56 protein-coding genes and 3 pseudogenes (1 of these 59 cut by a window edge) are annotated in these 52618 nt (G+C 54.6%); 36 read left to right on the top strand and 23 right to left on the bottom strand.

What is annotated here, in order from left to right:
* Window positions 1-215 (bottom strand): hypothetical protein (locus tag D5066_RS22960; RefSeq protein WP_123922683.1); only part of this gene is annotated, 215 nt, incomplete at its 3' end.
* Between the two features lie 272 nt (window positions 216-487).
* Here D5066_RS22960 and D5066_RS03140 point away from each other — a divergent pair.
* The 3 genes from D5066_RS03140 to D5066_RS03125 all read left to right on the top strand — a co-directional run bounded on the left by D5066_RS03140 (window position 488) and on the right by D5066_RS03125 (window position 2691).
* Window positions 488-709, top strand: coding sequence for a DUF2188 domain-containing protein (locus D5066_RS03140; RefSeq protein ID WP_111969869.1), 222 nt, complete (start codon window positions 488-490; stop codon window positions 707-709).
* Between the two features lie 372 nt (window positions 710-1081).
* The gene (gene bssR, locus D5066_RS03130; RefSeq protein ID WP_080327774.1) at window positions 1082-1465 is read left to right on the top strand and encodes a biofilm formation regulator BssR; all 384 of its coding nucleotides are present in this window, start codon (window positions 1082-1084) and stop codon (window positions 1463-1465) included.
* Window positions 1466-1572: 107 nt separating this feature from the next.
* Entirely contained in the window at window positions 1573-2691 is a 1119-nt protein-coding gene (locus tag D5066_RS03125; RefSeq protein ID WP_119915021.1) for a PQQ-dependent sugar dehydrogenase, read from the top strand.
* On the opposite strand, the gene D5066_RS03120 is transcribed toward D5066_RS03125, so the two are convergent.
* Window positions 2692-3318, bottom strand: coding sequence for a glutathione S-transferase family protein (locus D5066_RS03120; RefSeq protein ID WP_119915020.1), 627 nt, complete (start codon window positions 3316-3318; stop codon window positions 2692-2694).
* A 240-nt stretch (window positions 3319-3558) separates the two neighbouring features.
* Between D5066_RS03120 and dacC the strand changes: the two genes are divergently transcribed.
* The gene (gene dacC, locus D5066_RS03115; protein ID WP_080328164.1) at window positions 3559-4764 is read left to right on the top strand and encodes a serine-type D-Ala-D-Ala carboxypeptidase; all 1206 of its coding nucleotides are present in this window, start codon (window positions 3559-3561) and stop codon (window positions 4762-4764) included.
* A gap of 62 nt (window positions 4765-4826) precedes the next feature.
* On the opposite strand, the gene deoR is transcribed toward dacC, so the two are convergent.
* The 3 genes from deoR to D5066_RS03100 all read right to left on the bottom strand — a co-directional run bounded on the left by deoR (window position 4827) and on the right by D5066_RS03100 (window position 6996).
* Window positions 4827-5585, bottom strand: a complete 759-nt coding sequence (gene deoR / locus D5066_RS03110; protein ID WP_119915019.1) for a DNA-binding transcriptional repressor DeoR — start codon at window positions 5583-5585, stop codon at window positions 4827-4829.
* Between the two features lie 66 nt (window positions 5586-5651).
* Window positions 5652-6260 carry an undecaprenyl-diphosphate phosphatase gene (ybjG, locus tag D5066_RS03105; protein ID WP_119915018.1) on the bottom strand — a complete coding sequence of 203 codons (609 nt, stop codon included), beginning with the start codon at window positions 6258-6260 and terminating at the stop codon, window positions 5652-5654.
* A 7-nt stretch (window positions 6261-6267) separates the two neighbouring features.
* Window positions 6268-6996: a phosphatase PAP2 family protein gene (locus tag D5066_RS03100; protein ID WP_119915017.1), complete on the bottom strand. Its 729-nt coding sequence runs from the start codon at window positions 6994-6996 to the stop codon at window positions 6268-6270.
* A 168-nt stretch (window positions 6997-7164) separates the two neighbouring features.
* Between D5066_RS03100 and D5066_RS03095 the strand changes: the two genes are divergently transcribed.
* Window positions 7165-8397 carry an MFS transporter gene (locus D5066_RS03095; protein WP_119915016.1) on the top strand — a complete coding sequence of 411 codons (1233 nt, stop codon included), beginning with the start codon at window positions 7165-7167 and terminating at the stop codon, window positions 8395-8397.
* A 52-nt stretch (window positions 8398-8449) separates the two neighbouring features.
* Here the strand turns inward: D5066_RS03095 and D5066_RS03090 are convergent, their stop codons facing one another.
* Together D5066_RS03090 and D5066_RS03085 are read right to left on the bottom strand one after the other, a co-directional pair.
* Window positions 8450-9265: a Cof-type HAD-IIB family hydrolase gene (locus D5066_RS03090; protein ID WP_119915015.1), complete on the bottom strand. Its 816-nt coding sequence runs from the start codon at window positions 9263-9265 to the stop codon at window positions 8450-8452.
* The gene (locus D5066_RS03085) at window positions 9255-10469 is read right to left on the bottom strand and encodes an MFS transporter (protein WP_119915014.1); all 1215 of its coding nucleotides are present in this window, start codon (window positions 10467-10469) and stop codon (window positions 9255-9257) included. Before D5066_RS03085 ends, D5066_RS03090 begins: the two co-directional genes overlap by 11 nt.
* An 81-nt stretch (window positions 10470-10550) precedes the next feature.
* On the opposite strand from D5066_RS03085, the gene D5066_RS03080 reads away from it, so the two are divergent.
* Entirely contained in the window at window positions 10551-11102 is a 552-nt protein-coding gene (locus D5066_RS03080) for a TetR/AcrR family transcriptional regulator (RefSeq protein ID WP_119915013.1), read from the top strand.
* A 21-nt stretch (window positions 11103-11123) separates the two neighbouring features.
* On the opposite strand, the gene arsC is transcribed toward D5066_RS03080, so the two are convergent.
* The 4 genes and pseudogenes from arsC to D5066_RS03060 form a co-directional block, all read right to left on the bottom strand.
* Window positions 11124-11555, bottom strand: a complete 432-nt coding sequence (gene arsC, locus D5066_RS03075; RefSeq protein ID WP_119915012.1) for a glutaredoxin-dependent arsenate reductase — start codon at window positions 11553-11555, stop codon at window positions 11124-11126.
* A gap of 12 nt (window positions 11556-11567) precedes the next feature.
* Window positions 11568-12857: an arsenic transporter gene (locus D5066_RS03070; protein ID WP_119915011.1), complete on the bottom strand. Its 1290-nt coding sequence runs from the start codon at window positions 12855-12857 to the stop codon at window positions 11568-11570.
* A 40-nt stretch (window positions 12858-12897) separates the two neighbouring features.
* Window positions 12898-13218, bottom strand: coding sequence for a metalloregulator ArsR/SmtB family transcription factor (locus D5066_RS03065; RefSeq protein ID WP_119915010.1), 321 nt, complete (start codon window positions 13216-13218; stop codon window positions 12898-12900).
* Between the two features lie 626 nt (window positions 13219-13844).
* Window positions 13845-14647 (bottom strand): annotated as a pseudogene (locus tag D5066_RS03060) (DUF3800 domain-containing protein).
* A gap of 449 nt (window positions 14648-15096) precedes the next feature.
* Here D5066_RS03060 and D5066_RS23015 point away from each other — a divergent pair.
* Together D5066_RS23015 and D5066_RS03055 are read left to right on the top strand one after the other, a co-directional pair.
* The gene (locus tag D5066_RS23015) at window positions 15097-15399 is read left to right on the top strand and encodes an RNA-dependent RNA polymerase family protein (RefSeq protein ID WP_244288118.1); all 303 of its coding nucleotides are present in this window, start codon (window positions 15097-15099) and stop codon (window positions 15397-15399) included.
* Window positions 15380-16867: a retron Ec67 family RNA-directed DNA polymerase/endonuclease gene (locus D5066_RS03055; RefSeq protein ID WP_336431774.1), complete on the top strand. Its 1488-nt coding sequence runs from the start codon at window positions 15380-15382 to the stop codon at window positions 16865-16867. The genes D5066_RS23015 and D5066_RS03055 overlap by 20 nt, the downstream gene beginning before the upstream one ends.
* A 98-nt stretch (window positions 16868-16965) precedes the next feature.
* Here D5066_RS03055 and D5066_RS23010 read toward each other — a convergent pair.
* From D5066_RS23010 to D5066_RS03040, 3 genes and pseudogenes are all read right to left on the bottom strand, one after another.
* A pseudogene (locus tag D5066_RS23010) lies at window positions 16966-17496 on the bottom strand (phage portal protein); the annotation flags it as partial.
* Window positions 17497-17631: 135 nt separating this feature from the next.
* A complete protein-coding gene (locus D5066_RS23005) occupies window positions 17632-18231 on the bottom strand; it encodes a GIY-YIG nuclease family protein (RefSeq protein ID WP_119915008.1) in 600 nt (199 codons plus the stop codon).
* A gap of 329 nt (window positions 18232-18560) precedes the next feature.
* A complete protein-coding gene (locus D5066_RS03040) occupies window positions 18561-20246 on the bottom strand; it encodes an aspartate:alanine antiporter (RefSeq protein WP_014169303.1) in 1686 nt (561 codons plus the stop codon).
* Window positions 20247-20525: 279 nt separating this feature from the next.
* Here D5066_RS03040 and D5066_RS03035 point away from each other — a divergent pair, with 279 nt between their 5' ends.
* Window positions 20526-20894 carry an inner membrane protein YbjM gene (locus D5066_RS03035; protein WP_088204913.1) on the top strand — a complete coding sequence of 123 codons (369 nt, stop codon included), beginning with the start codon at window positions 20526-20528 and terminating at the stop codon, window positions 20892-20894.
* 31 nt (window positions 20895-20925) lie between these two features.
* Here D5066_RS03035 and D5066_RS03030 read toward each other — a convergent pair whose 3' ends face one another.
* Window positions 20926-21195 carry a GrxA family glutaredoxin gene (locus D5066_RS03030; RefSeq protein WP_014883149.1) on the bottom strand — a complete coding sequence of 90 codons (270 nt, stop codon included), beginning with the start codon at window positions 21193-21195 and terminating at the stop codon, window positions 20926-20928.
* Between the two features lie 184 nt (window positions 21196-21379).
* On the opposite strand from D5066_RS03030, the gene nfsA reads away from it, so the two are divergent.
* From nfsA to D5066_RS02970, 11 genes and pseudogenes are all read left to right on the top strand, one after another.
* Entirely contained in the window at window positions 21380-22102 is a 723-nt protein-coding gene (nfsA, locus tag D5066_RS03025; RefSeq protein WP_119915007.1) for a nitroreductase NfsA, read from the top strand.
* 69 nt (window positions 22103-22171) lie between these two features.
* Window positions 22172-23074, top strand: a complete 903-nt coding sequence (gene rimK / locus D5066_RS03020) for a 30S ribosomal protein S6--L-glutamate ligase (protein WP_119915006.1) — start codon at window positions 22172-22174, stop codon at window positions 23072-23074.
* Between the two features lie 63 nt (window positions 23075-23137).
* A complete protein-coding gene (locus D5066_RS03015) occupies window positions 23138-23614 on the top strand; it encodes a YbjN domain-containing protein (protein ID WP_003858385.1) in 477 nt (158 codons plus the stop codon).
* 350 nt (window positions 23615-23964) lie between these two features.
* A complete protein-coding gene (gene potF / locus D5066_RS03005) occupies window positions 23965-25077 on the top strand; it encodes a spermidine/putrescine ABC transporter substrate-binding protein PotF (RefSeq protein ID WP_080327755.1) in 1113 nt (370 codons plus the stop codon).
* Between the two features lie 99 nt (window positions 25078-25176).
* Window positions 25177-26310 (top strand): putrescine ABC transporter ATP-binding subunit PotG, encoded by a 1134-nt coding sequence (potG, locus tag D5066_RS03000; protein ID WP_119915005.1) that lies wholly within the window; start codon window positions 25177-25179, stop codon window positions 26308-26310.
* Between the two features lie 9 nt (window positions 26311-26319).
* Complete coding sequence (gene potH / locus D5066_RS02995) at window positions 26320-27273, top strand: putrescine ABC transporter permease PotH (RefSeq protein WP_080327753.1); 954 nt, start codon at window positions 26320-26322, stop codon at window positions 27271-27273.
* On the top strand, window positions 27270-28115 hold the full coding sequence (potI, locus tag D5066_RS02990) for a putrescine ABC transporter permease PotI (protein WP_119915004.1): 846 nt from the start codon (window positions 27270-27272) through the stop codon (window positions 28113-28115). Before potH ends, potI begins: the two co-directional genes overlap by 4 nt.
* A 65-nt stretch (window positions 28116-28180) precedes the next feature.
* Window positions 28181-28654, top strand: a complete 474-nt coding sequence (locus tag D5066_RS02985; protein ID WP_080327752.1) for a YbjO family protein — start codon at window positions 28181-28183, stop codon at window positions 28652-28654.
* A gap of 40 nt (window positions 28655-28694) precedes the next feature.
* Window positions 28695-29822, top strand: coding sequence for a 23S rRNA (uracil(747)-C(5))-methyltransferase RlmC (gene rlmC / locus D5066_RS02980; RefSeq protein WP_119915003.1), 1128 nt, complete (start codon window positions 28695-28697; stop codon window positions 29820-29822).
* A 72-nt stretch (window positions 29823-29894) separates the two neighbouring features.
* Window positions 29895-30601 (top strand): annotated as a pseudogene (locus tag D5066_RS02975) (response regulator transcription factor).
* Window positions 30588-32054: a sensor histidine kinase gene (locus D5066_RS02970; RefSeq protein ID WP_119915002.1), complete on the top strand. Its 1467-nt coding sequence runs from the start codon at window positions 30588-30590 to the stop codon at window positions 32052-32054. The pseudogene D5066_RS02975 and the gene D5066_RS02970 overlap by 14 nt, the downstream one beginning before the upstream one ends.
* A 78-nt stretch (window positions 32055-32132) precedes the next feature.
* Here the strand turns inward: D5066_RS02970 and artJ are convergent, their stop codons facing one another.
* The 6 genes from artJ to D5066_RS02940 all read right to left on the bottom strand — a co-directional run bounded on the left by artJ (window position 32133) and on the right by D5066_RS02940 (window position 36635).
* Complete coding sequence (gene artJ / locus D5066_RS02965; RefSeq protein ID WP_033145047.1) at window positions 32133-32864, bottom strand: arginine ABC transporter substrate-binding protein ArtJ; 732 nt, start codon at window positions 32862-32864, stop codon at window positions 32133-32135.
* Window positions 32865-33019: 155 nt separating this feature from the next.
* Window positions 33020-33688, bottom strand: a complete 669-nt coding sequence (gene artM, locus D5066_RS02960) for an arginine ABC transporter permease ArtM (RefSeq protein ID WP_119915001.1) — start codon at window positions 33686-33688, stop codon at window positions 33020-33022.
* On the bottom strand, window positions 33688-34404 hold the full coding sequence (gene artQ / locus D5066_RS02955) for an arginine ABC transporter permease ArtQ (RefSeq protein ID WP_080327747.1): 717 nt from the start codon (window positions 34402-34404) through the stop codon (window positions 33688-33690). Before artQ ends, artM begins: the two co-directional genes overlap by 1 nt.
* A gap of 6 nt (window positions 34405-34410) precedes the next feature.
* Complete coding sequence (artI, locus tag D5066_RS02950; RefSeq protein ID WP_008500032.1) at window positions 34411-35142, bottom strand: arginine ABC transporter substrate-binding protein ArtI; 732 nt, start codon at window positions 35140-35142, stop codon at window positions 34411-34413.
* Window positions 35143-35161: 19 nt separating this feature from the next.
* Window positions 35162-35890 (bottom strand): arginine ABC transporter ATP-binding protein ArtP, encoded by a 729-nt coding sequence (gene artP, locus D5066_RS02945; protein ID WP_008500030.1) that lies wholly within the window; start codon window positions 35888-35890, stop codon window positions 35162-35164.
* A gap of 226 nt (window positions 35891-36116) precedes the next feature.
* The gene (locus tag D5066_RS02940; protein ID WP_119915000.1) at window positions 36117-36635 is read right to left on the bottom strand and encodes a lipoprotein; all 519 of its coding nucleotides are present in this window, start codon (window positions 36633-36635) and stop codon (window positions 36117-36119) included.
* Between the two features lie 97 nt (window positions 36636-36732).
* Between D5066_RS02940 and D5066_RS02935 the strand changes: the two genes are divergently transcribed.
* The 3 genes from D5066_RS02935 to D5066_RS02925 all read left to right on the top strand — a co-directional run bounded on the left by D5066_RS02935 (window position 36733) and on the right by D5066_RS02925 (window position 38772).
* Window positions 36733-37056, top strand: coding sequence for a heavy metal-binding domain-containing protein (locus D5066_RS02935; RefSeq protein ID WP_006174327.1), 324 nt, complete (start codon window positions 36733-36735; stop codon window positions 37054-37056).
* Complete coding sequence (locus tag D5066_RS02930; RefSeq protein WP_119914999.1) at window positions 37053-37883, top strand: N-acetylmuramoyl-L-alanine amidase; 831 nt, start codon at window positions 37053-37055, stop codon at window positions 37881-37883. Before D5066_RS02935 ends, D5066_RS02930 begins: the two co-directional genes overlap by 4 nt.
* A 265-nt stretch (window positions 37884-38148) precedes the next feature.
* A complete protein-coding gene (locus D5066_RS02925; RefSeq protein WP_080327744.1) occupies window positions 38149-38772 on the top strand; it encodes a helix-turn-helix domain-containing protein in 624 nt (207 codons plus the stop codon).
* Here D5066_RS02925 and D5066_RS02920 read toward each other — a convergent pair whose 3' ends face one another.
* Together D5066_RS02920 and D5066_RS02915 are read right to left on the bottom strand one after the other, a co-directional pair.
* Window positions 38773-39399: a type II secretion system protein GspB, cryptic system variant gene (locus D5066_RS02920; protein WP_119914998.1), complete on the bottom strand. Its 627-nt coding sequence runs from the start codon at window positions 39397-39399 to the stop codon at window positions 38773-38775.
* Window positions 39399-40964, bottom strand: coding sequence for an ExeA family protein (locus tag D5066_RS02915; RefSeq protein WP_119914997.1), 1566 nt, complete (start codon window positions 40962-40964; stop codon window positions 39399-39401). The genes D5066_RS02920 and D5066_RS02915 overlap by 1 nt, the downstream gene beginning before the upstream one ends.
* Window positions 40965-41264: 300 nt before the next feature.
* On the opposite strand from D5066_RS02915, the gene gspC reads away from it, so the two are divergent.
* The 13 genes from gspC to D5066_RS02850 all read left to right on the top strand — a co-directional run.
* Window positions 41265-41996: a type II secretion system protein GspC gene (gspC, locus tag D5066_RS02910; RefSeq protein WP_119914996.1), complete on the top strand. Its 732-nt coding sequence runs from the start codon at window positions 41265-41267 to the stop codon at window positions 41994-41996.
* A gap of 13 nt (window positions 41997-42009) precedes the next feature.
* Window positions 42010-43932, top strand: a complete 1923-nt coding sequence (gene gspD, locus D5066_RS02905; RefSeq protein ID WP_080327740.1) for a type II secretion system secretin GspD — start codon at window positions 42010-42012, stop codon at window positions 43930-43932.
* A gap of 15 nt (window positions 43933-43947) precedes the next feature.
* Window positions 43948-45426 (top strand): type II secretion system ATPase GspE, encoded by a 1479-nt coding sequence (gspE, locus tag D5066_RS02900; protein ID WP_119914995.1) that lies wholly within the window; start codon window positions 43948-43950, stop codon window positions 45424-45426.
* Window positions 45426-46634 (top strand): type II secretion system inner membrane protein GspF, encoded by a 1209-nt coding sequence (gene gspF / locus D5066_RS02895; RefSeq protein WP_119914994.1) that lies wholly within the window; start codon window positions 45426-45428, stop codon window positions 46632-46634. Before gspE ends, gspF begins: the two co-directional genes overlap by 1 nt.
* Before the next feature lie 3 nt (window positions 46635-46637).
* Window positions 46638-47087, top strand: a complete 450-nt coding sequence (gene gspG / locus D5066_RS02890) for a type II secretion system major pseudopilin GspG (protein ID WP_119914993.1) — start codon at window positions 46638-46640, stop codon at window positions 47085-47087.
* Window positions 47087-47572 carry a type II secretion system minor pseudopilin GspH gene (gene gspH, locus D5066_RS02885; protein ID WP_080327738.1) on the top strand — a complete coding sequence of 162 codons (486 nt, stop codon included), beginning with the start codon at window positions 47087-47089 and terminating at the stop codon, window positions 47570-47572. The genes gspG and gspH overlap by 1 nt, the downstream gene beginning before the upstream one ends.
* Window positions 47565-47945 (top strand): type II secretion system minor pseudopilin GspI, encoded by a 381-nt coding sequence (gene gspI / locus D5066_RS02880; RefSeq protein WP_119914992.1) that lies wholly within the window; start codon window positions 47565-47567, stop codon window positions 47943-47945. Before gspH ends, gspI begins: the two co-directional genes overlap by 8 nt.
* Window positions 47942-48577 carry a type II secretion system minor pseudopilin GspJ gene (gene gspJ / locus D5066_RS02875; RefSeq protein ID WP_119914991.1) on the top strand — a complete coding sequence of 212 codons (636 nt, stop codon included), beginning with the start codon at window positions 47942-47944 and terminating at the stop codon, window positions 48575-48577. Before gspI ends, gspJ begins: the two co-directional genes overlap by 4 nt.
* Window positions 48574-49584, top strand: a complete 1011-nt coding sequence (gspK, locus tag D5066_RS02870; RefSeq protein ID WP_119914990.1) for a type II secretion system minor pseudopilin GspK — start codon at window positions 48574-48576, stop codon at window positions 49582-49584. Before gspJ ends, gspK begins: the two co-directional genes overlap by 4 nt.
* Before the next feature lie 15 nt (window positions 49585-49599).
* Window positions 49600-50733, top strand: coding sequence for a type II secretion system protein GspL (gene gspL, locus D5066_RS02865; protein ID WP_119914989.1), 1134 nt, complete (start codon window positions 49600-49602; stop codon window positions 50731-50733).
* Complete coding sequence (locus tag D5066_RS02860) at window positions 50730-51215, top strand: type II secretion system protein M (RefSeq protein ID WP_119914988.1); 486 nt, start codon at window positions 50730-50732, stop codon at window positions 51213-51215. Before gspL ends, D5066_RS02860 begins: the two co-directional genes overlap by 4 nt.
* Window positions 51212-52009 (top strand): prepilin peptidase, encoded by a 798-nt coding sequence (locus tag D5066_RS02855; RefSeq protein WP_119914987.1) that lies wholly within the window; start codon window positions 51212-51214, stop codon window positions 52007-52009. The genes D5066_RS02860 and D5066_RS02855 overlap by 4 nt, the downstream gene beginning before the upstream one ends.
* A 254-nt stretch (window positions 52010-52263) precedes the next feature.
* Window positions 52264-52618, top strand: partial view of a glycosyl hydrolase family 18 protein gene (locus D5066_RS02850; RefSeq protein ID WP_119914986.1) — the 5' end (the start) only. 2360 nt of this gene lie beyond the right edge of the window; only the first 355 of its 2715 coding nucleotides appear in the window; the start codon lies at window positions 52264-52266; its stop codon lies beyond the right edge, outside the window.

Genomic DNA, 52618 nt, shown 5'->3' with positions numbered 1-52618 from the left:
TACCAATCCCAAGAAGTTGTTGTCTTAAGGGGCCTATGTCTAGTGTGCTCTGTACGTGTCGCCGTAATAACTACTTTCCCTGTTTCCTTTGAAACAATGTCATAAACATCAATTTCAGTTTCACCCATTGATCCTTTAGTTCTACTGCTTTTATGAACGTAGTTGTACTGATCTTTCGGGTAGTCTCGCTCGAATTGTTCTTCAGTCATAGCCATTCACCTAATCCCCGTACACAAACTGTACAAGAGTATTTTATGGCTAGATTTACAAAAAAGTAACTTGGATTGCACATAAAAATGATGACTTAAGTCTATTAAGATAAACAGCTGACTCAAGATGATGGTTAAAGGGTTGATGCGAATGAGATGTGTGAGGTAATTACGATTGAGTATTAAAAATGTGACAGTGAACAAGTGATACTCAATATATTGTATCTATAATTATGAATTGCACCATATGGTGTGTTTTTTCACAGCAGGTAACTTGTATGGGTAAGAACCAACATGTTGTACCCCACAATGGGGCTTGGGCTGTTAGAGGGGCAGGAAATGGAAAAGTTACATCAACCCATAGCACGCAGCAGGAGGCGATAGATGCTGGTCGTGCTATTGCCCGAAATCAAGGCAGTGAACTTGTGATTCATCGTCCCAATGGTCAAATTCGTGATAGTGATTCACACGGTAAAGATCCATTCCCTCCAAAGGGATGATGCTCAAGGGTAACAAAAAGAGGTCAATGGCCTCTTTTCCATATATTTCAGTTAGTAAAGCAAGGCGTGTGTTTAGAGGGCATAATTTATTTTTTGATTGTTTGGGCAGCCCAGGGAGACGAAGCCGATTTTCGGCTGGTGCGTAACATTGCTCATAGGTTAAAAATTCATCAATTATGGAGTTATCAGGGCGGGATTTTACAGCGTATCGCGGGGGATTTATACACTCTTTGTAAGGCGGATGCGCCAGGCAGAGGTTGTAACATTGTAAATAATGTTAATCAGTTAAGAATAATTGATCTCAGGCATTAAACTGTACAAAAAATGACCTTATCCTGAATGTGCAACATGGCTGACAGAGGAGGAAATAGCATGACCGTTGACAGACTGAAACGCGATCTGCTTAACAAGCTGATCAATGCCCGAATCGACCTGGCCGCCTATCTGCAGCTCAGGAAGGCAAAAGGCTATATGTCAGTCAGCGAAAGCGAACATCTGCGTGATAATCTGTTTGAACTGTGTAATTTCATGCGTGAAAAAGCACCGACCCTGAAGGCGGAATGCGGCGAAAGTGAGCTAATGGCGCTGCGTCGCTCCGCTGAGGTGCTCTCCATTGCAGGGGTATGTCTGATGAACGGACGCCACGACTGCCCGACGTTTATCGCTGTGAACGCGGAGAAGCTTGAAAACTGCCTGACAACGCTCTCTCTTTGCATCATGTGTCTGAACAAGCACGAGACGCTTGAACAGCACTGAGCCCGGGGGGAGGCAACTCCCCCTTCTGATTAAGCTTTTGTAAAAGTGCTAACGCGGCCGGAGCTTGTGGCTAATCTATATGCCATATGCCGATAAAGGAGCGCGTTATGCCTCGATCCTCGCTGATTTTTCTGCCTGCTTTGTTCATTCCGTTTTCACTTCTTGCTGCGCCCGAGGCGGTGAAGGTCGAGGTGCTGCAAAACCGACTCGATCACCCCTGGTCGATGGCGTTTCTGCCGGACAATAAAGGGTTGCTGGTGACGCTGAGAGGCGGCCAGCTCAAACGCTGGCAGGCCGGGAAAGGGCTTTCCGATCCGATTGTCGGCGTGCCGAAGGTGTGGGCGAATGGACAGGGAGGACTGCTGGATGTAGTGCTGGCCCCGGATTTTGAAAAGTCGCGCCGCGTCTGGCTGAGCTACGCCGAAGCGGGGAATGACGGCAAAGCCGGAACGGCGGTGGGCTATGGCCGCCTGAGCGACGATCTTTCCGGCATTGAGGGATTCCAGGTGGTGTTCCGCCAGATGCCGAAACTCTCCACCGGGAATCATTTCGGCGGACGTATGGTCTTTGACGGCAAAGGCGCTCTTTTTATTGCTCTCGGCGAGAACAACCAGCGCCCGACGGCGCAGGATCTGGATAAGTTGCAGGGTAAAGTGGTGCGCCTCACCGAAGACGGCAAAGTGCCGCCGGACAACCCGTTTGTGAACACCTCTGGCGCGCGGCCTGAAATCTGGTCTTATGGCATTCGCAACCCGCAGGGGATGGCGATGAACCCGTGGAGCGACACGCTGTGGCTGAACGAGCACGGCCCGCGCGGCGGGGATGAGATCAACATCCCGGAGAAGGGCAAAAATTACGGCTGGCCGCTGGCGACGCACGGCATCAACTACAGTGGGCTGAAAATTCCGGAAGCCAAAGGCGAACACGTTGAGGGAACCGAGAAGCCGCTGTTTGTCTGGAAAGTGTCACCCGCGGTCAGCGGCATGGCGTTTTACAACAGCGACGTGTTCCCGCAGTGGAAAAACAAGCTGTTTATTGGGGCGCTGAAGGAAAAGGACGTGATCGTACTGAGCGTGGACGGCAATAAGGTGACGGAAGACGGGCGAATCCTGGGCGACCGGAATCAACGTATTCGCGATGTGCGGGTGGGGCCGGATGGCTATCTGTATGTCCTGACCGACGAAACGGACGGGCAACTGTTAAAAGTCAGCCCGTCCGGTGCGTAATCAGGTGACCGGGATCATCACCACGTTACGGTACGCCGGGCGCTCGCTAAGCTGATTAAGCCAGCGGTCAAGGTTGGTGCGCGGCGTCCATTTCAGGCCGAGGTTGGTCAGGTTCCAGACAAACGGCGCCACGGCAATGTCGCCCACGCCGAATGCATCGCCGGAGAACCATTTATGCTTCGCCAGCTCATCGTCCATCATCGCAAACAGGTTTTCGCAGGCATCCTGAGCGGCATGAATGGCGGGGTAGTCGCGCTCGGCTTCAGGGGTTCTGACGAGCCCCATCAGGATCACGCGGTGGGTGGGTGACAGCGTCTGGTTCGCCCAGTCCATCCATTTCTCACCCTGCGCGCGCTGCGCCGGGTTTTCTACCCACAGGCGGCCAAGACCGTACTGAGCGGCGAGGTAACGCACAATGGTGTTGGACTCCCAAAGCGTCGCGTCGGTTTCATCATCGCGCAGCAGCGGCACCAGGCCGTTCGGGTTCATCGCCAGATAGTCGGCCTCTTTGTTCACGCCAAACGACATGCCAGCCATGATTTGGTTGAACGGTAAATCCAGTTCCTCCAGCGTCCAGAGCACTTTCTTAACGTTGGTCGAATTATTCCTGCCCCACAGCGTAATCATATTTACTCCTGATGAGTGTGAATCCGGTTCAGCTTTTTGCCATGGTGAGATAAACCTAACAATTACGCAACAGAAGACAAAAAAATCGCCTGAATCAAAGCGTAAATGAATGTTATTGCATAAACTTTAATAACTTTACCCTCGTTGGGTTTCTTTAACCGTTTTAGTGCGCTATTACTCATCGCTTCTTGCGACACGGTGATGTGACGTAATTTTTGAATGGACACTCGGGTGGCATTTATGACGCGAAAAATGACTTCTCTGCGCAGCCTGGCGGCAGGCTCTGCGCTCCTTCTCCTGTTTGCACCAGCACTCCACGCAGCGGAACAGGCTGCGCCCGAAGCGCCCCCGGTGGATGCGCGCGCCTGGATCCTGATGGACTACTCCAGCGGTAAAGTGCTGGCGGAAGGCAATGCGGATGAGAAACTCGATCCGGCCAGCCTGACCAAAATCATGACCAGCTATGTGGTCGGCCAGGCGTTGAAAGCGGGCAAGATTAAGCTGGACGACATGGTCACCATCGGAAAGGATGCCTGGGCGACCGGCAACCCGGCGCTGCGCGGGTCTTCCGTGATGTTCCTGAAGCCAGGGGATCAGGTCTCCGTTTCCGATCTGAATAAAGGGGTAATCATTCAGTCGGGAAATGATGCGTGTATCGCGCTGGCCGACTACGTTGCCGGCAGTCAGGATTCTTTCATTGGTTTGATGAATGGCTATGCGCAGAAGCTTGGCTTAACCAACACCACCTTCAAAACGGTCCACGGCCTGGATGCGCCGGGACAGTTCAGCACCGCGCGCGATATGGCGCTGCTGGGGAAAGCGCTGATCCACGACGTGCCGGATGAATACGCCATCCATAAAGAGAAAGAGTTTACCTTCAACAAAATTCGCCAGCCGAACCGCAACCGCCTGCTGTGGAGCAGCAACGTCAACGTGGACGGGATGAAGACCGGCACCACGGCGGGCGCGGGCTACAACCTGGTGGCCTCCGCAACGCAGGGCGACATGCGCCTGATCTCGGTGGTGCTGGGCACCAAAACCGACCGCATCCGCTTTAACGAGTCAGAAAAACTGCTGACCTGGGGCTTCCGCTTCTATGAAACCGTGACGCCGATTAAACCGGACGCCACGTTCGTCAGCCAGCGCGTCTGGTTTGGAGACAAGAGCGAGGTGAATCTGGGCGCGGGTGAAGCAGGCTCGGTGACCATTCCGCGCGGTCAGCTGAAAAACCTGAAGGCCAGCTATACCCTGACCGACCCGCAGCTCACCGCGCCGCTGAAAAAAGGCCAGGTGGTCGGGACGATTGATTTCCAGCTAAACGGCAAGTCGATTGAACAGCGTCCGCTGATTGTGATGGAAGCGGTGGAAGAGGGCGGCTTCTTCAGCCGGATGTGGGATTTCGTGTTGATGAAATTCCATAGCTGGTTTGGCAGCTGGTTTAGTTAAACCGGTTTTCTCCCTCTCCCTGTGGGAGAGGGCCGGGGTGAGGGCGTCAGGCCGCACCCCTCTTAATACATCAACTTCACCTGCTGCGCCTTTGCATGGGCCACAATCTCGTCGTCCGGGCGGCAATCGCTGACGATAGCGTCAAACTGCGCCAGCTCGCCCATTCTTGCCGAACGCACCTTACCAAACTTGCTGTGATCGACCACCAGCACATGATACTGCGCGGCGTTTAACGCCCAGTGCTTGACCGGCAGCTCCTCCAGGTTAAAGCAGGTTGCGCCCTGGCGCACGTTCACGCCTGCGGCAGAATAAAACGCGATGTCCGGGCAGAGATTGCTGAGCGTGTCCTGCAGGTTAAGCGGCTTAAAGATGGCGTTGCTGGCGTGAAACTCGCCGCCGCAGAGGATCACCCGGCACTCGGGTTTCTCCTGAAGCGCCAGAAAGGTGTTCAGGGAGTAGCACACGGCGGTAAAGGGGATGCTGCTGTCGATGGCTTCGATAATCCACGGCGTGGTAGTGCCGCAGTCAAAAAACAGCGTCTGGTGTGGCTGTACCAGCGATGCCGCAAGACGTGCGGCTTTGCGCTTCTCTTCCACCAGTCGCGTTTTCTGGTCGCTGATCAGATAATGGCTGGCGCTGCGCGGCTCAAGGACGATGTACCCGCCCAACAGCACCACGGGAGCGCTGTCGCTGTTTAGATCCCGACGAATGGTCATCTCTGAGACGCCGAGGAGGTTGGCGGCTTCCTTAAGATGCAGCTTATCGCTGCGCTTCAGCGCCTGTAGCAGCTGAGCAATGCGGTCATCGCGACGTGTTTCCATAGTTCCTCGGGATAAAAAAGTGAGCCCCCGCAGGGCGGGGGCTCAGTGTAACCTGTCCGGTTGGGGTTAGTCACGTATCCAGCCTTTGCGGATCGGGATGGCAAAAATGGCGCGATACAGCGAAGAGAGCCCCCGGTAGAGCGCCTCACCGAAGAGATTCCACAGGATAGCCGCGCTCACGCAGCCAATCAGCCCTACCAGGAAACCGCCGACCATATCCAGCGGCCAGTGGACGCCAAGATAGACGCGCGACCAGGCGATCGCCGCCGCGACCACCATCAGCACCGCACCCGACCACAGGCGATGCCAGAACAGGAAAGCCAGCGCAAAGGTGAAGATAACCGTACCGTGATCGCTCGGGAAGGAGTCATCCGGCGCGTGGTGCAGGAAGGTATAGCCAACGTGATCGACAAAAGGACGATCGTGCGGGAACGCGTGGCCGAGAATATAGCTGACCAGCACGCTTACCCCAAGCGCCATCGCGACTTTGATCACCAGCTGGCGCTGTGCCTTAACCTGGCTGCGCGGCCCCCACAGCCAGAGAATGGCGGCCAGCGCAGGCACGATGCTGATAAGGTCTTTCGCCAGAAAGGTGGCAAAATCAATCATCCACTCTGGCGAGGCCGGGGTGGCGTTGATCAGATAAAACAGCTGATAATTCAGATTCTCTAGCATAGCGTAATCACTCTTTTGCAAACCGGGTGGAAACCAGCCCGTAGACCGCCACCTGGGAAAACCAGACCCACCACCCGGCCCACAGGTTGTGAGAGAAAAAATGTGCCCCGCGCATCACCTGGCCGAAGCCCATCGCCAGACCCAGAAGCGCGCCAAGGACCACAAAGCTCCAGGCGAGACGCGGACGCTCGCGCCAGAAGGCAAAAAACAGCCCCATCACCATAAAACCGCTGGAGGAATGACCACCAGGGAAACAGCGCCCCGGGCCGCTGTCTGCCGGAACGGCACTGAACAGGGGGTAAGACACGGCCTTACCGCCATATTCCACCAGATCCCACGGGCAGCTGTGGTGGCTGATGCTTTTCAGCACGCCAACTACCAGCGCGCCAAGCCCCATCAGCAGCGCGGCGGTGACCAGCCTTGCGTTACGTTTATAAGCGCCGTAAAGCAGCGCCACGGCAGCCATGGCAATGGCAATGTACTTCGCCAGACGATGGTTCAGCAGATCCAGCAGGTGGTCTTTCTGCAGCGGGAAAGTCTGTGTCGCCGCGTCATACCAAAACCCGGTGATCCATCTGTCGAGCGCTTCATCGCGCGATAGCCACGTAAACACCACGGCAAGTGCTATCAGCACTAAAAGCTGATAACCATAAAAGCGGGGCGGTAAGCGGTAAAGTTGTTTTGTCTTATTTGTCTGTAAGTTAGACAATTCTGAACGGCTGAAAGTGAGTGCCATAATTAGGGGTCATTGACGAGTAATCGCGCTATCATAAATCTGTCAACTTAAGGAAACCTTAAACGAAGATGATATGTGCTTTATTTCTGTTTCTCCTCGATAAATCACTATCTCGGGCTGCGGCATTTCATTAAACTCGTCGCGATTTTGTCATTATAAAGAGATTGCATGTTAAACCGTCCTTCTTCTGGTTCACGTCTGGGTCGTCAGGCGTTGCTTTTCCCTCTGTGTCTGGTGCTCTACGAATTCTCTACCTATATCGGCAACGATATGATCCAGCCCGGTATGCTGGCCGTTGTGGAGCAGTACAACGCGGGAATTGAGTGGGTACCAACCTCCATGACCGCCTATCTGGCCGGCGGCATGTTTTTGCAGTGGCTGTTAGGCCCGCTGTCGGATCGTATTGGCCGCCGTCCGGTGATGCTGACGGGCGTGGTGTGGTTTATCGTCACCTGCCTCGCCACGCTGCTGGCGCAAAACATTGAACAATTTACTCTGCTGCGCTTCCTGCAGGGAGTGAGCCTGTGCTTTATCGGCGCCGTGGGGTATGCCGCTATTCAGGAGTCGTTTGAAGAGGCGGTGTGTATCAAAATTACCGCGCTGATGGCGAACGTGGCGCTGATTGCCCCCTTGCTCGGGCCGCTGGTGGGGGCCGCGTGGGTGCATGTTGCGCCGTGGGAAGGGATGTTTGTGCTCTTCGCCGTTTTCGCCGCCATCGCGTTCTTTGGTTTGCACCGCGCGATGCCGGAAACCGCTACCCGCATAGGCGAGAAACTTTCGCTCAAAGAGCTGGGCCGGGATTACAAAGCAGTGCTGAAAAATGGCCGCTTTGTGGCGGGCGCGCTGGCGACAGGATTCGTTAGCCTGCCGCTGCTGGCGTGGATCGCGCAGTCACCGGTTATTATCATCAGCGGTGAAAAGCTCAGCAGCTACGAATATGGCCTGCTGCAGGTGCCGATTTTCGGGGCGTTGATTATCGGTAACCTGGTGCTGGCCCGTCTGACGTCGCGCCGTACCGTACGTTCCCTGATTATCATGGGCGGCTGGCCAATTGCGGCAGGGCTGATTCTGGCCGCGGTGGCGACCGTTGCGTCATCTCACGCCTACCTGTGGATGACGGCGGGGCTCAGCATTTATGCCTTCGGGATTGGCGTGGCGAACGCCGGGCTGGTGCGCCTGACGCTGTTTGCCAGCGAGATGAGTAAAGGTACGGTGTCCGCGGCGATGGGTATGCTGCAGATGCTGATTTTTACCGTCGGTATTGAAGTGAGCAAGCACGCTTACGCGATGGGCGGCAACGGGCTTTTCAGCCTGTTTAACCTCGCCAACGGCGTGCTGTGGGTTGGCTTGATGGTGGTGTTCCTGAAAGACAAACGCGTCGGCAACGCCCTGCAACCATAATCTTTTTTCCCTCTCCCCTTTGGGGAGAGGGTTAGGGTGAGGTCACCAGACGTTAGCAATTAAACGGCGCTTCTCCCTCCAACACCTTCTCAATCACGTTTAAAACGCCTTCCTCGTTATTGTTCGGCGCTTCAAAACGCGCCACCGCTTTAATATGCGGCCTGGCATTCGCCATCGCAAAGCTGAACCCGGACTGGCGCAGCATCTCCACGTCGTTGCCGCTGTCGCCAAAGGCCACCACTTCGCTGTCCTCGATGCCCCAGCGCTTTTGCAGGATCCGCAGGCCGTTAGCCTTATGCACCCCGGGGATAATCAGGTCAATGCTGCCGTGACCGGTGGTGACGGGCACCATGATGTCACTCAGCTTTTCATGCAGCAGCGCCTGAATGCGCGGAATTTCGTCATCGGAAACGTTGAGCCCGAACTTGAAGAAAATGTCGTTCAGGTTGTCGAAATCCTGCACCCTTTCGAGGCGATGATAATATTTTGACGCGATATCGATGAACAAATCGTCATAGGCTTTTAACGTGTAGGCGCTGCCTTTCCCGCAGGCAATAATCTCTATACCGGGCACGTCGTTTAATACCGTCGCGACGGTATCAAAATGTTCTTTTGTCAGCTCGCCGTTGAACACATCTTCCCCGGCATCGACCACCCAACCGCCGTTTTCGGCGACGAACGCAATTTCATGCGCAATCTCCGGGAAAAAGGAGATCAGCTGGTAATACTGGTTGCCGCTGGCAACCACGAAGCGAATGCCTTGCGCCTTCATGCGCGCATACTGCGCCAGAAAGCGCGGGCGGTTATAGGTCTTGGCATCACTCAGGAATGTGCCATCCATGTCGACGGCGATCAGTTTAACGCTCATATCCCTTCTCCATTGACGTTTGTTCCGTTTCCGGCTTTGCCACCGCGCGCGCCACCAGCGCCGCGATAATCACTAACCCTAACACCACCAGCATGGCGCTGCGCAGCCCGTAGTGCTCACCCAGGAAACCGAGCAGCGGCGGCCCGACCAGGAAGGCGAGATAGCCTGTGGTTGCCACCACGCTGACGCGGGTCGGGGCATCCGGGCCGGTGTCGCTGGCGGCCGAAATAGTCAGCGGGAAGCCGAGCGAGGCACCCAGTCCCCAGAGGATCACCGAGACTCCGGCAATCCAGGCCACGTCCACAAAGATGATCATCGCAATGCCCAGGCCGCCGAGCAGGGCGCTGGCGCGCACCACCGCCACGCGGCTGTAGCGGTCGATAAACCAGCCACCGGTGAAGCGCCCAACGGTCATCCCCAGCGTAAACCCGGCGTAAATCAGCGAGCCGGAGGTCGGGCTAAAGCCGTGGCCGTCCACCATCAGCAGCGGCAGCCAGTCGTTGGCAGAACCCTCCGCGAACGCCATCGCCAGCACCACCACGCCAATCAGCATCAGCTGGAAATCGCGGTAGAAGCGCACCCCTTTTTCGCCTGAATGGTGTTCATCAGAGGCGTTCTTGCCAGTGCCGTTCGGGATCGCCCGGATGCAGGTCAAAATCGGAATGATGCATACCAGCGCCGCCAGCAGGATATGCAGATTTGCGCTCATGCCAAAGGCCGTCAGCGCCATCCCCACGCCCGCACCGGCCAGCGTGCCGAGGCTGTAAAAGCCGTGCATCATCGGCAGCACGGTTTTGTTCATCTCGCGCTCTACCGCCGCTCCTTCAACGTTGATAGCAACTTCAGCCGAGCCGAAGCTGCCGCCAAATACCGTCAGCCCCAGGGCAAACAGAACCGGCGAGGCAAACCACAGCGCCACGCTCAGCACCATCATCCCGAAGACCGCGCAGCACATGGTGGTGCGGATCACCGCCCGCGTGCCAAAGCGTTTCACCAGCCACGCGGAGCAGAGAATACCGCTCATGGAGCCTATCGACAGGCCGAACAGCACGATGCCCATCTCCGCGGTAGAGACGGACAAAATATCGCGAATGGCGGGCGTACGCGTGGCCCAGGAGGCCATCAGCAGACCGGGAATAAAGAAGAACATAAACAGCGCCCACATGCGGAGCTGCAGGGCTTTACGGGGAGAGGTCAGCGTCATCGGGGTAGCACCAGAAGTACAACAGTAGCGACAACACTAGCAAGTTTGTGTACATTTGTACATAAACCACGTGAGGAATTTATGAGCAGACCACCGAACGATCCGCATCGCCGGGAGAAGATCCTGCAGGCAACGCTGGATACCATTGCTGAGCACGGGATTCACGCCGTTACGCACCGTAAAATCGCTACCTGCGCGGGCGTGCCGCTGGGGTCGATGACCTACTATTTCGACGGCATGGAGCCGCTGCTGGAGGAGGCCTTCACGTGGTTTACCCGGCAGATGTCGCAGCAGTACCGGGATTTCTTCGCGGGCGTCACCGGGCCGGAAATGGCATGTGAATCCATCACTACCCTGATCCACAGCTCGCAGGTGACCACGCCGCGCAACATGGCGCTGATGTATCAGCTCTACGCATTTATGCACCGCAGCGCGGCGCTTAAAACGGTAATGCAGGACTGGATGAAAATGAGCCAGACCACGCTGGAACAGTGGTTCGACCCGGTCACCACCCGCGCGCTGGATGCCTTCATCGAAGGGATGACGCTGCACTATGTGACCGACCGGGCGCCGTTAACCCGCGAAGAGATTCGGGCGATGGTGGGGAGAATTGCGGGCGAGGGAAACCTTTAGGCATCACTCGCCCTGCCTGTTTTACCTGCGTTCTATTTTTTTCCCGCTGGCGTCCACGACGGCTTCGCCATCCTCTTTGGTAAACGCTCCTTTCTGCGCGTCCGGAAGGATGTCGAGGACGACTTCAGACGGGCGGCACAGGCGGGTGCCCAGCGGCGTTACCACAATCGGACGGTTGATCAGGATCGGGTATTGCAGCATGAAGTCGATAAGCTGGTCGTCGGTGAAATTATCTTCAGCAAGGCCGAGCTGTTCATACGGCTCTACGTTTTTGCGCAGCAGATCCCGCACCGAAATGCCCATACCGGCAATCAGGGTGGTCAGCTTATCGCGCGACGGCGGGGTTTCCAGATAGAGGATAATCTCCGGCTCCGTGCCGCTGTTGCGGATCATCTCCAGCGTATTGCGCGAGGTGCCGCAGGCGGGGTTGTGATAAATGGTGATGTGGCTCATATCAGTGGCTCATTAAAGTGTGAAGGAAAGACGTAGCGCCAGCGCGGCGAGCGTCACAAACAGGACCGGCAGCGTCATGATGATGCCCGTCCGGAAATAGTAGCCCCAGGTAATCGTCATGTTTTTCTGCGCCAGTACATGGAGCCAGAGCAGGGTGGCGAGGCTGCCGATAGGCGTGATTTTCGGCCCCAGATCGCAGCCAATCACGTTGGCGTAAATCATCGCGTCCTTGATCAATCCTGTTGCCGTGCTGCCCTCAATGGAGAGCGCGCCAATCAGCACCGTGGGCATATTGTTCATTATGGATGACAGGAACGCGGTGATGAACCCGGTTCCCAGCGTGGTGGCCCACAGTCCATGTTCGGCCAGGCTATTCAGCACGCCTGTGAGAGAGTCCGTCAGCCCGGCATTACGCAGGCCATACACCACCAGATACATCCCAAGCGAGAAGATAACAATTTGCCACGGTGCGCCGCGCAGCACTTTTCCGGTGTTTATTGCATGTCCCCGCTTTGCGACAGCGAATAAAATCAACGCGCCGACGGTGGCGATGGCGCTGACCGGAATGCCGAGAGGTTCAAGCACAAAGAAGCCGACGAGCAGAAGCAGCAGCACAACCCAGCCCGTTCTGAACGTTGGGAGATCGTGAATGACCCGCGCGGGCTCATGAAGTTTCGCCTGGTCATATTCCGGAGGAATTTCCTTGCGGAAGAAGAGGTGCAGCATCACCAGCGTTGCGGCAATCGCGGCGATATCAACGGGGATCATCACCGAGGCGTATTCGCTGAACCCCAGCTTAAAGAAGTCTGCCGACACAATGTTGACCAGGTTCGACACAATCAGCGGCAGGCTGGCGGTATCGGCGATAAAACCTGCCGCCATCACAAACGCCAGCGTGGCCTGCTTGCTGAACCCCAGCGCCAGCAGCATGGCGATGACGATTGGCGTCAGGATCAGCGCCGCACCGTCATTGGCAAACAGCGCCGCCACTGCCGCACCCAGCAGCACGATATAAGTAAACAGCAATCGCCCCTGACCATTTCCCCAGCGGGCAACGTGCAGCGCCGCCCACTCGAAAAAGCCGGACTCATCCAGCAGCAGGCTGATGATGATGACGGCGATAAACGTTGCCGTGGCGTTCCAGACGATATTCCACACCACAGGTATATCGTTAATGTGAATCACGCCGCTGGCCAGCGCCAGCACGGCACCAATGGTGGCGCTCCAGCCGATACTGAGCCCCCTGGGCTGCCAGATGACCAGTACCAGCGTAAACAGAAAAATAGCCCCTGCCAGAAACATCGCTTACTCCGTTATATCTGTTTTTGTGAATGTGTTTCGATCAGCACGAGCCTGAAAGTCGGTTTTTAAGCTTCATGCGCGTTTCTTCCCGCAGGCAGTTCCAGCTGGTGTCGATAATGGTTGCCGCCCACGCAGGCATGTTGGGAGAGAGACGGTAATGGACCCATTTGCCCTCGCGACGATCGATAACCAGCCCGGACTCGCGCAGCAGCGCCATATGGCGGGAGACTTTAGGCTGCGACTCGGAGATCGCGGAGCAGAGATCGCAGACGCACAGTTCGCCTGCTTCGCGAAGCAGCATGACGATGGCGAGCCGCGTTTCGTCGGAGAGGGTTTTGAAGAGCTGGAGGGGGTGGAGCATGGGTGTTCCTGCAGGTGTGATTTTTATATGTGTTTAAGCATATATGTTTTGTTTGCTGCAGAGAAGCAGAAGTAGATCCGATGCTGCGAGATGGCAGTCTGCAGTTGGGTTGCGCATCTTTTACATGAATCAACGTCTGTAGGAGTATAACTAATGGCATCAATTATACTAAAGCAGCATGGGTTTGAACTCCATTATTAATCAATGTGTTAGGTGAGTGAAACTTTTTTAGCGTTAAAAGCATATTTTTGCTGTAGGTATAACTGTGATGTTGAGAGGAAATGTGAACGATATATTCATGATGTCACTTGCCCAGCGGACGAACAGAACTTTTACATGCAGATTGTCGCTAGCAGTGTTGAGGGCAAGGACATTGCGATTACGCTGTAAGACAGCAAGGAAGTACACATTAGTGATTCCTCACTTGAGAGCGATAATTAGTGTAATAGGCCTTACAACATGATTGTTATGCATTTTGTTGAGTTTGAAACTTTAAAACGCTACTATCATTGAACTGAATTTATGGTTTTGGGGAATTAGAGGCGGCCCCCCGAAAGTTGATACCGCCTAGTTGGTAACTTCGTCGAACGACTGGGACTCCAACCGTGCCGGCTGTGAGGTCGGCTCTATTTTTTAGACTTGGGCAATTCATACTTCAAATTCACATCTCGCGTAAGGATATCCCTTGGTCCTTTCGAACTGTCGAAAAAAGCCAAATATTAAATTTGCGCTCTTTTGGCCAAGTGTCATACATAAGCGAATCCCATCCCAGATAAGACGCAACTTTGTTTGCAACTGCTAACTTTGCTTCCGAAGTTGCTTTGCCTTGATAGGCGCACATCACTGCGCCTAGAAGAAAATCTGCAATTTGAATATGCTCAGAATATTTTGAATCCTTAGTGACGACGCTCTTGATAATGTCTTTGCGGCCAAACCTTTTTGCTAACGTGTGGTTAGTGATGACTTCAAACGCCTCATCAGCTTTTTTATACCGAGATGGAAGTGGGTCCACTTCCACACGGAACTCGCATTCCCTTTCTGGATGAGCCTTGATGACGTTGCCTATTTTAGTTTCAATCAGCTTGCCAAAATGCTTACGCATAGCCAGATCGTAGTCGCCGCCATGGAAGGATTTTTCTACTTTTGATTTTTCAACAATGATGCAGTGGAACGCCAGCCATTGGTGCTTGAAGAATGTTTCAAGGAGGTCATGATAAAAAGCAGCATTTCGCTTTGAGTGAGCTTTTTGCCACTTTATTTCATCGCTACAGTTATGCTTTTCCCTAAGCTCACGAATGATGCGCACGAAGTCCCCACGTCTTTGATACTTCATCCACAAGCTGCCAAATCCATAAAATCGCTGACCATCGATGCCTGACTCATCGCAGGCGACATGCCATATCAACTTTCCAGGATCATTTGCGTCCATGTTTTTCCTTCACGAGTAAAATGTCAGCTTAGGAATATGATTTAACCACATGAGAAAGTGGTTGATAAGGGTCAGTTTTAAATTGTAGTGAGGTGGCAGTTCAACTCAAACTTGAGTAACTTTGGTTTCGCGGAAAGCATGGCGGACTTTGCAGCCATCATGCACCTGCATGAAAACCATTATATAAAGCGGGCTGGCGTGGCGGGGATACGAGCGAGCGCTAGGGTATTAAATTATTGATATTTATGCTGGAAATTATCAAGTCTAGATGATAGTTTATTGATCGCGCATGTAGGCAGATTTGTTGGTTGTGAATCACAACCAGTGATCTAAATGGCAGGAGGTATCGCCTCCCTGAAATCCTTGTTTCGACGCCATAAGGCCACGATGCTGTGCGAAGGAGTGCCTACATGCGCTATCTTTAATTTTTTCTCTTGGATGAAGAAGAAATGACAAGAACATCAAAACTCGATACTTTGAGATCTGCAGAATCTCGTGAAGACCTTGCAAAATTGTTAGGTGTTAAGGTAGTGTTTTTAACTAATGTTCTTTTTCGAATTGGAACTGAAAATCAGTATACACCTTTTACCGTTCCCAAAAAAGGAAATGGTGTACGACTAATCTCCGCTCCAACAGAACGTTTAAAAGATCTCCAGAGAAGGATTTCTAATTTATTATCTGATTGTCGTAACGAGTTGTTTATTTCTAAAAAAATCATAAATAATTATTCATTTGGATTTGAAAAAAAATAAATCAATAATATTAAATGCATATAGACATAGAAATAAAAGAATAATACTTAATATAGATCTTAGTAATTTCTTCGGAAGCTTTAATTTTGGCAGGGTTCGAGGATATTTTATGTCTAATAAGGATTTTTTATTAAATCCCATTGTTGCAACAACAATCGCAAAAGCTGCGTGTTATAGAGGAGTTTTACCTCAAGGTAGTCCATGTTCTCCAGTCATATCTAATCTAATTTGTAGCATTATGGATATGCGCTTAGCTAAGCTAGCTAAACAATATGGGTGTTCTTATAGTAGATATGCTGATGATATAACTTTTTCAACAAATAAACCTAGTTTTCCAACAGAGTTAGCCCTCTTACAACCAGAAGGGGTTATATTAGGTAAGTATTTAGTAAATGAAATTAAAAGAGCTGGTTTTGAAATCAACGATGCTAAGACAAGACTTGCTTACAAACCTTCTCGTTTGGAGGTTACAGGGCTTACTGTAAATAAAATAGTAAATGTAGAACGCCGTTATTCAGATAAGACTAGGGCTTTAGCCCATACCCTATACACTACTGGGGAATATAAATTACCAGATGAAAATGGGGATGAAGTAGCAGGAAGCTTAGATAAGCTGGAAGGAATGTTTGGTTTTATCGACCAGTTAGACAAGTTTAATAATATACAGAAGAAGAAAAGTAAGCAGCCAGAAAAGTACGCACTTGCACCGGCTACCTTGCATAGCTTTAAATCAAAACTTAATGCTCGGGAAAAAGCTTACGGAAAATTTATTTATTATAAATTTTTTCATGGGAATACATGCCCAACGATTGTGACAGAGGGGAAAACTGATAGGATATATTTAAAGGCTGCATTGCGTGCTTTGTCAAATAACTACCCAGAGTTATATAGAGAACGAAAAGATAAGAAAGGAAAGGAGATTGATCTAAATATTTTAAAAATAACCGATAAATTAAATTATTTCCTCAATATTTCAGGTGGTACTGCGGATTTAAAAAAATTTGTTGAACGTTATAGAGAACATTACTCATCATATTATGGTAGTATTGCTAAGCAACCAGTAATAATGGTTCTTGATAATGATACCGGTCCGAACGAACTTCTCAACTTTCTTAAAAATAAAGTTAAACAATGCCCGGATGATGTGGGGGCTATTAGACGTATGAGGTATTTGCATATTTTTCATAATTTATATTTGGTTCTAACGCCGCTGACTGAAGGTGGTAATGAGACCTCAATGGAAGATTTTTTCCCTACTGAAGTGCTCTCAATTGAGTTAGATGGGAAAATATTCAATAAAAACAATGATGGTGATTCGAAAACTGAATATGGGAAACATGTTTTTTCCGTGAAAATAGTTAAGGATAAGAAAAGGGTAATAGACTTTAATAGATTTTCATACATATTTGATATAGTAAGGGAGATAAAAATCGATTACCAGAAAATTTTAATTAAAAATAAACCCTAACAATATTAACAGTTAGGTATACATAAATTAAAAGTCATATAAGGTGAATTTTATTATATTCTAAGGAGCTAATTATTCACCGCCTGTAGCCGCTTTTACAATGCCATTGGCTCGTTTCGAACAAAAGCAAGGCTGACTTTTTCCTCATAGCCAAACCTACCAACATTGTTGGGCATGATCTCCATCATCTTCCGCCTAATGCGGTGCGCTGCCGTCATGTCGTCCCGGCTCACATTCTTGATGCTAAGGAATTCATTTTTTGTCGCAGCTTCTGAAAACGGAGTGATCCGTACGCCGTCCTTTGGCGCTTTTCATTGCTTGATGGATATTGTTCAAGCCCGCTTGGTTCTTTACAATGCTGGATCCAGCATCGCTGCCGTTGATGTAATGCTTGCGACGGAGCAGCGTGGCGGGCAAGTTAAGCAGGACGGAGGGAATGGCGGACAGTATTCCGTTAGGCCGTAAATCTCATGGTTCAGAGCCGGCTCCATCAGGTGAAAGATGCTGCCTTTGGTAAACTCGTAGGGCTGCGTGGTTATACCGTACTGCATAAATCAACAGGAATCTAAATTGATCCCGTGGTAGGTGTTTTTCGCCAGTGATGGCTCAAGCGAGAGGACATCGCCTACTGCAGGCATGCTTTCGTAGCGCATGAGACTTTTGTTCGGTCAGTATGCTGTTCGCAAAAAATCAGCGAAGCACCGCCTCATCTCAAAGGTATGCAAGATCAATTTGCTTACTGACTCTGAGCGGACGGCGCGAGTTTACTGCGTCGCTAATCGTCTTTTCAAACCCCGTTCATCTGCAATATCCATCAATCGCGCTTCAGCTGCCGCCTGAGTGCGCATTCCTGAAAGCGCGGGTTTAAAACTGTGAGCATTTCCCTGAATGTTCAGAGGAAGGGGAATGGATGCGATCAATTTGACTTCAACTTCCCACGGTGCTTCAACAGGAAACCAGTGAACCTTGGCATTTTGTTCCATCCAAATGTCAAGCCACTGCTCGCCAGGGTGAGTAAATGTCATTCTGGATCCTGAACCCACGCGCCGCAGGGGAAAGCCACTTAAACCACTCAATAACACACCCAGCGTGCGCCTGAGTGTTGATCCAGCCGCATTGCCGCTGTAATGCGTTTTGATTCGTTTCCTTAAGTTCGAACGGCTGTTAGGTTTCCCTCTCTGGTCGGGCGAAATACCAACGTATAGCAGCGTGTAGCCGTCTGAGGTGATGCAGCCCTCTGTCGGCACACCTGGAGGGATCTCCTTAAACCACCAGAAGTAGACGCCATTTACTGGCGGAACTGGCGATGGTTTGCTCATTACTTCTGTTCTGCTATAGGTTTTCTCGGGATAAAAATCGAACATGCGGCTTTCCTTGCTGACGTTTTTTCTGATTTTATTCTTTTGCTGTCAGGGAGCGATAGTTTTCTGAAGTCTGGAAGGAGAAAGTAATGGGATAGGTTTTTTCCGGAGCTGACGCCCAACATCAGAAGCGTGGCTGTAAGCGATTGATTCTGAGAGTGAGGGAATTTCAGGCAACAAAAAACCCATCAACCTTGAACCAAAACGGCGGGGTTGATGGGCTCCACAAATTGGGGACATCAAAGAAAAGCAGTGGCACTAGTTATGACTGCCCCCTGCTAAAAAAGTTCTGCGCGTTACAAAAATTTTTTCATTACGCGCAAACTTAGGAGTTATCCGAGTCCCGGCCAGATGATGATGATCAGCGTACCCGCCAGCGTCAGCAGTACGTTCGCGATAGCGTAGGTGCCTGCATACCCCAGCGCCGGGATGTTGCTGCGCGCGGTATCGCTGATAATTTCCATTGCCGGGGCACAGGTACGCGCCCCCATCATCGCCCCGAAGAGCAGGGCGCGGTTCATGCGCAGCACGTAGGCGCCGAACAGGAAGCAGATAACGACCGGCACCAGGCTGACGATAAGTCCGGAAACCAACATTTGCCAGCCGACGGCGCCGAGGCTGTGACCAATGCCGCTTCCCGCGCTTAAGCCCACGCCCGCCATAAAGACCATCAGACCGAACTCTTTCACCATGTTCAGCGCGCCCTGCGGAATGTAGCCGAAGGTCGGATGGTTGGCACGCAGGAAGCCCAACATGATCCCGGCGAACAGCAGCCCGGCGGCGTTACCGATGCCGAAGCTGAAGTTGCTGAACTGGAAGGTGATCATCCCGATCATCAGGCCAACAATGAAGAAGGCGCAGAAGGCCAGCAGGTCGGTGACCTGGCTGTGAATGGAGATAAAGCCGATGCGATCGGCAACGGTTTTCACGCGTCGCGCGTCGCCGCTGACCTGCAGAACGTCGCCTTTGTTGAGCACGACGTTGTCGTCGATAGGCATTTCAATCTGGCTGCGGATCACGCGGTTGAGGAAGCAGCCGTGGTCGGTCAGCTTCAGCTGCGCCAGACGGCGGCCCACGGCGTTATGGTTTTTCACCACAATCTCTTCGGTGACGATGCGCATGTCGAGCAGGTCGCGGTCGAACACCTCTTTGCCGTTACGGAAGCTCGGGTCGAGACGGGCGTGCGCGTCCGGGTAACCCACCAGCGCGATGTCGTCGCCCATCTGCAACACCGCGTCGCCGTCCGGGTTCGCCAGAATGCCGTTGCGGCGGATGCGTTCGATGTAGCAACCCGTCTGGCGGTAAATCCCGAGCTCGCGAAGATTTTTGCCGTCTGCCCATGCCACCAGCTCTGGCCCGACACGATACGCGCGGATCACCGGGAGATAGACTTTACGTTTGGAATCGGTATCCAGGCCGCGCTCGCGGGCGATTTGCTGGGCGCTGGTCTGCAGATCCTGGTGCTGCAGTTTTGGCAGGTAGCGCGCACCAACGATAAGGCTCACCAGACCAATCAGGTAGGTCAGGGCATAACCCAGGCTCAGGTGGTCGAGGGCGGTAGAGAGCTGTGCGCCCGCCATGCCGGAATGGCGCAGGGTATCACCGGCGCCCACGAGCACGGGGGTGGAGGTCATGGAGCCTGCCAGCATACCGGCCGTTAACCCGATATCCCAGCCAAACAGTTTGCCCAGCCCTAACGCGATCAGCAGCGCGCTGCCGACCATCACCAGCGCCAGCATCAGATAATTTTTGCCGTCGCGGAAGAAAATTGAAAAAAAGTTAGGTCCCGCTTCTACGCCAACGCAAAAAATAAACAGCATAAAACCTAAGTTCAGCGCGTCCGTGTTAATGCTGAAATGCTGCTGGCCTAATAATAAGGAGACGACTAAAACGCCAATGGAATTACCGAGTTGAACCGAACCCAGGCGCAATTTACCCAGGCAAAGACCCAGCGCCAGTACCACAAATAATAACAGGATGTAATTCCCATTTAACAAGTCTGCGACGTTTATATTCACGGAGGCTAACTTCTTGTTTACCAGTAAGTTGTTGAATGAAAGGACTTTTTGGGCTACTGTTTTCTGGGTCAGGGAATGGCGTTAACGCTCCCTGTTTCCTGCTTTATTCCCTAAAACATTAGCTGGCGTGTAGTTTAATCGCATTAGCTACTGACAGCTACTGATTATCGCATCACCCTGTGCGTACTTTGGCATGGATTGCCGCACTGCTTTATCTGACTGGGCGTCTACCCGACGAATGTGTATTTGATAGAGATAAGTCAGGAGGATAGTTTGAATATGAAACGAAACTGGGCGGGGGTGATCAGCTGTTTTTTGCTGTTCACGGTAGTTTGTATGTCGCTCGCATTTAATGTGAAGGGCGCGTTCAGGGCGTCCGGGCACCCGGAACTGGGGTTGCTCTTCTTCACGCTGCCGGGGGCTGCCGCCAGTTTTCTCTCCCGTAAAGGGGAGGTGGTGAAACCGCTGCTTGGCGCCATGCTCGCAGCGCCGCTGTGTCTGCTGATGATGCGCCTGATGTATATTTCAACGCGGAGTTTCTGGCAGGAGCTGGCGTGGTTGCTGAGCGGCGTATTCTGGTGCGCGCTTGGCGCGCTGTGCTACCTGTTTGTGCGCAGCCTGGTTCAGCACCGACGGCACCGCAAATAAAAACGCCCTCACGGTGAGGGCGTCTTTTTCATTACTGCTCGGCAAACAGGCCCAGATGTTCTTTGGCGTAGGCCTCAAAGTCTGTGCAACCGCCGATGTGTTTCTGATCGAGGAAGATCTGCGGCACGGTTTCAACCGGCTTACCGACGGTTTTTTCCAGATCGGCTTTGGTGATGCCTTCCGCGTGGATGTCTACATAGCGGAAGTTGAAGTCATCGCGCTCTGCGGTCAGTTTCTCAGCCAGCTCTTTCGCGCGCACACAGTAAGGGCACCCTGGACGACCAAAAATTACTGCAAACATTTCTCTCTCCTCAAAAAACAAGCCTGACGGCGAATGACACGTATAGTGCCCCATAACCCGCCGTCATTAAAGAAGGTTTCGCCTGTCGTTATAATATCTATGAGCTATGTTTCGCCAATTACACCGCGCATATCATTGCCTATACTGGCTGCCATACGTATTAAGCAAGACAAAGAGAGACAAGATGACGCCAACCATAGACCTGCTCCAGTCCCACCGCTCCATTCGCCACTTTACCGATGAGCCGATTACCGAGGCGCAGCGTAATGCGATTATCGACAGCGCAAGAGCCACCTCCAGCTCCAGCTTTTTGCAGTGCAGCTCGATTATCCGCATCACCGACCCTGCCATGCGCGAGCAGCTGGTCACGCTGACCGGCGGGCAGAAGCATGTGGCCCAGGCGGCAGAGTTCTGGGTGTTTTGCGCCGATTTTAACCGCCACCTGCAGATCTGCCCGGAAGCCGAGCTGGGGCTGGCGGAACAGTTGCTGCTGGGCGTGGTGGATACCGCGCTGATGGCGCAAAACGCCTTTACGGCGGCGGAGTCGCTGGGGTTAGGCGGTGTCTATATCGGCGGACTGCGTAACAACATTCAAAGCGTGACCGATCTGCTGAAGCTGCCAAAACACGTGCTGCCGCTGTTTGGCCTGTGCCTCGGCTGGCCGGCGGATAACCCGGATCTGAAGCCGCGTATTCCTGCCGCGATGCTGGTGCATGAAAACCACTACCAGCCGGTCGACCAGGACGTTCTGAATCACTACGACGAAGAGCTGGCGAACTACTACCTGACGCGCGACAGCAACAACCGTCGCGACACCTGGACGGACCATATTCGCCGCACCATCATCAAAGAAAACCGCCCGTTCATTCTTGATTATCTGCACAAACAGGGCTGGGCAACGCGATAGTCCATTCCTCCTGCGCCTGCCTGCGTATATGATATGCAGGCTTTTTCCATGTATTCAGAGAGGTGCAGGGTGAAAATTGCCATATTGTCCCGGGACGGAACGCTCTATTCATGTAAGCGCCTGCGAGAAGCAGCGGCGAAACGCGGGCATCAGGTTGAGATCCTCGACCCGATGTCCTGCTATATGAACATCGACCCCGCTGCGTCGTCGATTCACTACAAAGGCCGCAAGCTGCCGCATTTTGATGCGGTGATCCCGCGCATCGGCTCCCAGATAACCTATTACGGCACCGCCGCGCTGCGCCAGTTCGAGATGCTGGGCAGCTACCCGCTCAACGAATCCGTTGCCATTTCCCGCGCCCGCGACAAGCTGCGCTCGCTTCAACTGCTCGCCCGCCAGGGGATTGATCTACCCGTCACGGGTATTGCCCATTCGCCGGACGACACCAGCGATCTTATCGATATGGTGGGCGGCGCGCCGCTGGTGATCAAACTGGTGGAAGGCACGCAGGGCATAGGCGTGGTGCTGGCAGAAACGCGTCAGGCGGCGGAGAGCGTGATTGACGCCTTTCGCGGCCTGAATGCGCACATACTGGTGCAGGAATATATTGAAGAGGCGAAAGGGCGCGACATTCGCTGCTTCGTGGTGGGTAACGAGGTCGTGGCGGCCATTGAGCGCCAGGCGAAAGAGGGCGACTTCCGCTCTAACCTTCACCGGGGCGGTGTTGCCAGAATTGCCGATATCAGCGAACGCGAACGGGAAATTGCCGTGAAAGCGGCGCAAACCCTGGGGCTGGACGTGGCGGGCGTAGACCTTCTGCGTGCGACGCGCGGGCCGCTGGTGATGGAGGTGAACGCCTCCCCGGGGCTGGAAGGCGTGGAAAAAACCACTGGGGTCGATATTGCAGGTAAAATGATCGCATGGATTGAGCGTCATGCCACGCCGGGCTACTGTCTTAAAACGGGTGGTTAAATGGATTACCGGGCGCTTTTTGAGTACCCTATGCGAAGTTTTTACTAAAGAGGCTGCACCGCGATGGATTTACAGGTCGTTCCTACACTGGATACGTTACGTCAATGGCTTGATGATGCCGGGATCACGTTCTTCGAATGCGATTCCTGCCAGGCGCTGCATCTGCCTCACATGCAGAATTTCGACGGCATTTTCGATGCCAAAATCGATCTGATTAACGACGTGATCCTTTTCTCCGCGCTGGCCGAAGTGAAGCCTTCTGCGCTGCTGGCGCTGGCCTCCGACCTGTCGGCGATCAACGCCAGTTCTTTGACGGTGAAAGCATTTCTCGATATACAGGACGATAATCTGCCAAAACTGGTCGTTTGCCAGTCTTTATTCTCCGGGGCAGGGCTCTCGTTCAAGCAGTTCGCCTGGTTTATGCGCTTGAGTGAAGAGCAAATTTCCATGGTGATGATGGAAGCCAATGCACATCATCTGCTGTACAGCGCGGAAGACGATGCAGAGAATAATGATGCATCTCCCAATTTTCTTCACTAAGCCTGTCTGACTTTTGCGCAGTCGCTGCCAGAGCGGCTGCAGAAGGCCATTTTTTCTGCTGCTTTTAACCTTTCTTTAAAGAATTTTTCACCTCCCTCAGGGCCATTTCGGGTTATCACGTAGACTTAACCTGCATAAAAAATTGATAAAAGGCGTTTTTTCGTCTGGGCTATAGCCGGAGACACGGGCTACAGTTATTCTTGCGATGCTTAAAAAAGCGAGCGGATCCTGCCGGGTAAAGAGGTTTCTTTTTATTTTGAGCAGAGCGACAAACTATGCATGATTTTTGCATATATCCAGATTGCACAGTTTAGTTCGTTTGTTAACGAGCTTTCAGAAGGAATAACACTATGATCGCCTTGAATAAAAAATGGTTATCGGGTCTGGTTGCGGGTGCTCTGATGGCCGTCTCTGCCGGCACGCTCGCTGCGGAACAAAAAACGCTGCACGTTTACAACTGGTCTGACTATATTGCGCCGGACACGGTCGCTAATTTTGAAAAAGAGACCGGCATTAAAGTGGTCTACGACGTCTTCGATTCCAACGAAGTGCTGGAAGGAAAGCTGATGGCGGGCAGCACCGGTTTTGACCTGGTCGTACCTTCCGCAAGCTTCCTGGAACGTCAGCTGACGGCGGGCGTCTTCCAGCCGCTGGACAAGAGCAAGTTATCGAACTGGAAAAACCTCGACCCGGAAGTGCTGAAGCTGGTGGCGAAGCACGACCCGGACAACAAATACGCGATGCCTTACCTGTGGGCGACCACCGGTATCGGCTACAACGTGGATAAAGTCAAAGCTGCTCTGGGCCCGGACGTTAAGCTGGACAGCTGGGACGTGGTGCTGAAGCCGGAAAACCTTGCGAAGCTGAAAAGTTGCGGCGTCTCCTTCCTCGATGCGCCGGAAGAGATTTTCGCCACCGTGCTGAACTACCTGGGCAAAGACCCGAACAGCAATAAAGCCGATGACTACACCGGCCCGGCAACCGATCTGCTGCTGAAGCTGCGTCCAAACATTCGCTACTTCCACTCGTCTCAGTACATCAACGACCTGGCGAACGGCGACATCTGCGTCGCGATCGGCTGGGCAGGGGACGTGTGGCAGGCGGCTAACCGCGCGAAAGAGGCGAAAAACGGCGTGAATGTCTCTTACTTCATTCCGAAAGAGGGCGCGCTGGCCTTCTTCGACGTCTTCGCGATGCCGGCTGATGCGAAGAACAAAGACGAAGCCTACCAGTTCCTCAACTACCTGATGCGTCCTGACGTGATCGCCCATATCAGCGACCACGTTTACTACGCCAACGGTAACAAGGCCTCCGTGCCGCTGGTAAGCGAAGAAATCCGTAACAATCCGGCGATCTACCCACCGGCGGACGTGTTCGCCAAGCTCTTCACCCTGAAGGTACAGGATCCAAAAATTGACCGCGTGCGTACCCGCGCGTGGACTAAGGTGAAAAGCGGTAAATAACCCTTTGTCGTAGGCCGGGCAAGCGTTAGCGCCCCCGGCAACAGGCGCACCGTTCTGGTGCGCCTGCACCATGATTTGATCTCTACCGGAGAACACCCCGTGAATGACGCGATCCCCCGCCCGCAGGCGAAAGTCCGTAAAGCGCTGACCCCGCTGCTTGAAATTCGTAACCTCACCAAATCTTTCGACGGCCAGCATGCCGTGGACGACGTCAGCCTGACGATTTACAAAGGCGAAATTTTTGCGCTCCTCGGGGCATCGGGCTGCGGCAAATCGACTCTGCTGCGTATGCTGGCCGGTTTTGAACAACCTACCGCCGGGCAGATTATGCTCGATGGGGTCGATCTCTCCAGCGTGCCGCCGTATCAGCGCCCGATTAATATGATGTTCCAGTCCTACGCGCTGTTCCCGCACATGACGGTGGAGCAGAACATTGCCTTTGGCCTGAAGCAGGACAAACTGCCGAAAGCCGAAATCACCGCGCGCGTGGCCGAAATGCTGAGCCTGGTGCACATGCAGGAGTTCGCGAAGCGTAAGCCGCACCAGCTTTCCGGCGGCCAGCGTCAGCGCGTGGCGTTGGCCCGAAGCCTGGCGAAACGCCCGAAACTGCTGCTGCTCGACGAGCCGATGGGTGCCCTGGACAAAAAGCTGCGCGACCGTATGCAGCTCGAAGTGGTCGATATCCTCGAGCGCGTGGGGGTGACCTGCGTGATGGTTACCCACGACCAGGAAGAGGCGATGACCATGGCCGGACGCATTGCGATTATGAATCGCGGGAAGTTCGTGCAGATTGGCGAGCCGGAAGAGATTTACGAGCACCCGACCACCCGCTACAGCGCAGAGTTCATTGGCTCGGTTAACGTCTTTGAAGGGCTGCTGAAAAATCGTCAGGAGGATGGACTGGTCATCGAATCACCGGGGCTGCAGCATCCGCTGAAGGTCGATCCGGATAACTCGGTGGTGGATAACGTGCCGGTCTACGTGGCGCTGCGTCCGGAGAAGATCATGCTCTGTGACGATCCGCCTGCCGATGGCTACAACTTTGCCGTCGGGGAAGTGGTGCATATTGCCTATCTGGGCGATCTCTCCATCTACCACGTGCGGCTGAAAAGCGGGCAGATGCTCAGCGCCCAGCTGCAGAACGAACATCGCTACCGCAAGGGGCAGCCGACCTGGGGCGACGAAGTGCGCCTGTGCTGGGATGCGGACAGCTGCGTCGTGCTGACGGTATAAGGAGCGATCATGAGCACACTTGAACCTCCAGCCCGCGTCAAAAAACCGGGCGGCTTTGCCCACTGGCTGACGCGCCTTAAGATGAACCACGGCCGCAAGGTGGTGATCGCCATGCCGTACGTGTGGCTGATCCTGCTGTTCCTGCTGCCGTTCCTGATCGTCTTTAAGATCAGCCTGGCGGAGATGGCGCGGGCGATCCCACCGTATACCGATCTGTGGGAGTGGGCCGACGGGCAGCTGACGCTGACCTTGAATCTGGGTAACTTCCTGCAGCTCACTGACGATCCGCTCTATTTCGAAGCTTACCTGCAGTCGCTGCAGGTGGCGGCAATCTCAACGCTCTGCTGTCTGGCGATGGGCTACCCGCTGGCGTGGGCGGTGGCGCACAGCAAACCGTCGACGCGCAACATCCTGCTGCTGCTGGTGATCCTGCCGTCGTGGACCTCGTTCCTGATCCGCGTTTACGCCTGGATGGGGATCCTGAAAAACAACGGCGTGCTGAATAACTTTCTGATGTGGCTCGGGGTTATCGATCAGCCGCTGACGATCCTGCACACCAACCTCGCGGTCTATATCGGCATTGTTTACGCCTATCTGCCGTTTATGGTGCTGCCGATCTACACGGCCCTGACGCGGATTGATTACTCGCTGGTGGAAGCCTCGCTCGATCTCGGCGCACGTCCGCTGAAAACCTTCTTTAGCGTCATTGTCCCGCTGACCAAAGGCGGCATTATCGCCGGGTCAATGCTGGTCTTCATCCCGGCGGTCGGGGAGTTTGTGATCCCGGAACTGCTCGGCGGCCCGGACAGCATCATGATTGGCCGCGTGCTGTGGCAGGAGTTCTTCAATAACCGCGACTGGCCGGTAGCCTCGGCGGTGGCGATTATCATGCTCCTGCTGCTGATCGTGCCGATCATGTGGTTCCACAAGCATCAGCAGAAACAGATGGGAGATCGCGGATGAACAACTTACCGGTAGTGCGCTCCCCGTGGCGAATTGCGATCCTGATGATCGGCTTTACCTTCCTGTATGCGCCGATGCTGATGCTGGTGATCTACTCCTTCAACAGCTCTAAGCTGGTGACGGTCTGGGCGGGCTGGTCGACGCGCTGGTACAGCGAGCTGTTCCACGACGATGCGATGATGAGCGCGGTGGGGCTGAGCCTGACCATAGCCGCGCTGGCGGCCACGATGGCCTGCGTTCTGGGCACCATCGCCGCGCTGGTGATGGTGCGCTTCGGGCGTTTTCGCGGCTCGAACGGGTTCGCCTTTATGATCACCGCCCCGCTGGTCATGCCGGACGTGATCACCGGTCTCGCGCTGCTGCTGCTGTTCGTGGCCCTGGCGCACGCCATCGGCTGGCCAGCGGATCGCGGCATGCTCACCATCTGGCTGGCGCACGTCACCTTCTGTACGGCCTACGTGGCGGTGGTGATCTCCTCGCGCCTGCGCGAGCTGGATCGCTCCATTGAGGAGGCGGCGATGGATCTTGGCGCGACGCCGCTAAAGGTCTTTTTCATCATCACCTTGCCGATGATTATGCCTGCGGTGATCTCCGGCTGGCTGCTGGCGTTTACGCTGTCGCTGGACGATCTGGTTATCGCCAGCTTTGTCTCCGGGCCGGGGGCGACGACGCTGCCAATGCTGGTCTTCTCCAGCGTGCGCATGGGGGTGAACCCGGAGATCAACGCCCTGGCCTCTATCATCCTCGGTGTGGTCGGAATTGTCGGATTTATCGCCTGGTATTTGATGGCGCGCGCGGAAAAACAGCGCGTGCGCGATATCCAGCGTGCAAGACGCGGCTGAAGGATTTAAAATTTCCGGTGATGTGCCGCGCGTGACGCGGCACTGTTTTTCAGGGAAGTAAAACATTGGGATTATTAAAAAAATCACGTCTTACGCACGCTCGTCCTAACGTCCCTGCGCTGGTGCAGGTGGCGGCGCTCGCCATTATTATGATCCGCTGTCTGGACGTGCTGATGATTCTGAACACCCTTGGCGCGCGCGGCATCGGTGAATTCATCCACCGCAGCGTGCAGACGTGGAGCCTCACGCTGGTCTTTTTAAGCAGCCTTGTGCTGGTGTTTATCGAGATCTACTGCGCGTTTTCGCTGGTCAAAGGGCGCAACTGGGCGCGCTGGGTCTATCTACTCACGCAGGTGACCGCCGCCAGCTATCTGTGGGCCGCCTCGCTGGGCTATGGCTATCCGGAACTGTTCAGCATTCCCGGCGAGTCGCGACGTGAGATTTTCCATGCGCTGGTCATGCAAAAACTGCCGGATATGCTGGTGCTCTGCCTGCTATATATTCCGGTTTCCAGCCGGAGATTCTTCCGCCTGCAATAATGTGTATAATCGCAGCCCTCGTTTTCCTTAAGGTTTTCATATGCAGTGCGCACTCTATGACGCCGGACGCTGCCGCTCCTGTCAGTGGATTGAACAGCCGGTCTCTCAACAACTCACCGCCAAAATGGCCGACCTGCAACAGCTGCTGGCAGCGCACGCGGTGGGCGAGTGGTGCGTACCCGTCAGCGGCCCTGAGCAGGGCTTTCGCAACAAAGCCAAAATGGTGGTCAGCGGCAGCGTTGAAAAACCGCTGCTGGGGATGCTGCACCGCGACGGCACGCCGGAAGATTTAACCGACTGCCCGCTCTATCCCGCCTCGTTTGAGCCCGTCTTTGCCGCACTGAAACCGTTTATTGCGCGTGCAGGGTTAACGCCTTACAACGTCGCCCGCAGGCGCGGCGAGCTGAAGTACCTTCTGCTGACGGAAAGCCAGAAAGACGGCGGCATGATGCTGCGCTTCGTGCTGCGCTCAGAAGCCAAGCTGGAGCAGCTGCGCGCGGCGCTGCCGTGGCTACAGGAACAGCTTCCGCAGCTTAAGGTCATTACCGCAAATATTCAGCCGGTGCATATGGCGATCATGGAAGGGGAGAAAGAAATTTTCTTCACCGACCAGCACGCGCTGGCCGAGAATTTCAACGGCGTGCCGCTGTGGATCCGCCCGCAAAGCTTCTTCCAGACTAACCCGGCCGTGGCAAGCAGCCTGTACGCCACCGCCCGCGACTGGGTGAGCGCGTTAAACATCGCTCACATGTGGGATCTGTTCTGCGGCGTGGGCGGTTTTGGCCTGCACTGCGCCACGCCGGAGATGCAGCTCACTGGCATTGAGATCTCCGCCGAAGCGATTGCCTGCGCAAAGCAGTCCGCCGCCGAGCTGGGTCTGACGAACCTGCGCTTCCAGGCGCTGGACTCCACACAGTTTGCGACCGGCCAGGGCAACGTGCCGGAGCTGGTGCTGGTTAACCCGCCGCGCCGCGGAATTGGCAAATCCCTGTGCGACTACCTGAGCCAGATGGCGCCCGATTTCATTGTCTACTCCAGCTGCAACGCGCAGACCATGGCGAAAGATATCGCCAGCCTGCCGGGCTACCGCATTGAACGCGTGCAGCTTTGCGATATGTTCCCGCATACCGCGCATTATGAAGTGTTGACGCTGCTCGTGAAATCTTAAACAAAATGTGAACTCTGCCGGCCCACAAAATCAGGTAAGCTTACGTCATAAGACATGATTGAAGGCTTACCCATGAAGCAGATCCTGCTGGTGGAAGACGACCACGATATCGCGGCGCTTCTGCGACTCAATTTAGAAGACGAAGGCTACGCCATCACCCACGAGCCCGACGGGGGCAACGCCCTGCAGCGCCTTGAAAAACAGCCGTGGGATGCGGTGATCCTCGACCTGATGCTGCCCAACGTTGACGGCCTGGAGATTTGCCGCCGCATTCGTCAGATGACCCGCTACCTGCCGGTGATCATCATCAGCGCCCGCAGCAGCGAAACCGACCGCATCACCGGGCTGGAAACTGGCGCCGATGATTATCTGGCAAAGCCGTTTTCGGTACAGGAACTGATTGCCCGCATCAAAGCGCTGTTCCGCCGCCAGCAGGCGATGGGGCAGGCGCAGGTTGACGGGCAAATTCAGGCCCACGGCCTGACGATCGATCCCCTGGGCGTAGCGTATTGCTCCACGGTCAGGTGGTGGATCTCACCCCGCGCGAATTCGAGCTGCTGTACTTTTTTGCCCGCCACCCAGGCGAGGTGTTTTCCCGTCTGGCGCTGCTGGAGCAGGTGTGGGGCTATCAGCACGAAGGCTACGAGCACACCGTCAACACCCATATCAACCGCCTGCGCATCAAAATTGAAAAAGATGCCGCCGAGCCGGAGATTATTCGCACCGTCTGGGGCAAAGGCTATAAATTTGCGGAGCCAAACCAAGATGCGCCGCTTTAGCCTGAGCCAGCGGCTGACGCTGTTATTCATTCTGCTTCTGATGCTCTGCGCCACCGTGGCCTGCGCGGTGCAGCTTTACAGCAGCACGCAGTACGGCAATGCGATGGTGCAGCGGCTCTCCGGTGGGCTGGCGCAGCAGATCGCCCAGCGTGAGCCGATTCTGGATGCGCAGGGCAGGGTCGACAGAACCTCACTCAAGCCGCTGTTTGACCGACTGATGACCTTTAATCCGAGCGTTGAGCTATACGTTATCTCTCCTGACGGCGATATCCTGGCGGACGCCGCGCCGGCGGGCCATATTCAGCGGCAAAAAATCGACCTTGTTCCGGTACAGAACTTCCTTAGCGGCGCGGCGATGCCGGTCTTCGGCGACGATCCGCGCAGCCAGAATAAAAAAGTCTTTAGCGCCACCCCGCTGCGTCAGGATGGTGAGCTAAAGGGGTATCTGTACATTATTTTGCAGGGCGAGGAGTCGAACGCGCTGGCGGAAATGGCCTGGCACAAGGCGCTGTGGAGTACCGTCCTGTGGTCACTGCTGTGGGTGGCGCTGTTTGGGCTGCTGGCGGGATTACTGGTCTGGTACTGGGTAACGCGTCCGGTTAAACGCCTGACGGAAGAGGTCACCGGGCTTGAGCAGGACAGCATCAGCGCCATCAAACAGCTGGCGGCGCAGCCGCTGGAGAGCACGGGGAATGACGAAGTGGCCGTGCTGCGTAACACCTTTATCGAGCTGGCGCGCAAAATCACCTCCCAGTGGGATCAGCTTTCCGACAGCGATCGCCAGCGCCGGGAGTTTATCGCCAATATTTCGCACGATCTGCGCACGCCGCTGACGTCGCTGCTGGGATATCTGGAGATGCTGTCGCTGAAATCCGCCACGCTCACGCCCGAGGAACACCAGCAGTACCTTGCCATTGCGCTGCGTCAGGGCCAAAAGATGCGCCACCTGGCGCAGCAGCTGTTCGAACTCGCACGCCTTGAACACGGCGGCATTAAACCGCAGCGCGAGCGTTTTGCCATGGGTGAGCTGGTGTCCGACGTTGCGCAAAAATTTGAGCTGGCGGCCCGCACGCGCGAGTTAAATCTGCATATTGATGTACCGGGTCCGCTGCCGCTGGTCTATGCCGACGTGTCGATGATTGAGCGGGTGGTGACCAATCTGCTGGATAACGCCATCCGTCATACGCCCGTTGGCGGTGAGATCCGTCTTGCCGTATGGCAGGAAGCACAGCAACTCCAGGTGGAAGTGGCAGACACCGGAACGGGCGTGGATGCCTCGCTGCGCGACGATCTGTTCCAGCGGCCTTCGGCGCTGAATACCCAGGCATCGCGTGAGAATCGGGGTGGATTAGGGCTGTTGATCGTTAATCGCATGCTGGAGCTGCACGGGGGCGGGATCAGGCTAATGGAGTCGGCGAGCGGGGCGCGGTTCAGGTTCTTTGTGCCGCTTTGAGAAATTGCCGGGTGGCGGCTTCGCCTTACCCGGCCTACAGACTACCCCCCCGTAGGCCAGGTCACCCGGCAAAAAAGGTTACTGCGGGAACCACTGGTCGCTGATTTTCTGATACGTGCCGTCCGCTTTAATCGCCTTCAGCGCGCCGTTCAGTTTTTCCAGCAGGGCTTTGTTATCCGGACGTACCGCGATGCCGAGGCCTGTACCAAAGTACTGCGGATCGGTGACTTTCTCGGTCGCCGTACCCAACTGCGGGTTGGTTTTCAGCCATTCGTTGACCACGGCGGTGTCGCCGAATACGCCGTCGATACGGCCATTTTTCAGGTCGATAATCGCGTTCTGGTAGCTGTCATAGGCCACGGTTTTTACTTCAGGATGCTTGTCCTGCAGGTATTTCTGGTGGGTGGTGCCGTTTTCCATCCCGATGCGTTTGCCTTTCAGCTGATCGAAAGAGGTATAAGCGCCTTTCTTCGCAATCACCACCGCCGAGTTGGCGTAGTACGGGTCGGTGAACGCCACCTGCTTGCTGCGCTCCGGCGTGATGTCCATTCCGGAGATCACCGCGTCGTATTTTTTAAATTTCAGCGACGGGATCAGGCTGTCGAACGCGTGGTTGGTAAAGGTGCAGTCGGCCTGCATCTGCTTGCACAGCGCTTTCGCCAGGTCGATGTCGAAACCGACGATCTGGTTGCTGGCATCCAGCGATTCAAACGGCGGATAGGTGGCGGAAACGCCAAAATTAATTTTATCAGCTGCGGATGCGCCAGCGGCGAAGGTTGCGAGTAGTGCGGCCAGAACTAACTTTTTCATTGTAATACTCCCGTCTGTAGGTCTTATGAAAGTACAATGCCATTTAATGAATTTATATTCAATATAAATGATTAAATATTTATTCTGGAATAAAAAAAAGCGGATAACCCATCAGGTTACCCGCTTTATCAATACCGTTTTATGCATTTACGTGATTAATTTCTGCGCTCAAACGCTAACGCTCTGCGCTCGATCAGGCGCATCATCAGCGTCAACAGACCGTTCACCACCAGGTAAACCACGCCCGCCGCGCCGAACACCATCACGTCATAGGTGCGTCCGTACAGCAGCTGTCCGTGGCCCATCACTTCCATCAGGGTGATGGTGTAGGCCAGAGAGGTACTCTTGAACACCAGCACCACTTCGTTGGAATAAGAGGAGAGCGCGCGCTTAAAGGCGTACGGCAGCAGGATCGCCAGCGTGTCTTTCTTGCTCATGCCCAGCGCCCCGCAGGACTGCCATTGCCCTTCCGGGATGGCACGGATCGCACCAAAGAACAGCTGGGTGGTATAGGCCGCACTGTTCAGCGAAAGGGCAATCAGGGCGCACAGCCATGGCTCAGAGAGCAGATGCCAGATAACCGGATACTCCTGCAGCGACGGGAACTGGCCCGGACCGTAGTAGATCAGGAAGATCTGCACCAGCAGCGGCGTACCGGTAAACAGGGTGATGTAGCCGCGCACGGTCCACACCAGCACCGGCGTTTTCAGCGTCAGGATGATGGTGAAGATCAGCGCCAGAATCAGCGCCACAATGATGGACGCCACGGTCAGCGTCAGGCTGGTGTGCAGCCCTTTCATCAACTCCGGGAAATATTCAAGCATCAGCCTGGTCTCCGTTCAAAGCGCGTCGCACGCAGGTCAATACGCTTGAGGATGTACTGACTGAGCAACGTGATCACCAGGTAGATAGCCGCCGCCACGATGTACCAGGTAAACGGCTCCTGAGTACGGGTGGCGATGCTTTTGGTTTGCAGCATTAAATCGTTCACGCTGATCAGGCTCACCAGCGCGGTATCTTTCAGCAATACCAGCCACTGGTTGCCCAGCCCCGGCAGGGCGTGGCGCCACATCTGCGGCATCACCAGACGGAAGAAGATGGCTGCTTTCGACATGCCCAGCGCCTGGCCGGATTCCCACTGCCCCTGCGGTACCGCTTTCAGCGCACCGCGCAGGGTTTGCGACGCGTACGCGGAGTAGAGCAGGGAGAGGGCAATTACGCCGCACAGGAACGGGCTGACGTCGAAGTTCTCAATCTGCATCTGCACCGGGATTTGCGCAAAGCCGAGATTAATCGTGAAGCCGTCCGACAGCGTGAGCAGCAGCTGTGAGGAGCCGAAATAGATGAACAGGACCACCAGAATTTCCGGTAGCCCACGCAGCACGGTGACCAGCGCGGAGCCTGCCCAGGCGACGGGGAACCATTTCGCTGATTCCCACACCGCGAAGAACATCGCCAGCACAAGGCCGATTATCAGTGCGCAAACGGCAAGGCCGACGGTCATCCCGGCGGCGCTTGCTAAAGGTAAAAATTCATTCATCAGGAATTACTTCTGGAACCATTTTTTGTAGATGGTTTCGTAGGTGCCGTCTTTCTTCACTTTTTCCAGCGCAGCGTTGAATTTCTGCTGCAGCTCAGTGTTGCCCTGACGAACGGCAATCCCCAGACCGGTACCGAAGTAATCCTTATCGGTCACTTTGTCGCCCACTGGCGCCAGCTTATCGTTGGCTTTCAGCCACTCGGTCACGACAGCGGTATCACCAAACACGCCGTCGATACGGCCATTCTGCAGATCCAGCTTCGCGTTCTGGTAGCTGTCGTACGGAACGGTGGTGATTTCCGGATGCTTATCCATGATGAATTTCTGGTGCGTGGTACCGTTCTGCACGCCGACTTTCTTGCCTTTCAGCTGATCGACAGAGGTGAATTTCCCTTTCTGACCAATAAACAGGGCGGAGTTGTCGTAGTAAGGGGTGGTAAACAGCACCTGCTTTTCGCGCTCAGGCGTGATGTCCATACCGGCCATCACCGCGTCAATACGGCGGAACTTCAGGCTTGGGATCAGGCTGTCGAACGCCTGGTTGCTGAAGGTACAGGTTGCATCGATCTCTTTACACAGGGCGTTTGCCAGGTCTACGTCGAAGCCAACAATTTTGTTATTCGCATCAATGGACTCAAACGGAGGGTAAGAGGCTTCCGTGGCGAAACGAATGGTCTGGGCTGCGGTAGCGGAAAGGGTAACGCCAGCAAGCAGCACGGCAAGTAATACTTTTTTCATTATATTTCCCCTGACACAATCAATGAGATAAATAGTTTTTGAAGGCATCGGTTTGCGGGTTCGCGAAGCAGCTCGCATCACCTTGCTCAACGATATACCCGTTTTCCATGTAGACCACACGGCTGGCGGTTTTACGCGCCACTTCCACTTCGTGGGTAACAATGACCTGCGTGATATTGGTTTCCGCCAGCTCGCGAATGATGCTCACGATCTGGGCGGTGATTTCCGGGTCCAGCGCTGCGGTCGGTTCATCAAACAGCAGTACCGCGGGCTCCATCATCAGCGCGCGGGCGATCGCCACGCGCTGCTGCTGACCGCCAGAGAGGTGCAGCGGGTAGCGGTCGCTGTAGGGCTTAAGACGCAGACGCTCCAGCAGCTTTTCGGCACGCGCGATGGCCTGATCTTTGCTTAATCCCAGCACGCGGCACGGGGCTTCAATCAGGTTTTGCAGGACGGTCAGATGCGGCCAGAGATTGTATTGCTGGAAGACCATGCCGACGTTTTGACGCAGTTCACGAATCGCTTTATCGGACGGCGTTTTCGCGAAATCAAAATGGTTACCGGCGATAGCCAGCGTACCTGAACGGGGCATTTCAAGCAGATTAAGGACGCGCAGAAGGGAGCTTTTGCCTGCACCGCTTGGGCCAAGCAAAACCAGCGTTTCGCCTTCCGGGCAGTTCAGCGTGATGTCAAACAGCGCCTGGTGTGCGCCGTAGAAGCAGTTAATGCCGTTTAGTTTAATACTCATCGGGGCAGTCTTTACTCATCCAGGCAATCTATAGCAATTGAGGCCGCAGATAGTACCGTTGACAGAATAGTTATGCAATATTTCTGCGTTAAAAGTTAAATATAACCCGCATTTCCTCTTAAACATAGCACAAAATAGCGAACGGCAAGGTCGGCGAGTATAAATGTCGGCATTCCGCATGAAATGCCGCACATTTTTCGGGGGTAACGCTTTTGCAATGGATGGTTTAGCGGTTCTCAACCGACTGGCGCAACGTGCCTGCCGGGGCATGAACGCTGCCGCCAATATAGCGCACGTCATCTATGGCCCAGCACTGGCCTTCTCGGATCATCAGCACTTCATCCTGCCAGGTCTGAGTGCCCTGGGTCAGCTTCACGCGCAGCGGAATGTTTCGCGCATCGGTGTTCGGGATGGTTGATGCACTGGCTACCTCAGCGCTGTCCGGCAGCGTGGCGCGGCTGGAGAACGGATCGGATTTCAGCAGGGCGTTATGCTGTGGATCCCGGGTGGCATCGTTGAGCAGTTTTGCCAGATTATCGCTCAGGTATGGGCGCAGGGCGGTCAGATCGTTTCCGCGATGCTGAATACGGTAATCATAAAATTGTTGCGCCACGGCGTCCGGGCCGCCCTCGATACAAGGGCCGCTGCGGGTACCGATATCCTTAAAGGCTGGCGTGACCGTGGTAGTACAGGCGCTGAGCACCAGCGCGCAGGGCACTAAAAGCGTTAAAGCAGAGTAGCGCATGTTGATTTCCTTATTTATTAACTATCCTTTCAATCATAGCGTAACGAACCGATAATGCTGTTGCTAACGCATTGAACGCTAAAGAAGGAGAGAAAGTATGCAGTTTTCAACAACGCCAACCCTGGAAGGGCAACCTATTACCGAGTACTGCGGCGTGGTCACCGGCGAAGCGATTCTGGGCGCGAATATTTTCCGGGATTTCTTTGCCGGCATTCGTGACATCGTCGGTGGACGTTCCGGCGCGTACGAAAAAGAGCTGCGTAAAGCGCGCGAAATTGCGTTTAAAGAGCTGGGCGAGCAGGCTAAAGCGCTGGGCGCGGATGCGGTGGTGGGCATTGATATCGACTACGAAACGGTCGGAAAAGATGCCAGCATGCTGATGGTGAGCGTAAGCGGCACGGCGGTGAAAACCCGTCGATGAAGCGTTCGCTTTCAACGCTCCTGCTGGCGATGTTGCTGGCAGGATGCGCCCAGGAAAAAGGCATTGTGGATAAAGGCACCTACGAGCTGGATACCCGTCATCAGGCGCAGGCGGCCTACCCGCGTATCAAGGTGCTGGTGATCCACTACACTGCCGATGACTTCGACACGTCGCTTGCGACCTTAACCGACAAAAACGTCAGTTCGCATTATCTGATCCCCGCGAAGCCCCCGTTGCCGGACGGTAAGCCGCGCATCTGGCAGCTGGTGCCGGAGAGCGAGCTGGCCTGGCATGCGGGCATCAGCTTCTGGCGCGGCACTAACCGTATAAATGATACGTCTGTCGGCATTGAACTGGAAAATCGTGGCTGGCAGAAAACGGCCGGGGTGAAACATTTTACGCCGTTTGAGCCTGCGCAGATTGCAGCGCTGGTGCCGCTCGCGAAAGACATTATTGCCCGCTATCACATCAGGCCTGAAAACGTGGTGGCCCATTCGGACATTGCGCCTCAGCGCAAAGACGATCCTGGCCCGCTGTTCCCGTGGCGACAGCTGGCGCAGCAGGGGATAGGGGCATGGCCCGACCCCGCGCGCGTGGCTTTCTATATAAACGGACGGCCGCGCTTTCAGCTGGTAGATACCGCCGCGTTACTCGATTTACTCGCGCGCTACGGCTATGAGGTGCCGGTCAACAGCACTCCGGCGCAGCAGAAACGTATCATTATGGCATTCCAGATGCACTTCAGGCCTGAGCTGTGGAACGGCATCGCTGATGTTGAAACGATGGCTATTGCCGAAGCGCTCTTAGAGAAATACGGGCAGGGGTAATCCTTCGGAATACCCCCGAATAGGTAGTTTTTCCCTTAATTTCTTCAGATTAATCTTAAGTACAAACTCAATTCATTTTTAGTTAATTGACTTAAAATTATCCGCATTTAAGATAGACACATAGCTTGCTAAGTAATGCAGCAGATGAATATATCGCTTTTATTTTTCTCCTTGAGAACATCTTCAGGAAAATATTCTGAGGTTAAGGCTTTTTTTTGCCTTATTTCTGTAAATTAAAATTTCACATCTTAAATCGGGTATAACAATGTTAAGCATCTACGCAAAAAAATTACGTCCGCAACATGAAATGGAAGCCATTATTTCTGCAACCTCAGGTTTTGAAGAGAAAACCTTAAAGAAGTGGCAAAAAATATCGACGTCTGACTCACAGTATATTCATATTATCGTCAGCGGCGAAGTGGAATTCCGACGCGAATCCGACGAGCTGTGCATGTTCACGGTAACGGGCCAGTGCATTTTTGGCCTCTCTTCAATGTACTACAACGCAACCCATATGTACGGCCTCGTTCGCGCCAACACCGTGGTGCGCTCGATCAAAAAAGAGGTCTTCGCGCAGCTGATGACCGACAACAATTTATGGCCTGAACTGACGAAAGTTCTCTCCTGGTACATCTGCATGCTGAGCAAACGCGACGATGTGCTGGTTGCCCGCAGTGCTTATTCGGTGGTACGTGAGTTTTTATATGAAATTAACGATCTGATTGTCCATCATCAGCGCGATATCAATATTTATGATTATATTCAGGAATACACCAACCTGGCTCGCAGCACCATAATTAAAATCCTCTCCGACCTGAAAAAAGGTCAATATATTGTTGTGGAAAAGGGTCGACTCCTTAACCTGACAACCTTGCCTGAAAAATATTAACTATTCCAGCCGGTCTCCTTTCTCACTTAAAGGCGACCGGGGATCCGCTTTATGCAACATATCCTTCTGCGAATTATCCTGCGTCTCGTCAACCGGCGGCGCGGGAATTTTGCCTTGCGAATAATCCTGTTGCTGTTCTTTTAATGCCTGCTTAAATAACTCGGTTAGTGAGGCATCGTCACTCCCTCCGCTGGCAGGGACCGCATCGTGCGCTTCGGTTCCGGGTAACGTATCCCGCGATGTATCGTGCGGCACGCCGCCGTCAGGCGCCTGCTGCCAGTCAGCATCATCGCTGTTGATCGGCAGATCCTGCATGGCCGGAACATCAGCGTGCACCGGCGCGGGTTTAGGATGTGGATGCGGGAACGGCTTACTCACATACACATAATGCATATCTGAAAGCTGCGTTTCGGGTTTCGCGACGCTGGCTTTAACCGGTTCCGGCGCCGGATGGCGCAGGTTCCAGTAAACGTGTGCGTACAGTCCCGCCATCACCATGGCGCACAGACCCAACGTCCATAAAAAAGTATGACTGAAGAATTTTCTCAGGCTGGGCAGGCGGTACGAAAACCAGACCGCCTCTCCGCTGGTATAGCTGCGCTGAGCCGCAAGACAGATAGTCGACATTAGGAATGCTTCTCCTGCGTTTTAGCGTCTGGTGTGTCATGAGTGGCCTGAAGCAGTACGCTCGGCGTGGTATGCGTTTCACGCATCAGCTGCATCAGCGTATCTTCCCCAGGAATACCATCCACGTGCAGATGCATTTTTTGCTGGAACTCACGGGTGCGTTTCATCATCTCCGCCGTCCAGGTTTGTGAATGTGTTTCAGGCTGGGCAAGAGCCACGCTCAGCTGCTGATCCAGCCAGCCCATGTCCTTCGCATCGCTGGCGGCGTTGACGGCATCTTTGCCTTCCGGCGTCAGGCGATGGAGTTGGGTATAGTTCCCTGTCGCATGTTGGTTAAACCAGCTGCGGCTCACCTGCCAGGTGCGGTTATTCATCAGCAGGTCGATAGAGGTATCTCCGACACGGGCGACCACGGCGTAGTTAAGATGGTCACCGGTTTTGAGTTCACTCACCCACGGATAACCTTCCTTCGCGAGCGCATCCGGCGTGGCGCTACCCTGTTTACACATCAGATTCACCTTCGCGGCGTTCTGACACAGGGCATCGTCCGCCGAGGCGTCATATCCCCACATCAGGTAAAGCTGGTGCATCGCATCCGGCTGATTGACCATTTCGTTGTCGATAACCGGCACCACGGGTGCCGCAACTTTCGGTGCCTGCTGTTTCCAGCTGATGGGGACCGGCAGTTGAATCGGAAGTTTTGCGTTAATCGAAGAGGTCAAATACCAGCCGCAGGCGGCGAAAAGTACAGAGGCGAACAGTCCCACGGTTGCCAGGCGCTTACCGTGTTTTTTCGCAGGCAGGATCTCTCCCGCCGCCAGGCGTAAATGACGCGGGCTGACCTGCGCTGAACGTTCGGTCCAGGCAGCCAGCATCGACAGATGCGCCAGCTCATTCAGCTTGCAGATATTTCCTTTGGTCAGCGCGTGCATCTTGCGCACGCGCGCCGGGGTTAGCGGCGAATTCTCGCACCCGTGTTCTTCACACTGCGCCTGCACATAGCTGAGGAATTCCCGGCAGGTCAGGGGGCGTAACGTGTGGCGGGTATGTGCATATTCACGCAGTTGAGATTGCTGCATCAGAACGGCGTCCTGATCCGTCGTGCCCATCAGCACCACGGCCAGACGAAACTCCAGCTCCTGGGCGCGCGCAAGCAACATGCCCAGCACCTCATGGCAGCTCTCTTTCATGGCTTCGGTATGGGTAATGACCAGCACTTTTGTTCTGGTTTTCCCGCTCTGCCACTGCTGCAGCACGGCATCCACCGCCTGAACCCGGTTCTTGTTCTCTTTCGTTCCCGGGCTGAGCTTGTACAGCAGGCTACTGGCACTCAGTTTTGGAAACGCATTGATGGCAAGAACGCCAGGGATCGCCGATTTCAGCGCATGGCTGAACTGGCCTGACAGCCGGGCATCGTCGCAAAAGAGACCGCTCACGCCCGCCTGTTGGCTTTTCTCTTTCAGCAGGTTGAACACGTCCTGATGATAAGGCACCAGAAAATCACCGGATAAACGGGTGATTTCCCTGAACGGCGGGTTTTTAAATTTAAAATGGCTCTGATACATAACGACTTACCGTCTCTGATTAGGAATAGCAACAGGACGAGAAAGTAAAGCAACGCTATAGGGTGGTCAATTTGCGCACAGGGTAAAAATATCCTGCTGATATCGCCTAACATCTGGATTTTATACGGTCAATATTTTTCTGTATGAAAGTTAGCGGCAAAGTCAGTGGTCGTATTTACAGCAGCTCATTACTATTTTCTCACATATTGGCGCAGCACGACGCTGCTTATTTTCGCTTTGCTAAAGGCCAGATGAAAAATGAGGTTCTCATTTCTGTCACGGTGGATAACCCCTTGCATTATGTTTGCGCTGTTAATTTTTTGCGGCCAGCAAGGGTATCTGACGTTTAAAGATTATAAAAAAGTTACGAATAAGTTGGCTAAATCTGATGAACAGCCGCTGAAAAGTCGTCGTGAAGAAAAGATATTCACCCTTTTCACGGCTGCGGCACGTCAGGACAGCTTACCGGCTGCGGCGAAAGCCCCGCTGGCCGCGGAGATCGAAGGTATCGTGCGCAGCGATGACGCCTGGCTATCCTTCGCGGTGATCAAAACGCCGGGGGGGCAGAAAAGCTATCGTGAAGGCGAGCCGCTGACCGGCTTTAACGATGCCTTTATTCAGGAAATTAACAAAGACAATGTGGTGGTTAATTACGAAGGTGCTACGCAGGTACTGGCATTAAATAAGCCTGACTATTTTAAGGGCGGCGTTGATAGCGGCCCGGTAACCAAATCGACGAAAGATGCAGGCGCGGAAAGCGTGCATCTGGATGATTATCTGGTGTTAAAACCGTTAATCGAAAAAGGCCAGCTGGAAGGCTACAACATCAATCCAAGGAATGCCTCCGCGTTTTATAGCCATTCCGGGCTACAAAAAGGCGACGTGGCAGTAGAAGTCAACTCTGTCGATATGACCGACGAAGTAAAGGCAAAAAGTATTATTGCCAACTGGTCGAAAATGAAAGAAGCGGAGGTCGTCGTCCGACGTCACGCTCACCTTGAAAATATTCGGGTTAATGTTCTAAACAATTAACAAGTGTACAGACATGAAGAAATTTCCTTGGGCGTGCGTGGCGCTGACCGCATTGTCGTTATATTCCAGTTCGCTGCTTGCAGCCAACTTTAGCGCGAGCTTTAAAAATACCGATATCCGCGAGTTTATCGATACGGTAGGCCGCAATCTCAACAAAACCATTCTGGTCGATCCGTCCGTCCAGGGAACCGTCTCGGTCAGAACGTACAACGTGCTGACGGAAGATGAGTATTACCAGTTCTTCCTGAGCGTGCTGGATCTGTACGGTCTGTCGGTCATCCCGATGGACAACGGTATGGTGAAAGTGGTGCGCTCAAGCGTAGCCCGCACCGCGGGTGCGCCGCTGGCCGACAGCAAAAACCCAGGCAAAGGCGATGAGATCATCACCCGCGTCGTGCGCATGGAAAATGTGCCGGTGCGCGAACTGGCTCCGCTGCTGCGCCAGCTTAACGATGCCACCGGTATCGGTAACGTGGTGCATTTCGAGCCGTCCAACGTGCTGCTGTTAACCGGCAAAGCGTCGGTGGTAAACCGCCTGGTGGATCTGGTTCAGCGCGTTGATAACAACGGCATCCAGCGCCGCGAGATCGTTCCGCTGCGCTTTGCCTCTGCCAAAGAGCTTTCCGACATGCTGAACAACCTCAGCAACGAGGAGCAGAAAGGGCAGAACGCGCCGCAGCTGGCCACCAAAGTGGTGGCCGATGACGAAACCAACAGCCTGGTGATCAGCGGCCCGGAAGATGCGCGCGCGCGTACCCGTTCCCTTATTCATCAGCTGGATCGCGAGCAGAATAACGAGGGGAATACCCGCGTCTTCTATCTCAAATATGCCAGCGCCACCAAAGTGGTTCCGGTCCTCACCGGGATTGGCGAGCAGCTGAAAGACAAGCCGGGCACCGCAAAAGCGAAAACTGCGAGTGCCTCGAAGGATCTGAATATTACCGCCGACGAATCAACTAACTCACTGGTAATCACCGCGCAGCCTAACGTGATGAACTCCCTTGAGAAGGTGATCGACAAGCTGGATATTCGTCGTCCGCAGGTGCTGGTGGAAGCGATCATTGCGGAAGTGCAGGACGGCAACGGCCTGGATCTCGGCGTGCAGTGGACCAGCAAGCACGGCGGCGTGCAGTTTGGCTCAACCGGCCTGCCGATAAGCCAGATCAAAAACGGCACCATGAAAGGGGCGAGCTTCACCGGCCTGGCGACCGGCTTCTTTAACGGCGATTTTGGCGCCCTGATGACCGCCCTCTCTACCGACGGTAAAAACGACATTCTCTCCACGCCAAGCGTGGTCACGCTGGATAACAAAGAAGCGTCGTTTAACGTGGGTCAGGACGTGCCGGTGCTTTCCGGTTCGCAGACCACCAGCGGCGACAACGTCTTTAACTCCGTTGAGCGCAAGACCGTGGGTACCAAGCTGAAAATTGTGCCGCAAATCAACGACGGCGACATGATCCACCTGAAAATTGAGCAGGAAGTCTCCAGCGTCGACAACAGCGCGACGGAAGATGCCAGCCTCGGCCCAACCTTCAACACCCGCACCATCAATAACGAAGTGATGGTGCACAGCGGCCAGACGGTGGTGCTTGGCGGTCTGATGGAGAACGTGACCAAGCAGTCGGTTTCCAAAGTGCCGCTGCTGGGTGATATCCCGCTGGTGGGACAGCTGTTCCGCTACACCTCGCAGGATACGTCGAAACGCAACCTGATGGTGTTTATCCATACCACCGTCCTGCGCGACGACGACAATTACAGCGCGGCGTCGAAAGAGAAATATGACCAGATCCGCGCCCGCCAGCAGCAGCGCGTGGAGGAGAAAAAGCTCGGCATTATTGAACCCGCGGATAACGCCATTCTGCCCGCGTTTCCCGTCGATGCCGCCGCACCGGTGAAAACCAGCGCCAGCGCATCGCGTAATCCGTTCAAACACTAAGGCGGAGGGGATAACGTGGACGAACTGAGTAAAACGCTGTGCAGCAGCAGCTACGCAAAAGATAACGGCGTTCTGTTCTACAACAATGACGTCTATATCCGTGATGACACCCCGGCGTTTGCACTGCTGGAAGTGCGCCGGGTGCTGGGACGCGCGTTCGTCCCGGTCACCCTGACGCCGGAAGCCTTTGACGAGATGCTGGCTAAAATCTGGCAGCAGAGCAGCGGCGTGTCGCAGCAGCTGGTGGATGATATGGATGCGGACATCGACCTGATGGCGTTAACCGAGGAGATCCCGGATAACGAAGATCTGCTCGATAACGACGAAAACTCGCCGGTGATCCGCCTGATCAACGCCATTCTCGGTGAGGCGGTGAAGGACGGCGCGTCGGATATTCATATCGAAACCTTCGAGCGCACGCTGAGCATTCGCTTCCGCGTCGACGGCGTGCTGCGCCCGGTGCTGCAGCCGGCGCGTAAGCTCGCGCCGCTGCTGGTGTCACGTATTAAGGTTATGTCGAAGCTGGACATCGCCGAGAAACGACTGCCGCAGGATGGCCGTATCTCCCTGCGCATTGGCCGCAAGGCGATCGACGTCCGCGTCTCGACCATTCCGTCCCAGTACGGCGAGCGCGTGGTGATGCGTCTGCTCGACAAAAGTAACCTGAAGCCCGACATCAACAAGCTCGGGCTGATCGATGAAGAGCTGGAGAAGTTAAAAGGGCTGATCGACCGCCCGCATGGCATTATCCTGGTCACCGGGCCGACAGGTTCCGGTAAAAGTACCACCCTGTACGCCATTCTTTCGGCGCTGAACGGCCACGAGCGCAACATTCTGACCGTTGAAGACCCGATTGAATACGAGCTGGAAGGGGTGGGACAGACGCAGGTTAACCCGCGCGTGGACATGACCTTTGCCCGCGGGCTGCGCGCCATTCTGCGTCAGGACCCGGACGTGGTGATGATCGGGGAAATTCGTGACGGCGAAACCGCACAAATTGCGGTACAGGCGTCGCTTACCGGTCACCTGGTCATGTCTACGCTGCACACCAACAGTGCCGCAGGGGCGATAACCCGTCTGCGGGACATGGGGCTGGAGTCTTTTTTAATCGGTTCATCGTTACTCGGTGTCATTGCCCAGCGTCTGGTGCGTCGGCTGTGTACGCACTGCCGGACCACCAGTCCGCTGGACGCCAATGAAAAAGCGCTGTTCAGCTTTATGGACGCGCCGCCAAAAGCGATTTACCGCGCGGTGGGGTGTGAGCACTGCCGCCAGAGCGGCTATCAGGGCCGTGCCGGTATTCATGAATTCCTGGTGGTGGACAGCACCATGCGCCGCGCCATTCATGAAGATAAAGACGAAATATCCATCGAAACGCAGCTCTTTAAGCAGGCCTACAGCCTGCGTGAAAACGGGTTGCTGAAGGTGATTAGCGGCGTGACCTCGCTGGAAGAGGTGATGCGCGTGACCGCCGAACGTGGGGGAGATGCGTAATGGCCTTCTACGCGTGGACGGCGACGGATGTCGCAGGCAAAACCCAGCGCGGCACGCTGCAGGCCGAGGGGCAAAAGCAGGTTCGCCAGATGTTGCGCGAACAAAAGCTGATGCTCGTCAGCATCACCGAAACCCGCGAGGCGGCGGCATCCGGGAAAGCCAAAACCGGGGCTAAGCTCTCCACGCCGGTGCTGTCGATGTTTACCCGTCAGCTCTCCACGCTGGTGAACGCCGCGCTGCCGCTGGAGAGCGCGCTGAAGGCGATCTCGAAGCAGACGGAAGACAAAAAGCTGGCGGCAATGGTGGTGGAAATTCGCGAGAAGGTGGTGGAGGGGCACACGCTGTTCGACGCGTTTAGCCAGTTCCCGCGCACCTTCGACAAGCTCTACTGCACCCTGGTGATGGCCGGTGAAAAGACCGGCCACCTGGGCGACGTGCTGGAGAAGCTGGCGGAGTACAACGAGCAGCGCCAGAAGATGAAAAGCAAGCTGACGCAGGCGATGGTCTACCCGATCACCCTGACGGTGGTGGCCATCGAGGTGATCAGCATCCTGCTGGTGGCAGTCGTGCCGCAGGTCATTGAGCAGTTCACCCATATGAAACAGCAACTGCCGATCACCACCCGCACGCTGATTGCGGTGAGCGATTTCCTGCAGGCGTACGGCATTTATATTGTGGGCATCCTGGGCGGCGGCTTTATCGGCTTTAAAACCTGGCTCAGGAATGCCAAAAACCGTTTTCGCTGGAACAGCTGGCTGGTGAACGGTTCGCCGATTAAAAAGCTGGTGTGCGCCATCAACAGCGCCCGCTACATCCGCACCCTGAGCATTCTGCAGGCCAGCAGCGTGCCGCTGCTGGAGGGGATGTACATCGCAATGGACGGTATCGAAAACCTCTATGCCCGGCAGGTGCTGGAGCAGGCCGCCGATACCGTGCGTCAGGGGGCATCCCTGTATGCGGCGCTGGAACAGGCGAAATTATTCCCGCCGACCATGCTGTATATGATCGCCTCCGGCGAAGAGAGCGGGGAATTAGGTAATTTAATGGACCGCGCGGCGGAAAACCAGGAATCGGCATTACAGCATCGAATTACATTAACGCTGTCGGTATTTGAACCGGCGCTGGTGGTATCCATGGCAACGATTGTTTTATTCATCGTACTGTCAATATTACAACCGCTTCTGCAACTTAATAATATGGTAGGTTAAATCATGGCTTTAAAACGTAAAAACCTGGCTCGCCAGGCGGGCTTTACTTTGCTCGAATTAATGGTGGTTATCGTTATTCTCGGCGTTCTGGCGAGCATGGTGGTACCAAACTTAATGGGTAATAAAGAGAAAGCAGACGAACAAAAAGCGACCAGCGATATTGTCGCGCTCGAAGGCTCGCTGGATATGTATAAGCTGGATAACCACCGCTACCCGACTACCGAGCAGGGTTTGCAGGCGCTGGTGACCAAACCTGAAATCGCACCTATCCCGAACGGTTACCGCGCGGGCGGCTATATCCGTCGCCTGCCACAGGATCCGTGGGGCGGTGATTATATTCTGGTGAGCCCTGGCGAACACGGCGCGGTTGACGTTTTCTCAGCCGGTCCGGACGGTGAGGCCAATACCGCCGATGATATTACAAACTGGTCTCTGGATAAGAAAGAGAAATAATGAAAAAACAACGCGGCTTTACGTTGCTGGAAATTATTCTGGCGCTGGTGATATTTGCCAGCTGCGCCATGATGGTGGTGTCAACAATACCTTCGCGCAGCGGTGCGGATATATTTGGCCAGCAATTGAAAGCCCTCGTTGATTATGGTTCAGACCGCGCGGTGATGGACGGAAATATTGTCGGGCTGGTGATAACCACGGACAACTATCAGCTGGTGACAATCGACGATAAAAACGGTGAACGTCACTGGGTGCCGTTATCCGCGGGCCGGATTACCACCAAAGGTGATTTCCCGGAGGAGATGCACGTTTCGCTCTCGCCGCAGCGTCTGGCCGCCACGGTGGCGTCCGAGCCGCAGGTGATCTTTTTACCGGACGGTGAAATCAGCCGCTTCACGCTGACGCTGCAAAGCTACGACAAACAGCACCATTTCCGCGTGGTGTCGCAAGGGGCGGCCCCGGTATCGGTAGAAAACGATGGCTAACGGCAACAAAAAGCAAAAGGGGATGACGCTGCTGGAGGTGATGGTCGCCCTGGTGATCTTCTCCACCGCCGCGCTGGCGCTGATGAACTCGGTCTCCCTGAACGTGCGCTTTACCCACGGTCTGGCCGACACGCTCCAGGCCAGCTGGGTGGCGGAAAACCAGCTGGCGGAAGCGCAGCTCACGAAAACTGACTTCCCGGATGCTGAACAGCAGGGCGCGGAAATCATGGGCGGACGCAGCTGGGCCTGGCGCAAGCAGCGGATAAAAACCGCCGACGGCGTCTGGGCGAACGCGATCCGCGTTTACGCCGAAGGCGACGACAGCCAGCCGGTTATTTCGCTGCACATCATTCCGCCGGGAGAGGACAAGTGAAAAAAACGCGACGCCAGCGCGGCTTTACCCTGCTGGAGATCATGATTGCGCTGACCATCTTCGCGGTGATCAGCACCCTGGCCTGGCAAATTCTGGACGGCGCGATGCGTACCAGCTCGGCCACCGATGCCAGCGCTGCAAAGCTCAACCAGCTTCAGCGCGCCTGGAGCCTGATGGAGCGCGATTTTTTCCAGCTTCAGGCCCGCGCCCCGCGCAACGAGCCGGAGCTGTTTCGTCAGGAGGGCGACACCCTTGAACTGACCACCCTGAACGGGGTGAGCGGAACGGTCCAGCTGGAGCGCGTGCGCTGGCGGCTGGAAGAGGGGCGCTTGTATCGCGACATCTGGCCGGTGATAGACAGCCCGGTGGACGTTAAACCCGATGAAGTGCCGATTGTCGACGAGGTGAAATCCCTGCAATGGCGTTTTTACCGTCAGGGCTGGCAGAAAAGCTGGAGTGACGCGGGGCATCTGCCGGAGGGCGTGGAACTGACGCTGACCATGGAAAACGGCGACACCTGGCGCTGGGTCTTCACGACCCCGGGTGATATGCCTGAAGCGGCTGCACCAGCGCCCGCCGCCGCGCCGGAGACCGCGCCAGCACCGCCATCGCCACCGGAAGCAAAATCATGAGTGCATTACATAAACAGAAAGGGGTGGCGCTGCTGGTGGTGCTGATCCTGCTGGTGATGATGTCGGCGCTGGCCGCCAAAATCAGCCAGCAGTTCTGCCGCAACCTGCAGAAGACCCATTATCAGGTCAGTCAGCAACAGCTGCGCTGGGCGATGCTGGCTCAGGAGAAGGTGGTGAAAGACCGCCTGCAGACCGATGCCAGCGGCGAAAGCAAGCCCCTGGATCCTGAAGGCGACTGGCACCAGCCGCTGGAGACGCGGGGCGAAGATTACACGGTGGTCAGCCAGGTTGAAGACGCGCAGGACTGTTTTAACGTCAATAATCTGCTGGCCGCTGAAAAAGTGACGCAGGGGCAAAACGCGCCTGCCGTGCCGGAAAAACCGCGTAACGAGCAGATTGTCGAGCAGATCCTGACGGAAAGCGGCCTCAGCCACACCACGGCGGAAGAGGTCTATCAACAGCTGGTGGATTATCTCGACGGCGACACAACGACGGCTAAAGAGGGGACAGAGACGGATGCCTGGGCCGGCGTCATGCCCGCCCGTCAGCCCGCGAACCAGATGATGCGCGCGATAGCCGAGATCAAGCAGCTGCCTGCGTTCCCGGCAGCGGCCTACCCGAAGGTGAGCAAGCTGCTTTGCGCGCTGCCGGACTCCGCCAGCAAGGTCGATGTGAACACCCTGAAACCGGAGCAGGCCGCCTTACTGGCCGCCCTGTTCCCCGGAAAAATAACCGAAGATGATGCCCTTCGTCTGATTGATTCGCGTCCTGAAACCGGATGGGAAAATATGGAAACCTTCAGCAAGGCGCTGGAGCAGACCTTCCCGCAGTTGAAGGACGATCTCCCGCAGGTGGCTGAGCTTCTCTCCACCAGCAGCCGGTATTTCCGCGTGAACTATACCGGCAATACCGATGAATTAACGCTTCGCGTGGTTAGCCAGCTTCAGGTCAATAACGAAGCCGGTGAGATCGTGACGTGGCAACGTCGTTACCGAATGATTGAATAAGAAAAGTAGATCGCTATGAAACAGGTACTTTTTGTTCGTCCCGATAACCGCGAGGGCGGGAAAATAATGTGGTGTGTCTCCGGCAGCCAGCAGGTTGAGATGCTTGAGAGCCTGGGCGCGCTGGCGGAACATCCACTGGCGGCCCGTGTGTGTCTGCTGTTGCCCGCCAGCAGCATGATCTTCCGCCATTTTACGCTGCCGAAGAAAGTCGCCTCTCAGGCGACGGCATTCTCGTGGATGGCGGAAGAGACGCTGATTGGCGACGTGGATAATCTCCACTGGACGGTGCTCAACAAAAAAGGCGCCGAGGTGGATGCGGTGGCGATAGACGCCGATCTGCTGCGCGGGTGGTTGAGCCGCTGTCAGGAGGCGGGGCTGAAGGTGATCCAGGCGCTGCCGGATGCCTGGCTGCTGCCCGTAACGGCAGGCGGCAGTACCCTTGTCGCCCTGGACGACAGCTACTGGCTGCGTTTATCACTGCATGTCGCCAGTGAAATGGAGGCGAGCCTGCTGCCGCTGCTGATGCAGAAGGCCGGAGAGGGCGAAGTGTGTTGTTATGGCGAAGCGCCTGCCGGTGTGGCTGTCGACATCGTTCAACCCTGGCAGCATCCGCTGGTGCTGATCCAGCCGCAGTGGCAGGCCTGTCGCCTCACGCTCCTGCACGGTGAATTCAGCCCTAAAGCGGGTAACGGTAAAGCCTCGAAAGGCGTTAAAGCGGCGCTCGCCGCAGCGGGCGTGCTGGCCTTCGGGCTGTTGCTTGGGCCGCGCGTCGCCATGGCCTGGATGCTGGTGCAGCAGGAAAATCAGCTTCAGCAGGAGATCCTTCAGGTTTACCAGCACCATTTCCCCAGCATGCGTCAGCAGACCAATATCAAATATCACTTTGGTCAAAATATGAAAAAGCAGAGCAAAGGGGTATTTCTGCAGCTGGAAGACCTGGAAAAAGCCAGGCAGGCCGTGCCCGCGCTGGAGATCACTCTCCTCGAATACGATGCTCAACAAAACACGCTGACGCTGAGCGCCAGTTCACAAAACCAATCCGCGTTGCAGACGTTTGTAAACCAGGCCGGTGAATATTTTGATTTCACCTTACAGCCGGTTTCGACCTCTGCACCTTATACCGCCATGATCGCAGGGAAATATAAATGAAAGAGCGAATCACGCAGCTTAAGTCTCGTTATCAGAATTACAGCGCCAGGGAAAAAGTTATTCTGAAAATATGTGCCGTCGCACTATTGGGGACGGTCGTTTATTACGCGGGCATGATCCCGCTGGATAATATGATTCAAAATAGTAAAGCCACGCTGACCAGACAAAAAGAGACGCTAAACTGGATGCGTAGCGAAATAGATAAAAATCACCTCCAGGTTCAGATTGTCAAAACGGATAATCCACGCACGGTGGTAGAGAACAGCGCGCAGGAAATTCATCTGCCTCTGACGGATGTTCGTCAGGATGGGCAAACCTTATCGTTCGTGGTCAACCGCGTTAACGTCTATGAATTAAAGAACTGGCTGCGCGAAATTAACCAGACTTCCGGCGTTCGGCTGCAGAAAATGAACCTCACGCCGGTCGATCACCTCAGTGATGTGAAAGCGGAAGTCCAGCTCACCTGGAGCAAAACGGCATGAGTGCCTTCGCGCTGATGCGGGACGTTTACCCGATAGGGTTCCCGGTAATGAGTGCGATCTTCGGCGGTATTGTCGGGAGCTTTCTTGGGGTGGTCGCCGAACGCGTGCCGGGAATGGTGATGGAGGAGGATGGGAGCGGTAATCTGCTTTTCCCGGCCTCACACTGCCCGGTGTGCCAGCACACGCTGTCCGCCTGGGAGAATATTCCGCTGGTCAGCTGGCTTTTATTGCGTGGCCGTTGCCGCCAGTGCAGAACGGCAATCCCCTTGCGGATATTTTTAATCGAACTTTTTTCCGCACTGTTTTGCGGTATCACCGCCTGGTGGATGCCGGACATTCAGTCCCTCTTTGCCGTGTGGTTGCTGGCCGCCTTTTTGCTGCCCCTGACGATGATCGACTGGCGGCACCAGCTCCTGCCGGACTGCCTGACTCAGCCGCTGTTATGGGCGGGATTACTGCTGCATGCGGTTGATCACCGGCTGCCGCTGAGCGATGCGCTGTTCGGTGCGGTAGCGGGCTATCTCTCGCTCTGGCTGCTCTACTGGGCCTTTCGCCTTCTGACCGGGCGGGAAGGGTTGGGATATGGCGATTTTAAACTGCTGGCGGCCTTAGGCGCCTGGTGCGGCTGGCAGGCGCTGCCTTCAATTGAGCTCGCCGCAGCGTTGAGCGGTATCGCAGGCTATTTCGCGTTAAATAATTTAAATAAAAATAACCTCACTATTTCTTTCGGACCCTATCTCTCATTTGCTGGAATAGTGGTGTTTATTGGACAGCAGTTTGCCTTCATATTTTAAATATACAGGTCAAGTTTTTTTATAAGTTTTTTTGACGGTGGAAGAGAAGGACGTCTCTTTGCGCTCAGTGTATCGTAAGGGATATAAGCTACACGGAATTTAGGCTTGTATCTTTTTATGGAGGAATACAACGTAGCAAAACGTTTTTTGTCACGGTTTTCAGGTTGGTTAAATACGCATTACGCAAATAGACTCCATGCTCTCAAGGAAGACATGGATTATTACGTTACGAATAAATTTATCAGGAAATAAAAATGAAATTTATGAAGCCTAAATATCTGGCGCTCTTTATTGCGGCGGCAACCAGCTCCGCATTTGCAGCGGCACCAGGCGCACCGACGATCGGCTATGGCAATGACAAATTTGCCCTGGTTGAAGTGGATCAGGCGGCTCAGGACTATAACAATCTGGTCAAAGTGCATAACGATGGCGTGGACGTCAAAGTGGAGTGGAATGTCTGGAGCGGTGATGCGCCGACTTCAGCTAAAGTTCTGCTGGACGGACAGACCGTATGGACCGGTGCAGGCGGCGCGACAGGCTCTGCAACGTTCAAGGTGAAAAAAGGCGGGCGTTATCAGGAACAGGTTGAAGTCTGTAACACCAGCGGCT

Source organism: Enterobacter chuandaensis (genome assembly GCF_003594915.1).
GTDB classification, from domain to species: Bacteria; Pseudomonadota; Gammaproteobacteria; order Enterobacterales; family Enterobacteriaceae; genus Enterobacter; species Enterobacter chuandaensis.
Note: the sequence above shows the minus strand (reverse complement) of the source record. Positions and strands in the feature narration are given on the sequence as shown.

Bases quoted from the DNA above. Each gene is read 5' to 3' on its own strand.
- artI (WP_008500032.1), bottom strand. From the start codon at position 35,142: ATGAAAAAAGTATTACTTGCCGTGCTGCTTGCTGGCGTTACCCTTTCC.
- gspC (WP_119914996.1), top strand. From the start codon at position 41,265: ATGTTTGCGCTGTTAATTTTTTGCGGCCAGCAAGGGTATCTGACGTTT.
- arsC (WP_119915012.1), bottom strand. From the start codon at position 11,555: ATGAGCCACATCACCATTTATCACAACCCCGCCTGCGGCACCTCGCGC.
- D5066_RS03120 (WP_119915020.1), bottom strand. From the start codon at position 3,318: ATGATTACGCTGTGGGGCAGGAATAATTCGACCAACGTTAAGAAAGTG.
- nfsA (WP_119915007.1), top strand. From the start codon at position 21,380: ATGACGCCAACCATAGACCTGCTCCAGTCCCACCGCTCCATTCGCCAC.
- deoR (WP_119915019.1), bottom strand. From the start codon at position 5,585: ATGGAAACACGTCGCGATGACCGCATTGCTCAGCTGCTACAGGCGCTG.
- potI (WP_119915004.1), top strand. From the start codon at position 27,270: ATGAACAACTTACCGGTAGTGCGCTCCCCGTGGCGAATTGCGATCCTG.
- potH (WP_080327753.1), top strand. From the start codon at position 26,320: ATGAGCACACTTGAACCTCCAGCCCGCGTCAAAAAACCGGGCGGCTTT.
- D5066_RS02920 (WP_119914998.1), bottom strand. From the start codon at position 39,399: ATGTCGACTATCTGTCTTGCGGCTCAGCGCAGCTATACCAGCGGAGAG.
- D5066_RS02860 (WP_119914988.1), top strand. From the start codon at position 50,730: ATGAAAGAGCGAATCACGCAGCTTAAGTCTCGTTATCAGAATTACAGC.
- D5066_RS02855 (WP_119914987.1), top strand. From the start codon at position 51,212: ATGAGTGCCTTCGCGCTGATGCGGGACGTTTACCCGATAGGGTTCCCG.
- D5066_RS03015 (WP_003858385.1), top strand. From the start codon at position 23,138: ATGGATTTACAGGTCGTTCCTACACTGGATACGTTACGTCAATGGCTT.
- D5066_RS02935 (WP_006174327.1), top strand. From the start codon at position 36,733: ATGCAGTTTTCAACAACGCCAACCCTGGAAGGGCAACCTATTACCGAG.
- gspK (WP_119914990.1), top strand. From the start codon at position 48,574: ATGAGTGCATTACATAAACAGAAAGGGGTGGCGCTGCTGGTGGTGCTG.
- artM (WP_119915001.1), bottom strand. From the start codon at position 33,688: ATGCTTGAATATTTCCCGGAGTTGATGAAAGGGCTGCACACCAGCCTG.
- gspF (WP_119914994.1), top strand. From the start codon at position 45,426: ATGGCCTTCTACGCGTGGACGGCGACGGATGTCGCAGGCAAAACCCAG.
- D5066_RS03080 (WP_119915013.1), top strand. From the start codon at position 10,551: ATGAGCAGACCACCGAACGATCCGCATCGCCGGGAGAAGATCCTGCAG.
- D5066_RS03030 (WP_014883149.1), bottom strand. From the start codon at position 21,195: ATGTTTGCAGTAATTTTTGGTCGTCCAGGGTGCCCTTACTGTGTGCGC.
- D5066_RS02930 (WP_119914999.1), top strand. From the start codon at position 37,053: ATGAAGCGTTCGCTTTCAACGCTCCTGCTGGCGATGTTGCTGGCAGGA.
- bssR (WP_080327774.1), top strand. From the start codon at position 1,082: ATGACCGTTGACAGACTGAAACGCGATCTGCTTAACAAGCTGATCAAT.
- ybjG (WP_119915018.1), bottom strand. From the start codon at position 6,260: ATGCTAGAGAATCTGAATTATCAGCTGTTTTATCTGATCAACGCCACC.
- D5066_RS03090 (WP_119915015.1), bottom strand. From the start codon at position 9,265: ATGAGCGTTAAACTGATCGCCGTCGACATGGATGGCACATTCCTGAGT.
- D5066_RS03085 (WP_119915014.1), bottom strand. From the start codon at position 10,469: ATGACGCTGACCTCTCCCCGTAAAGCCCTGCAGCTCCGCATGTGGGCG.
- D5066_RS03095 (WP_119915016.1), top strand. From the start codon at position 7,165: ATGTTAAACCGTCCTTCTTCTGGTTCACGTCTGGGTCGTCAGGCGTTG.
- gspI (WP_119914992.1), top strand. From the start codon at position 47,565: ATGGCTAACGGCAACAAAAAGCAAAAGGGGATGACGCTGCTGGAGGTG.
- D5066_RS23015 (WP_244288118.1), top strand. From the start codon at position 15,097: ATGACAAGAACATCAAAACTCGATACTTTGAGATCTGCAGAATCTCGT.
- dacC (WP_080328164.1), top strand. From the start codon at position 3,559: ATGACGCGAAAAATGACTTCTCTGCGCAGCCTGGCGGCAGGCTCTGCG.
- D5066_RS23005 (WP_119915008.1), bottom strand. From the start codon at position 18,231: ATGTTCGATTTTTATCCCGAGAAAACCTATAGCAGAACAGAAGTAATG.
- D5066_RS03070 (WP_119915011.1), bottom strand. From the start codon at position 12,857: ATGTTTCTGGCAGGGGCTATTTTTCTGTTTACGCTGGTACTGGTCATC.
- D5066_RS03125 (WP_119915021.1), top strand. From the start codon at position 1,573: ATGCCTCGATCCTCGCTGATTTTTCTGCCTGCTTTGTTCATTCCGTTT.
- gspL (WP_119914989.1), top strand. From the start codon at position 49,600: ATGAAACAGGTACTTTTTGTTCGTCCCGATAACCGCGAGGGCGGGAAA.
- artP (WP_008500030.1), bottom strand. From the start codon at position 35,890: ATGAGTATTAAACTAAACGGCATTAACTGCTTCTACGGCGCACACCAG.
- D5066_RS03035 (WP_088204913.1), top strand. From the start codon at position 20,526: ATGAAACGAAACTGGGCGGGGGTGATCAGCTGTTTTTTGCTGTTCACG.
- potF (WP_080327755.1), top strand. From the start codon at position 23,965: ATGATCGCCTTGAATAAAAAATGGTTATCGGGTCTGGTTGCGGGTGCT.
- artJ (WP_033145047.1), bottom strand. From the start codon at position 32,864: ATGAAAAAGTTAGTTCTGGCCGCACTACTCGCAACCTTCGCCGCTGGC.
- gspG (WP_119914993.1), top strand. From the start codon at position 46,638: ATGGCTTTAAAACGTAAAAACCTGGCTCGCCAGGCGGGCTTTACTTTG.
- D5066_RS03065 (WP_119915010.1), bottom strand. From the start codon at position 13,218: ATGCTCCACCCCCTCCAGCTCTTCAAAACCCTCTCCGACGAAACGCGG.
- D5066_RS03140 (WP_111969869.1), top strand. From the start codon at position 488: ATGGGTAAGAACCAACATGTTGTACCCCACAATGGGGCTTGGGCTGTT.
- D5066_RS02970 (WP_119915002.1), top strand. From the start codon at position 30,588: ATGCGCCGCTTTAGCCTGAGCCAGCGGCTGACGCTGTTATTCATTCTG.
- D5066_RS03100 (WP_119915017.1), bottom strand. From the start codon at position 6,996: ATGGCACTCACTTTCAGCCGTTCAGAATTGTCTAACTTACAGACAAAT.
- gspH (WP_080327738.1), top strand. From the start codon at position 47,087: ATGAAAAAACAACGCGGCTTTACGTTGCTGGAAATTATTCTGGCGCTG.
- D5066_RS02915 (WP_119914997.1), bottom strand. From the start codon at position 40,964: ATGTATCAGAGCCATTTTAAATTTAAAAACCCGCCGTTCAGGGAAATC.
- artQ (WP_080327747.1), bottom strand. From the start codon at position 34,404: ATGAATGAATTTTTACCTTTAGCAAGCGCCGCCGGGATGACCGTCGGC.
- D5066_RS02925 (WP_080327744.1), top strand. From the start codon at position 38,149: ATGTTAAGCATCTACGCAAAAAAATTACGTCCGCAACATGAAATGGAA.
- D5066_RS02940 (WP_119915000.1), bottom strand. From the start codon at position 36,635: ATGCGCTACTCTGCTTTAACGCTTTTAGTGCCCTGCGCGCTGGTGCTC.
- rlmC (WP_119915003.1), top strand. From the start codon at position 28,695: ATGCAGTGCGCACTCTATGACGCCGGACGCTGCCGCTCCTGTCAGTGG.
- gspD (WP_080327740.1), top strand. From the start codon at position 42,010: ATGAAGAAATTTCCTTGGGCGTGCGTGGCGCTGACCGCATTGTCGTTA.